57 protein-coding genes, 1 tRNA gene and 1 pseudogene (1 of these 59 cut by a window edge) are annotated in these 54,850 nt (G+C 64.7%); 27 read left to right on the forward strand and 32 right to left on the reverse strand.

Annotated elements, in window-relative coordinates; genetic code table 11:
* Both EAO80_RS20960 and EAO80_RS01120 read left to right on the forward strand, forming a co-directional pair.
* Positions 1-149 (forward strand): annotated as a pseudogene (locus EAO80_RS20960) (V-type ATP synthase subunit D); the annotation flags it as partial.
* A gap of 39 nt (positions 150-188) precedes the next feature.
* A complete protein-coding gene (locus tag EAO80_RS01120; RefSeq protein WP_122088107.1) occupies positions 189-584 on the forward strand; it encodes a DUF6276 family protein in 396 nt (131 codons plus the stop codon).
* Between the two features lie 12 nt (positions 585-596).
* Here the strand turns inward: EAO80_RS01120 and prf1 are convergent, their stop codons facing one another.
* The 3 genes from prf1 to EAO80_RS01135 form a co-directional block, all read right to left on the reverse strand.
* Positions 597-1,838, reverse strand: coding sequence for a peptide chain release factor aRF-1 (gene prf1 / locus EAO80_RS01125; protein WP_122088108.1), 1,242 nt, complete (start codon positions 1,836-1,838; stop codon positions 597-599).
* A gap of 82 nt (positions 1,839-1,920) precedes the next feature.
* Positions 1,921-3,660: an arginine--tRNA ligase gene (gene argS / locus EAO80_RS01130; protein WP_122088109.1), complete on the reverse strand. Its 1,740-nt coding sequence runs from the start codon at positions 3,658-3,660 to the stop codon at positions 1,921-1,923.
* A gap of 183 nt (positions 3,661-3,843) precedes the next feature.
* The gene (locus EAO80_RS01135) at positions 3,844-4,467 is read right to left on the reverse strand and encodes a MaoC family dehydratase (protein ID WP_122088110.1); all 624 of its coding nucleotides are present in this window, start codon (positions 4,465-4,467) and stop codon (positions 3,844-3,846) included.
* Between the two features lie 145 nt (positions 4,468-4,612).
* Between EAO80_RS01135 and twy1 the strand changes: the two genes are divergently transcribed.
* The 4 genes from twy1 (at position 4,613) to EAO80_RS01155 (ending at position 7,993) form a co-directional block, all read left to right on the forward strand.
* Complete coding sequence (gene twy1 / locus EAO80_RS01140; protein WP_122088111.1) at positions 4,613-5,581, forward strand: 4-demethylwyosine synthase TYW1; 969 nt, start codon at positions 4,613-4,615, stop codon at positions 5,579-5,581.
* Between the two features lie 66 nt (positions 5,582-5,647).
* Positions 5,648-6,352 (forward strand): DUF120 domain-containing protein, encoded by a 705-nt coding sequence (locus tag EAO80_RS01145; RefSeq protein WP_122088112.1) that lies wholly within the window; start codon positions 5,648-5,650, stop codon positions 6,350-6,352.
* The gene (gene ribB / locus EAO80_RS01150) at positions 6,349-7,008 is read left to right on the forward strand and encodes a 3,4-dihydroxy-2-butanone-4-phosphate synthase (RefSeq protein WP_122088113.1); all 660 of its coding nucleotides are present in this window, start codon (positions 6,349-6,351) and stop codon (positions 7,006-7,008) included. The genes EAO80_RS01145 and ribB overlap by 4 nt, the downstream gene beginning before the upstream one ends.
* 61 nt (positions 7,009-7,069) lie before the next feature.
* On the forward strand, positions 7,070-7,993 hold the full coding sequence (locus EAO80_RS01155; protein ID WP_122088114.1) for a branched-chain amino acid transaminase: 924 nt from the start codon (positions 7,070-7,072) through the stop codon (positions 7,991-7,993).
* Positions 7,994-8,017: 24 nt separating this feature from the next.
* On the opposite strand, the gene tatC is transcribed toward EAO80_RS01155, so the two are convergent.
* Positions 8,018-8,830: a twin-arginine translocase subunit TatC gene (tatC, locus tag EAO80_RS01160; protein ID WP_122088115.1), complete on the reverse strand. Its 813-nt coding sequence runs from the start codon at positions 8,828-8,830 to the stop codon at positions 8,018-8,020.
* 105 nt (positions 8,831-8,935) lie between these two features.
* On the opposite strand from tatC, the gene EAO80_RS01165 reads away from it, so the two are divergent.
* Entirely contained in the window at positions 8,936-11,599 is a 2,664-nt protein-coding gene (locus EAO80_RS01165; RefSeq protein WP_122088116.1) for a twin-arginine translocase subunit TatC, read from the forward strand.
* Between the two features lie 14 nt (positions 11,600-11,613).
* Here EAO80_RS01165 and EAO80_RS01170 read toward each other — a convergent pair whose 3' ends face one another.
* Complete coding sequence (locus EAO80_RS01170; protein ID WP_122088117.1) at positions 11,614-12,345, reverse strand: DUF4397 domain-containing protein; 732 nt, start codon at positions 12,343-12,345, stop codon at positions 11,614-11,616.
* Positions 12,346-12,426: 81 nt separating this feature from the next.
* Between EAO80_RS01170 and EAO80_RS01175 the strand changes: the two genes are divergently transcribed.
* Complete coding sequence (locus EAO80_RS01175; RefSeq protein WP_122088118.1) at positions 12,427-12,603, forward strand: ribbon-helix-helix domain-containing protein; 177 nt, start codon at positions 12,427-12,429, stop codon at positions 12,601-12,603.
* Positions 12,590-13,297 carry a queuosine precursor transporter gene (locus tag EAO80_RS01180; RefSeq protein WP_122088119.1) on the forward strand — a complete coding sequence of 236 codons (708 nt, stop codon included), beginning with the start codon at positions 12,590-12,592 and terminating at the stop codon, positions 13,295-13,297. Before EAO80_RS01175 ends, EAO80_RS01180 begins: the two co-directional genes overlap by 14 nt.
* Here EAO80_RS01180 and EAO80_RS01185 read toward each other — a convergent pair.
* Together EAO80_RS01185 and EAO80_RS19345 are read right to left on the reverse strand one after the other, a co-directional pair.
* The gene (locus EAO80_RS01185) at positions 13,294-14,049 is read right to left on the reverse strand and encodes a 23S rRNA (uridine(2552)-2'-O)-methyltransferase (RefSeq protein ID WP_122088120.1); all 756 of its coding nucleotides are present in this window, start codon (positions 14,047-14,049) and stop codon (positions 13,294-13,296) included. The two genes, EAO80_RS01180 and EAO80_RS01185, sit on opposite strands and share 4 nt — an antisense overlap.
* Before the next feature lie 83 nt (positions 14,050-14,132).
* A complete protein-coding gene (locus EAO80_RS19345; protein WP_162993824.1) occupies positions 14,133-14,306 on the reverse strand; it encodes a hypothetical protein in 174 nt (57 codons plus the stop codon).
* Between the two features lie 311 nt (positions 14,307-14,617).
* Here EAO80_RS19345 and EAO80_RS01190 point away from each other — a divergent pair, with 311 nt between their 5' ends.
* The 3 genes from EAO80_RS01190 (at position 14,618) to EAO80_RS01200 (ending at position 19,506) form a co-directional block, all read left to right on the forward strand.
* Positions 14,618-16,252, forward strand: coding sequence for a COG1361 S-layer family protein (locus EAO80_RS01190; RefSeq protein WP_122088121.1), 1,635 nt, complete (start codon positions 14,618-14,620; stop codon positions 16,250-16,252).
* Positions 16,252-18,699 carry an efflux RND transporter permease subunit gene (locus EAO80_RS01195; protein ID WP_122088122.1) on the forward strand — a complete coding sequence of 816 codons (2,448 nt, stop codon included), beginning with the start codon at positions 16,252-16,254 and terminating at the stop codon, positions 18,697-18,699. Before EAO80_RS01190 ends, EAO80_RS01195 begins: the two co-directional genes overlap by 1 nt.
* Positions 18,700-18,762: 63 nt before the next feature.
* Positions 18,763-19,506, forward strand: coding sequence for a DNA polymerase sliding clamp (locus EAO80_RS01200; RefSeq protein ID WP_122088123.1), 744 nt, complete (start codon positions 18,763-18,765; stop codon positions 19,504-19,506).
* Between the two features lie 5 nt (positions 19,507-19,511).
* Here the strand turns inward: EAO80_RS01200 and EAO80_RS01205 are convergent, their stop codons facing one another.
* On the reverse strand, positions 19,512-19,997 hold the full coding sequence (locus EAO80_RS01205; protein WP_122088124.1) for a GNAT family N-acetyltransferase: 486 nt from the start codon (positions 19,995-19,997) through the stop codon (positions 19,512-19,514).
* Between the two features lie 79 nt (positions 19,998-20,076).
* Here EAO80_RS01205 and priL point away from each other — a divergent pair, with 79 nt between their 5' ends.
* Positions 20,077-21,159: a DNA primase regulatory subunit PriL gene (priL, locus tag EAO80_RS01210; RefSeq protein WP_122088125.1), complete on the forward strand. Its 1,083-nt coding sequence runs from the start codon at positions 20,077-20,079 to the stop codon at positions 21,157-21,159.
* Here priL and EAO80_RS01215 read toward each other — a convergent pair.
* On the reverse strand, positions 21,146-21,358 hold the full coding sequence (locus EAO80_RS01215) for a DUF7472 family protein (RefSeq protein ID WP_122088126.1): 213 nt from the start codon (positions 21,356-21,358) through the stop codon (positions 21,146-21,148). The two genes, priL and EAO80_RS01215, sit on opposite strands and share 14 nt — an antisense overlap.
* A gap of 141 nt (positions 21,359-21,499) precedes the next feature.
* Here EAO80_RS01215 and EAO80_RS01220 point away from each other — a divergent pair, with 141 nt between their 5' ends.
* On the forward strand, positions 21,500-22,135 hold the full coding sequence (locus EAO80_RS01220) for an SWIM zinc finger family protein (protein ID WP_122088127.1): 636 nt from the start codon (positions 21,500-21,502) through the stop codon (positions 22,133-22,135).
* Here the strand turns inward: EAO80_RS01220 and hjc are convergent.
* From hjc to EAO80_RS01245, 5 genes are all read right to left on the reverse strand, one after another.
* Positions 22,132-22,611, reverse strand: coding sequence for a Holliday junction resolvase Hjc (gene hjc, locus EAO80_RS01225; protein ID WP_122088128.1), 480 nt, complete (start codon positions 22,609-22,611; stop codon positions 22,132-22,134). The two genes, EAO80_RS01220 and hjc, sit on opposite strands and share 4 nt — an antisense overlap.
* A gap of 46 nt (positions 22,612-22,657) precedes the next feature.
* The gene (locus tag EAO80_RS01230; RefSeq protein WP_122088129.1) at positions 22,658-25,174 is read right to left on the reverse strand and encodes a glycoside hydrolase family 3 N-terminal domain-containing protein; all 2,517 of its coding nucleotides are present in this window, start codon (positions 25,172-25,174) and stop codon (positions 22,658-22,660) included.
* A gap of 245 nt (positions 25,175-25,419) precedes the next feature.
* On the reverse strand, positions 25,420-26,208 hold the full coding sequence (locus tag EAO80_RS01235; protein WP_122088130.1) for a formate/nitrite transporter family protein: 789 nt from the start codon (positions 26,206-26,208) through the stop codon (positions 25,420-25,422).
* Between the two features lie 66 nt (positions 26,209-26,274).
* Entirely contained in the window at positions 26,275-27,561 is a 1,287-nt protein-coding gene (locus EAO80_RS01240) for an adenosylhomocysteinase (RefSeq protein WP_122088131.1), read from the reverse strand.
* A gap of 31 nt (positions 27,562-27,592) precedes the next feature.
* A complete protein-coding gene (locus EAO80_RS01245; RefSeq protein ID WP_245998381.1) occupies positions 27,593-28,030 on the reverse strand; it encodes a DUF6653 family protein in 438 nt (145 codons plus the stop codon).
* Between the two features lie 79 nt (positions 28,031-28,109).
* On the opposite strand from EAO80_RS01245, the gene EAO80_RS19350 reads away from it, so the two are divergent.
* Positions 28,110-28,265 (forward strand): hypothetical protein, encoded by a 156-nt coding sequence (locus tag EAO80_RS19350; protein WP_162993825.1) that lies wholly within the window; start codon positions 28,110-28,112, stop codon positions 28,263-28,265.
* Here EAO80_RS19350 and EAO80_RS01250 read toward each other — a convergent pair.
* Together EAO80_RS01250 and EAO80_RS01255 are read right to left on the reverse strand one after the other, a co-directional pair.
* Positions 28,262-29,548 (reverse strand): amidohydrolase, encoded by a 1,287-nt coding sequence (locus EAO80_RS01250; protein WP_122088133.1) that lies wholly within the window; start codon positions 29,546-29,548, stop codon positions 28,262-28,264. The two genes, EAO80_RS19350 and EAO80_RS01250, sit on opposite strands and share 4 nt — an antisense overlap.
* 54 nt (positions 29,549-29,602) lie before the next feature.
* On the reverse strand, positions 29,603-30,514 hold the full coding sequence (locus EAO80_RS01255; protein ID WP_122088134.1) for a 2-dehydropantoate 2-reductase: 912 nt from the start codon (positions 30,512-30,514) through the stop codon (positions 29,603-29,605).
* A 106-nt stretch (positions 30,515-30,620) separates the two neighbouring features.
* On the opposite strand from EAO80_RS01255, the gene hisG reads away from it, so the two are divergent.
* Positions 30,621-31,469, forward strand: a complete 849-nt coding sequence (gene hisG, locus EAO80_RS01260) for an ATP phosphoribosyltransferase (RefSeq protein WP_122088135.1) — start codon at positions 30,621-30,623, stop codon at positions 31,467-31,469.
* 1 nt (position 31,470) lies between these two features.
* Here the strand turns inward: hisG and EAO80_RS01265 are convergent, their stop codons facing one another.
* The 3 genes from EAO80_RS01265 to EAO80_RS01275 are packed head-to-tail and all read right to left on the reverse strand — an operon-like array spanning position 31,471 to position 33,329.
* A complete protein-coding gene (locus EAO80_RS01265) occupies positions 31,471-32,424 on the reverse strand; it encodes a CPBP family intramembrane glutamic endopeptidase (protein ID WP_122088136.1) in 954 nt (317 codons plus the stop codon).
* On the reverse strand, positions 32,421-32,768 hold the full coding sequence (locus tag EAO80_RS01270; RefSeq protein WP_122088137.1) for a DUF7473 family protein: 348 nt from the start codon (positions 32,766-32,768) through the stop codon (positions 32,421-32,423). Before EAO80_RS01270 ends, EAO80_RS01265 begins: the two co-directional genes overlap by 4 nt.
* A gap of 3 nt (positions 32,769-32,771) precedes the next feature.
* Positions 32,772-33,329: a TATA-box-binding protein gene (locus EAO80_RS01275; RefSeq protein WP_122088138.1), complete on the reverse strand. Its 558-nt coding sequence runs from the start codon at positions 33,327-33,329 to the stop codon at positions 32,772-32,774.
* A 96-nt stretch (positions 33,330-33,425) separates the two neighbouring features.
* Between EAO80_RS01275 and EAO80_RS01280 the strand changes: the two genes are divergently transcribed.
* Positions 33,426-34,442: a methyltransferase domain-containing protein gene (locus tag EAO80_RS01280; RefSeq protein WP_122088139.1), complete on the forward strand. Its 1,017-nt coding sequence runs from the start codon at positions 33,426-33,428 to the stop codon at positions 34,440-34,442.
* On the opposite strand, the gene EAO80_RS01285 is transcribed toward EAO80_RS01280, so the two are convergent.
* The 7 genes from EAO80_RS01285 to EAO80_RS01315 form a co-directional block, all read right to left on the reverse strand.
* The gene (locus EAO80_RS01285; RefSeq protein ID WP_122088140.1) at positions 34,439-34,876 is read right to left on the reverse strand and encodes an acyl-CoA thioesterase; all 438 of its coding nucleotides are present in this window, start codon (positions 34,874-34,876) and stop codon (positions 34,439-34,441) included. The two genes, EAO80_RS01280 and EAO80_RS01285, sit on opposite strands and share 4 nt — an antisense overlap.
* Before the next feature lie 39 nt (positions 34,877-34,915).
* A complete protein-coding gene (locus EAO80_RS01290) occupies positions 34,916-36,286 on the reverse strand; it encodes a TIGR00366 family protein (RefSeq protein ID WP_122088227.1) in 1,371 nt (456 codons plus the stop codon).
* Positions 36,287-36,296: 10 nt separating this feature from the next.
* Positions 36,297-37,712 (reverse strand): short-chain fatty acid transporter, encoded by a 1,416-nt coding sequence (locus tag EAO80_RS01295; protein WP_122088141.1) that lies wholly within the window; start codon positions 37,710-37,712, stop codon positions 36,297-36,299.
* Positions 37,713-37,856: 144 nt separating this feature from the next.
* The gene (locus tag EAO80_RS01300; protein ID WP_122088142.1) at positions 37,857-38,873 is read right to left on the reverse strand and encodes an AAA family ATPase; all 1,017 of its coding nucleotides are present in this window, start codon (positions 38,871-38,873) and stop codon (positions 37,857-37,859) included.
* A gap of 76 nt (positions 38,874-38,949) precedes the next feature.
* Entirely contained in the window at positions 38,950-39,132 is a 183-nt protein-coding gene (locus EAO80_RS01305; protein WP_122088143.1) for a DUF7576 family protein, read from the reverse strand.
* Positions 39,133-39,154: 22 nt separating this feature from the next.
* Positions 39,155-39,958: a TrmB family transcriptional regulator gene (locus EAO80_RS01310; RefSeq protein ID WP_122088144.1), complete on the reverse strand. Its 804-nt coding sequence runs from the start codon at positions 39,956-39,958 to the stop codon at positions 39,155-39,157.
* Positions 39,959-40,007: 49 nt separating this feature from the next.
* Positions 40,008-41,606 (reverse strand): DUF255 domain-containing protein, encoded by a 1,599-nt coding sequence (locus EAO80_RS01315; RefSeq protein WP_122088145.1) that lies wholly within the window; start codon positions 41,604-41,606, stop codon positions 40,008-40,010.
* A 92-nt stretch (positions 41,607-41,698) separates the two neighbouring features.
* Between EAO80_RS01315 and EAO80_RS01320 the strand changes: the two genes are divergently transcribed.
* The 3 genes from EAO80_RS01320 (at position 41,699) to EAO80_RS01330 (ending at position 42,615) form a co-directional block, all read left to right on the forward strand.
* On the forward strand, positions 41,699-41,953 hold the full coding sequence (locus tag EAO80_RS01320) for a hypothetical protein (RefSeq protein ID WP_245998383.1): 255 nt from the start codon (positions 41,699-41,701) through the stop codon (positions 41,951-41,953).
* Between the two features lie 51 nt (positions 41,954-42,004).
* Positions 42,005-42,493 carry an FxsA family protein gene (locus tag EAO80_RS01325; protein ID WP_122088147.1) on the forward strand — a complete coding sequence of 163 codons (489 nt, stop codon included), beginning with the start codon at positions 42,005-42,007 and terminating at the stop codon, positions 42,491-42,493.
* Between the two features lie 48 nt (positions 42,494-42,541).
* Positions 42,542-42,615 (forward strand) — tRNA-Ile (locus EAO80_RS01330).
* Positions 42,616-42,824: 209 nt separating this feature from the next.
* Here the strand turns inward: EAO80_RS01330 and EAO80_RS01335 are convergent.
* Together EAO80_RS01335 and EAO80_RS01340 are read right to left on the reverse strand one after the other, a co-directional pair.
* On the reverse strand, positions 42,825-43,469 hold the full coding sequence (locus EAO80_RS01335; protein ID WP_122088148.1) for a pyroglutamyl-peptidase I family protein: 645 nt from the start codon (positions 43,467-43,469) through the stop codon (positions 42,825-42,827).
* A gap of 38 nt (positions 43,470-43,507) precedes the next feature.
* Positions 43,508-43,711, reverse strand: coding sequence for a DUF1328 family protein (locus EAO80_RS01340; protein WP_211330606.1), 204 nt, complete (start codon positions 43,709-43,711; stop codon positions 43,508-43,510).
* A 95-nt stretch (positions 43,712-43,806) separates the two neighbouring features.
* Between EAO80_RS01340 and EAO80_RS01345 the strand changes: the two genes are divergently transcribed.
* The 3 genes from EAO80_RS01345 (at position 43,807) to EAO80_RS01355 (ending at position 45,532) form a co-directional block, all read left to right on the forward strand.
* Complete coding sequence (locus tag EAO80_RS01345; protein ID WP_122088150.1) at positions 43,807-44,574, forward strand: creatininase family protein; 768 nt, start codon at positions 43,807-43,809, stop codon at positions 44,572-44,574.
* Positions 44,575-44,632: 58 nt separating this feature from the next.
* Complete coding sequence (locus tag EAO80_RS01350) at positions 44,633-44,845, forward strand: hypothetical protein (protein ID WP_122088151.1); 213 nt, start codon at positions 44,633-44,635, stop codon at positions 44,843-44,845.
* Between the two features lie 63 nt (positions 44,846-44,908).
* Positions 44,909-45,532 (forward strand): class I SAM-dependent methyltransferase, encoded by a 624-nt coding sequence (locus tag EAO80_RS01355; RefSeq protein WP_122088152.1) that lies wholly within the window; start codon positions 44,909-44,911, stop codon positions 45,530-45,532.
* A gap of 236 nt (positions 45,533-45,768) precedes the next feature.
* On the opposite strand, the gene EAO80_RS01365 is transcribed toward EAO80_RS01355, so the two are convergent.
* Both EAO80_RS01365 and EAO80_RS01370 read right to left on the reverse strand, forming a co-directional pair.
* Entirely contained in the window at positions 45,769-47,229 is a 1,461-nt protein-coding gene (locus tag EAO80_RS01365) for an O-antigen ligase family protein (protein ID WP_245998384.1), read from the reverse strand.
* Positions 47,230-47,308: 79 nt separating this feature from the next.
* On the reverse strand, positions 47,309-47,818 hold the full coding sequence (locus tag EAO80_RS01370; RefSeq protein WP_122088153.1) for an OsmC family protein: 510 nt from the start codon (positions 47,816-47,818) through the stop codon (positions 47,309-47,311).
* Between the two features lie 103 nt (positions 47,819-47,921).
* Between EAO80_RS01370 and EAO80_RS01375 the strand changes: the two genes are divergently transcribed.
* The 3 genes from EAO80_RS01375 to EAO80_RS01385 all read left to right on the forward strand — a co-directional run bounded on the left by EAO80_RS01375 (position 47,922) and on the right by EAO80_RS01385 (position 53,064).
* The gene (locus EAO80_RS01375; RefSeq protein ID WP_122088154.1) at positions 47,922-49,193 is read left to right on the forward strand and encodes an MFS transporter; all 1,272 of its coding nucleotides are present in this window, start codon (positions 47,922-47,924) and stop codon (positions 49,191-49,193) included.
* 213 nt (positions 49,194-49,406) lie between these two features.
* Positions 49,407-50,870, forward strand: a complete 1,464-nt coding sequence (locus EAO80_RS01380) for a hypothetical protein (RefSeq protein ID WP_122088155.1) — start codon at positions 49,407-49,409, stop codon at positions 50,868-50,870.
* Positions 50,871-50,937: 67 nt separating this feature from the next.
* On the forward strand, positions 50,938-53,064 hold the full coding sequence (locus EAO80_RS01385) for an acetate--CoA ligase family protein (RefSeq protein ID WP_122088156.1): 2,127 nt from the start codon (positions 50,938-50,940) through the stop codon (positions 53,062-53,064).
* Here the strand turns inward: EAO80_RS01385 and EAO80_RS01390 are convergent.
* Positions 53,061-54,050 (reverse strand): LLM class flavin-dependent oxidoreductase, encoded by a 990-nt coding sequence (locus EAO80_RS01390; RefSeq protein ID WP_122088157.1) that lies wholly within the window; start codon positions 54,048-54,050, stop codon positions 53,061-53,063. The genes EAO80_RS01385 and EAO80_RS01390 overlap by 4 nt on opposite strands.
* A gap of 106 nt (positions 54,051-54,156) precedes the next feature.
* Here EAO80_RS01390 and EAO80_RS01395 point away from each other — a divergent pair, with 106 nt between their 5' ends.
* Positions 54,157-54,654, forward strand: a complete 498-nt coding sequence (locus EAO80_RS01395) for a redoxin domain-containing protein (RefSeq protein ID WP_122088158.1) — start codon at positions 54,157-54,159, stop codon at positions 54,652-54,654.
* A 21-nt stretch (positions 54,655-54,675) separates the two neighbouring features.
* Here EAO80_RS01395 and pdhA read toward each other — a convergent pair whose 3' ends face one another.
* Positions 54,676-54,850 carry the 3' portion of a pyruvate dehydrogenase (acetyl-transferring) E1 component subunit alpha gene (pdhA, locus tag EAO80_RS01400; RefSeq protein WP_122088159.1) on the reverse strand. 938 nt of this gene lie beyond the right edge of the window, so the window shows 175 of its 1,113 coding nt (coding positions 939-1,113); the start codon falls outside the window, past its right edge; it ends in the stop codon at positions 54,676-54,678.

A 54,850-nucleotide genomic window follows, 5' to 3' on the forward strand; every position in this document is an offset into this window, starting at 1 on the left:
ACCAGGAGTACATCGAGCAGAAACTCGAGGAGCAGGAACGCGAAGAGATCTTCCGCATGAAGAAGATCAAGGACAAGAAGGAAGAAGAGGAGAAGGAAGCCGAGGAATCGGACGTGACCGAGGGCGAGCCGATCCCCGCGGACGACTGATCACTTACCCGCTTTCATCCCACTTCCCCTCTCGATTTCATGGACTGTGCTACCTGCGGCGGCGAGACGCTGCTCGTTTCCGCATCCGATCTCGGTGCGTATCTACCGGACGAGCCAGAAACCGTCGCCGTCTGTCGAACGTGTCTCACAGTCGCGCCCGCCGAGACCGACGCGACCGACGACCCCTCGGACGTTACAGCGCTCTCGACCGGGCTGCCCGACGATCCGGACACCGCGCTGGCGCTCGCGCTGTTGGTGACGCTCTGTGAGTCGCTCGCGTTGTATCGCTCGGAGATCGAGGATCTCGTCGAGCGCATCGAGCTCGCTGGCGTCGACCCGCTGTCGGCGCTCGACCACCTGCAGAACGATCCCACCGTCGATCTCGCACTCGACGTCGAGCGCCGGCGACACCAGCTCGTACAGCTGCTTCGGTAGCTTTCGGCGCGTTTAGACGCCGGTCTCGTAGCGGAGGATGCCTGCGATCCCGCCGAAGGCGTCGTAGAGCTGTTCGCCCTTTTCGAAGTCAGTCGAGATGAACTTCGTCTCGGTGCCGCGCTGTTCGGCGATCGCGATCAGGTGTTCGATGACGTCCTCGCGTTCCGTGACCTCGGCCTCGGAGCCGTCTTCACACTCGTGCTCGGGGGTCGAGTGACGCTGGTCGACGACCTCGTACTCCTCCTGTGCTCCACAGTCGTACGTGACGACGTCCTTGCGGAGGTCCTCGCTGATCAACAGGCGGTCGACCGACCCCATCACGAGGTTCCTGCGGGTGGGCTCGAAGCCGTAGGTCGCGAGCCCGCCATCGTGGAGCTGTTTGAAGAACTCCTCCATCTGGTTCTTGTCCTTCATCACCTCGGCGTCCGCGAGCGCGTCCTGGGCGGCGTCGACTAGGTCGTAGAGGCCGGACTCGTCGGTGTAGGAGACGTCGAATTTCCCGAGGACCTGATCCTGAAGCTCGTGGTGGAGGTAATCGCCGTCGAGGAACTCGTCTTTCGTGGGCGAGGGACCGCCGACAAGCACGCCCTCGAGGTCGTGGCGCTCGGGGACGAACAGGTCGTTTGCCATCCCTGCGACCTCCTGGTAGAAGTTGTCGATCGCCTCCAGGCGCAGGCGAGCGAACCGTTGGGCGGACTGGCCACCCTTTCGTTGCTTGCCCGGCACCAGCGAGGAGGCGGACTTGACGGGTTCGACGCGTTTACCCCGGAGCCAGCCGACGTTGGCCTCGCGCCTGTCGAGGACGACCAGGCCGTACAGCCCCTGGTCGGCGAGCATGTGCTCTAAGGGGTCGGTCAGGAAGTCGGAATCGCAGTGATATCGGAACGACTCGACGGGCTGGGGCGGGCTCTCTAACACTCGGGTGATCATCTCGGTCTGGCCGCCGCCCGAATCGACCGCACCGGAAAACAGCACCATGCCGTTCTCCGGCGGATAGGTATCGTAGTACTTCAGCCGGTCCTTGATGCTCGTCAGGGCGTCCTGGACGTTCGTCCGGGTCTGTTTGGACTTGATGTTCGAGGCCTCGGAGTGTTCCTGGGTGATGTGGGCGGCCACGTCGGAGACCTGTCTGTCGTCGGGGACGTAGATCGTCACCAGCTGGGTGCCCGACCCCTCGAAGTCGTTCAGCTCCTCGATCACCCGCCTGAACTCGTATTTCTTCCTATCGGACTCCTCCGTGTCCTGACCACTCATTACTGTATATAGCCCGTCCAGCCGGTAAGTACCCTTTGACCGGGCGTGTTGTCCCCTTCGGCGGGGGCATCGACCGGCCGTCTCACATCGACTCGGGCGCTTCGACCCCGAGAACCGAGAGGGCGTTTGCGATGGTGTGGCGCGACGCCGCCACGAGTGCGAGGCGTGCCTCGGTGAGCGCCTCGTCCTCGGAGAGCACCTGACACTCCCGGTAGAAGGCGTTGAACGTTTCGGCGAACTCGCGGGTGTAGGTTGCGACCTGATGGGGCTGGCGGTCCTCCGCTGCGGATTCGATCACGGCCGGGAACCGTGCGATCACCTCGATCAGGTCCCGTTCTTCGGGGCTGTCGAGCAACGCGGGATCGACCGTACCGGGTTCGCCGTCCGCCTCACCGAGGATCCCACAGGTCCGGGCGTGGACGTACTGGACGTAGGGGGCCGACTGGGCCTCGAAGTTCAGCGCGCGATCCCACTCGAAGGTGATCGCCTTCGAGGGCTGTTTCGAGACGATGTCGTAGCGAACCGCACCGATCCCGACCTGCCGGGCGATGCGCTCGATGTCGTCCTCGGTGAGGTCGTCGTCGCGGATCCGGTCGTCGAGCCGGGTTTCGACCTCCTCGCGCGCACGGGAAACCGCCTCGTCGAGCAGGTCGTCGAGGTCGACACCCGTGCCCGCGCGGGTGCTCATCTTGCCCTCCGGGAGGTTGACGTAGGAGTAAAACATCGAATCCAACCGGTCGGTGTCGTTGCCGAGCAGATCGAGCGCGGCGGCCAGTTGCTGTGCTTGCAGCTTGTGGTCCTCGCCCAACACGGTCACCGCGTGGTCGTACTCGTCGAACTTCCACTCGTGGTGGGCCAGATCGCGGGTCGTATAGAGCGAGGTACCGTCCGAGCGCAGGAAGACGAGGTTCTTCTCGAAGTCGGGCAAGTCGAGCTGCCAAGCGTCCTCCTCGTAGACCGCCTCGTCGAGGGCCTTGAGCCGGGTAACGAGGTCCTCGACGCTCCCATCGCGGATGAAACGTGTCTCCTTGACGAACTCGTCGAACTCGGCGGGCAGTCGCGAGAGGGACTCGCGCATCCCGCCCAGTACCGTGTCGACGACGTGTTCGACCCGCTCGTAGGTCGCCTCGTCGCCCTCCTCAAGCCCCTGCATGATCGACTGGATCTCGGCTTCGGCGGCCTCGACCTCCTCCTCGGGGGCCTCCTCCAACACTCGATTCCCCTTGCGGTAGTACCGAACCAGGTCGTAGTCGGCCTTTTCGCGGTCGGGTTCCGGGAGGTCGCCCTCCTCGAACGTCTCGTAGGCCCAGGTGAAAACGGCCATCTGGCGGCCCGCATCGTTGACGTAGTAGTGGCGCTCGACGTCGTTGCCCGCGAAATCCAGCAGCCGGGCGATCGAATCCCCGATGATCGGGTTGCGCGCCCGGCCGACGTGGACCGGTCCGGTGGGGTTCGCACTGGTATGCTCGACGACCACCTCCTTCCCGGTTGGTTCGAGCCGGCCGTAGCTCCCTTCGCGGGCGGTTTCGAGGGTTTCCCCGTAGTAGGCGTCGCTCGCGTGGAAGTTGACGTATGGCCCCTGTGTCTCGACGCCCGCGAGGTACTCATAGCCCTCGACGCCGATCGCTTCGGCGAGTTCTCCGGCGACCTCTGGGGGGGCCTTTCCGGCTTCGCCGGCGAGTCGGAAGGCGACGCTCGATGCGAGGATCGCCTCGACGTCTTCGGGCGGTTCTTCGAGCCCGAGATCACCGGTCGGCAGCGAGAGCGCCGTGAGCGCCTCCGTGAGCGCTTCGGCGGCCTCCTCACGGAACGAAAGGAACATACTCGCCGTTCAGGAGCGTCGAATAAAGCCGTTTTCAATCGGCGAGACCGGCGAGTTCGCCGGCGGGTTCGAGCGCGATCAGAGGGTCTCGGACGCTGGAGACCTCGACTGCGTCCATACGGTACGTACGTGGTGGCTGCCGCCCGGAGTTCCGGTTCCGGTTCCGGTTACAAAGCGGCGGGACTAGTAGGGCATCTCGTCGATGAGCACGACCGCCTCGCCGTCGATCAGCGTCGCGCCGTCGGCGGTCGTGACGTTCGCGGCCAGCCGGTACTTGTCCTCACCGAGGTCCTCGACGATCTCGCAGCGCGCGGTCAGAACGGAGCCGATCTGCGCCGGTCCCTTGAACTCCATGCTCTCCGAGAGGTAGATCGTCAACCCCGGCAGGCGCGCGAGGGCGGCGCTGATCAGTCCGGCGACCAGCGTCCCGTGGACGATTCGCCCGCCGAAACGCGACTTCTCGGCGAAGCGCTGGTCGAGATGCAGGCGGTTGGTGTCGCCGCTTGCCTGTGCGAAGGCGTGGACGTCCCTGTCGGTCAGGGGTTTCGTGAACTCGACGTACTCGCCGACGGCGAGGTCCTCCCTGGTGTCGACAGAGCGCTCCATCGACCAGTCGGTAGAACCGTACGTCAGCGAAGTGATCGGGGCGGGATCCTGTTCAGCTTCGGCGGGCGAAGAGAGACCCATCCCCGCGAGGATCGCTCGATTGGCCTCGACGTAGCTGTTGACGACGTGTTTCGAGGCGTCCGACCACGAATCGACGAACTCACCCATCGGCGTCTCCTCGCCGCTTTCGCTCTCGCTCATCGGTTCCCTCCTCTGAGAACGGAGGGTTGTGGACGACACGTGGACCGAACAGTGTGTGCCATATATACCCATGGTGGCAGGATCACCTTAAGTACATTGAACCTAAACGGGGCGCTTTTCAGGGCGCCCCACCAACGGAGTTCCCATGAGCGGCCCGAAGCAGGTGTCCTCTCCGGACTACCACAGCGAGAACCACACCGCCGCCCAGACCTGCGGGTGGACTGCCAACGCCTTGCGGGGCGAGGGAAAGTGCTACAAATACGCCTTCTATGGTATCGAATCCCATCGCTGCATCCAGATGACGCCCGTCGTCAAGTGCAACGAGCGGTGTGTCTTCTGCTGGCGCGATCACCAGGGTCACGCCTACGAACTCGGCGACGTCGAGTGGGACGATCCCGAGGCCGTCGTCGACGCGAGCATCCGGCTCCAGAAGAAACTGCTCTCGGGCTTCGGCGGCAACGACGAGGTCCCACGGGAGGTCTTCGAGGAGTCGATGGAGCCACGGCACGTCGCCATCTCGCTCGACGGTGAACCCACGCTCTATCCGTATCTGCCGGAACTCATCGACGCCTTCAGTGATCGAGGAATCACCACGTTCCTCGTCTCCAACGGGACCGACCCCGAGATGCTCGCGCGCTGTGATCCCACCCAACTCTACGTCAGTGTCGATGCCGCCGAGCGCGCCACGTTCGACCGGGTCGTGCGGTCGGTCGAGGACGACGCCTGGGAGCGGTTGATCGACACGATGGACGTCCTCGCCGGGAAAGACGACACCCGGACTGTCCTCCGAACGACGCTCGTCGGCGGCGAGAACATGCATGACCCCGACTGGTACGCCGCCTTTTATGACAGAGCCGACCCCGACTTCGTCGAACTCAAAGCCTACATGCACGTTGGCCATTCACAGGGCCGACTCGACCGTTCTGCGATGCCGGACCACGAGGACGTGGTTGCGTTCGCCGAGGACGTTCGGGAGTACATGCCCGACCACGAGTACCTCAACGACGTGCCGGTCTCGCGGGTCGCGCTGCTCTCGAAGACCGAGGAGACGTGGGTGCCGAAGTTGAAGAAAGGAAGCGAGTTCTGGGAGGACGACCCGCTCGCGGCCGACTAGCATCTCATTTCCGGTACGCATCCCAAACACGATACGCTTATACCGAACGTTCCCGAAGCCCGAGGTATGTCCCAAACCGCGGTACGGGGAATCGAGTCCGACGAACTCCTCGCCCTCCGGCAGTTGGGGTTGGACGGCGCGCTCTCGGGGGAGGCGAAGATCTCGTGTTCGGCACTCGCCGACAGGTTAGAGACGTCGAGTCAGACCGCTTCTAGGCGATTACAGGCGCTCGAAGCCGCCGATCTGATCGACCGGGAAACGATCACGGACGGCCAGTGGATCGCAATCACCGAGGCCGGCGAGCGTGCGCTCCGTGCGGAGTACGACGCCTACCGGCGCCTCTTCGAGGGACGGTCGAGCGTCGCCCTCGAGGGGCGCGTTACGGGCGGGATGGGTGAAGGGAAACACTACATCTCGCTTCCGGGCTACATGGCGCAGTTCGGCGATCGACTGGGCTACGAGCCGTTCCCGGGCACTCTGAACGTCGACCTCGACGAGGAGAGCCTCCGGCGACGCGGTGCGATGGAGGCGTTCGAGCCGATCCACATCGACGGTTGGGAGGACGAGGACCGAACCTACGGGCCCTGTGTCTGTTATCCGGCGACCGTCGTCTCCGATTCGGAGACCGAATACGACGGGGCCCACGTAATCGCCCCTGAGCGCACCCATCACGACGAGGACCAACTCGAACTGATCGCGCCGGTGAAACTCCGCGATGAACTCGGACTCGCCGACGGGGATCGCGTCACCGTCCGGGTGGAAGAGAAATGACTCAACGACAGACGAACTCGGCGAAACGGGCCGTCGAGGCGTTTCGCGCCGGCTCGCCCGTGTTGATCCACGACGCCGCAGAGCGCGAGGGCGAGACCGACCTGATCTACCCCGCAGGCGCGGTCAATCCCGCGGACGTCGCGCGGATGCGAAACGACGCCGGCGGGCTGGTCTGTGTCGCACTCTCCTCGAGCGTGGCCGATACCCTCGACCTCCCGTTCGTTCAGGACGTACTCGACCACCCGACTGCGAACGACCACGATCTGGCCTACGACGACCGTTCGTCGTTCTCGCTCACCGTCAACCACCGCGACACCCGGACGGGGATCACCGACGCCGACCGCGCGCTGACGATCACGGCGCTTGCAGAGGCCGCAAGCGACCCCGATCCCGACGGGTTCGCGGAGACGTTTCGCGCACCGGGTCACGTCCACCTGCTGCGAGCCGCCGAGGGATTGCTCAACGATCGCGAGGGCCACACCGAGTTCGGCGTCGCGCTCGCAGAGGCTGCGGACCTGCCGCCCGCGGTCGTCGTCTGCGAGATGCTTGATGACCATACGGGCGAAGCGCTCTCGCCCGCTGACGCGCGGGCGTACGCCGAGCGCCACGACCTCCCCTACCTCGAGGGGCGGGACCTGCTCGGAACGCTCCGCTGACCCGTTCCATCGACCGTGAGGAAACCGCACACTCATTACGGCGGGGTTCGACCGGTCGGATATGGGATTCGACGAGATGGACGTCGATACGATCTGGATGGACGGCGAGTTCGTCGACTGGGACGACGCCCAGATCCACGTCCTGAGCCACGGACTCCACTACGGTACCGGCGTCTTCGAGGGGATCCGTTGTTACGACACCGAGGAGGGCCCGGCGATCTTCCGCTGGGACGAACACGCGAAACGACTCTACGACTCGGGCCAGCCCTACGGACTCGAGATCGACCACGAGCCCGAGGAACTCGAGGAGGCGACCAAGGAACTCATTCGCCGCCAGGAACTCGAATCGTGTTACATCCGTCCGATCGCTTTTTATGGGTACGACAGTCTGGGCGTGGGCCCGGGGGATTGTCCCACCCGGATCGCGATCGCGGCGTGGCCGTGGGGGGCGTATCTCGGCGAGGAGGCCATCGAGGAAGGCGTCGAGGTGAAAGTCTCCTCGTGGCGCAAACACGCCTCGAGTCAGATCCCCACCAACGCCAAGACCACCGGGCTGTACGTCAACAGCATGCTCGCGGGCGAGGAAGCCCGCCGTGAGGGCTACGTCGAGGCGCTCGTCTTGAACAAGGAGGGTAACGTCGCGGAAGGTCCCGGCGAGAACCTCTTTCTGGTCCGCGACGGCGAACTCTACACGCCCGGGCTTTCGGAGAGCATCCTCGACGGCATCACCCGAAACAGCGTCATCGAAATCGCCCGCGATCTGGGGTATACCGTCCACGACGAGGTGACGATCAGCCGTGGTGAGCTTCACACCGCCGACGAACTGTTCTTTACGGGCACCGCCGCGGAGGTCACGCCGATCAAGCAGGTCGACAACGTCACGGTCGGTGAACGTGGGCCCGTCACCGAGGAGATCCAGTCGCGATTCTTCGACGTCGTCGAGCGCCGGACCGACGACTACGACGACTGGTTCAGCTACGTCTGAAACGCCGCTCTAGCTGCTGTCATTTCAGCGACCGACCCACTTGAGTACCAGCAGGGTTCCCTCGAAGAGGGTGACCATCGTCAGCGCGATGATGATGGGTGCCATGCCGGTCGGATCAGGACTGGAGACGAACGCCAGCCCCAGAAACGCCCCCCAGAAGTACAGGCGCTTGTCGGTGAGCCACTGTCTGGTGGTGATTCCCATCATGATCGCGAGCATGATGATCAGCGGGATCTGGAAAACGATGGCGAGATAGGCGATCAGGATCAACATCAGCCCGAAGGTATCGCCCAGCCCGAACGCGATCTCCCCGGCGTCTTGCGAGTAGGTGAGGAAGTAGGTGAAGACGGCGGGCAGGACCACGAAGTACGCGAAGAGCACGCCGACGACCGCGAGCACGAGGCTCGTCGGGACGGCCGCGAGGTAGTACTTGCGCTCGTTTTTATAGAGGCCGGGGCGCATGAACCGGTAGGTCTGATAGACCATCACCGGCAGCGCGATGATCAGTCCCCCTAGACTGGCGACCTTGATCCGCGCGAGGACGAACTCGAGGGGACCGTAGACGCGAGGCTGGGCGACGTTGCCCTCCGGCAGCACGGAGTACCACAGAAAGGTGATGAGCTCGTCGGCGAGCGGGAAGACGACGATGCTGACCGAGCCGGCGACGACGATGACGATCGCCAGCCGTTTTATCATCTCCTCGATGTGATCGGCGAGCGGCATCTCCTGGTCCTCGCTGGGCGCGGAGATGCCCCCGACGTCACCCTCGTCGCCCGTGGCGGCGGCTGTCGAGGTTCCGCCGTCAGCGACGAGATCGTCGGCACGCTGCTCGCCCATTCACCGGGAATACGTGTCCCCTCGGTTATAGGCTTTCTTTCTCGGACCTATCGGCGGACATCGAGAGAACAAGATTGATAACTATCTGTCGGCTATCGTCGGTGAATGTCGAGTTCGATCGTCGACGAGGACACCGCCCGGAGTCTCGACAGCGGGCGACAGACGATCGGCGCGGTACTGTCGACGATCCAGACCCATCTCCAGAAGGTCTTCATCATCTTCGTCGTCGGTTTCCTGGGCACCTTCTACGCACTGCGGGCCGTCGTCTGGGACTGGCTGCGTGCGGTCACCGAATCGGAGATGCCCGCTCAGGTCGCCGCACAACACGAGATCATCGTCACGACGCCCTTCGAGGTAATTCTGCTACAGGCGAAGATCGGGATCGTCGCGGGGATTATCATCGCCATCCCGCCCCTGTTGTACCTCTCCCGGCACGAACTCAGAGCCCGCGGCTACTGGCCCCAGACCCCGATCGCGCGCTGGAAGCTCGTCGGTATCGTGCTCATGTCTATCTCGCTGTTCGCCGCCGGCGTCGCCTATGCCTACGGTCTCTTTTTCCCGCTCATTCTCGGCTTCCTCGCGGAGTTCTCCTACAACGTCGGGATCGATCCGACCTGGTCGATCGTCATGTGGACGGAGCTTCTCGTTTTGTTGACGATCTCCTTCGGGCTCGCCGCCCAGTTGCCGCTCGCGATGACCTCGCTCGCCTACGCCGAGATCGTCCCCTACGAGACCTTCCGGGACAAGTGGAAACACGCGATCGTCGGGATCTTCGTCTTCGGCGCGATGTTCTCGCCGCCGGATCCGATCTCCCAGATCATGTGGGCGCTGCCGTTGATCGTGCTGTATGCCTTCAGTCTCGGAATGACGCGCTTCATCGTCACGCTCAAACGCGGCGGACGGGCGAACGTCGGGCGGACGGTCAAACGGAACGTCGGCACGCTGTTCGGCATCCCGCTGTTGCTCGCGACGGGGCTGTACGCCGCGCTCGTCTCCGGGCTCCTCACGTACACCACCCAACGGTTCCTCCTGCCGCGCGACATCGTCCTGCCCGAGGCACGCTGGCTCCAGGAGCTGCTCGGTGTCCCCCAGCAGGTCGCGCTCGCGGTCGGGGCCGCGGCGATCCTGTTCGTTTTCGTCTTCCTGCTCGTCGGCTTCTACCTGCTCGTGAGCTCCGTCGAGGAGGCACCTGCGGGTTCGACCGGCCGGATGGGCGATCCCGGTGCGATCGACCTCTCGACGCTCGATGCGACCGGCATCGAGGCGGCACCCGCGGCGGCCTTCGAGGAACTCACCGAAAAGGAGGCCCTCGCGCTCGCCCGCGACGCGATGGAGGCGGACAACCCCGAGAAGGCCCAGGCGATCCTCGACCGGTTCGACGCGGTTCACGGGACCGACGACAGCGAAGGAACGACGGCCGAGGCCGTCGGCGATACCGAGGGCGAGGCGGCGAATGCGGACACTGACGCTACCGATGACGATGAGGACGAGGACGTCGGCGGAGTCCTGACGGGGACGGCCTCCGGGATGTTCGCGGCGTTCTCCGACGAGAAGGACGAGGACGACATCGGCGGCTACATCTACGACGTCAAGTATATCGCCGACAGCCTCCGTTCGCGGCTGCTGTGGATCTTCGCGGTCTTCGGGCTCGCCCTCATCGGCGTGTTCACCTTCTTCTACATGGGCGGGGTCCGCATCATCACCCAGGACTTCGTCTCGCGGATGCCACGGGCGGTCGTCAGCATCGACGACATCCGTATCATCGACCTCCACCCCGTCGAAACGCTGATCTTCATCATCAAGGTGAGTACGCTCGCGGGCGCGCTCGCCGTCCTCCCGATGGTGATCTACTACGCTTGGCCGGCGATGAAAGAGCGCGGTCTGACGACGGGCCAGCGCTCGGTCGTCTACGAGTGGACCATCACCATCGCGCTCGCGCTCGGGATCGGAACCTTCCTCGGCTACTACTACATCGCCCCCGGCCTGATCGGCTTTCTCGTCTACGACGCGGTCCAGGGTGGAATGCTCATCTCCTATCGGATCAGCAAGTTCTCGTGGCTGATCATCTACACCACCGTCGGCGTCGGTCTGCTCGCCTGTGTCCCGCTCACGATGTGGATGCTCTTTCGGGGGAAAGTCGCCTCGTACGGCGCGATGCGAAACCGTTGGCGAGAGGTGACGATCGCCGTCTTCGCGGTCGCCGGACTGGTCACGCCCGTCAGCGTGCTGACGATGTTCATCGTCGCGATACCGACCATGCTGGCTTACGGACTCGGCCTCGGAGGACTCTGGGCCATCACCCTCGGCGGGCGGCGCGACTTCGGCGAGGAAGTCGTCGAAACCGACGGCGGGAACGCCCGGTGGCTCGCGCTCATCGTCGCCGCGCTCGTGCTGGTCGGCGGGGCGGTCGCGATGACCGGCGGGATCGGAGCGCTCGTCTCGGAGGACGGTCGGATCGCCGGGATGCTCAACGACACCAACGAAGGGGAAATCGACGAGAACGCCTCGGCCGACCCGGCCGACCGACCGGATACGAACGGCACAAACGATAATAACGCGTCCGGCGACGCCAACGACACTCCGCCCGAGGACAACGATTCGGCTGTCGACGAGGACGGGAGCACGAACGACACGACCGATACCGGCGGGAACGATACGGAAACGAACGACGCGGCCGAGGAAAACTCGACACCGACTGAGAACGAGTCCAGCGACGAGGAGGATGACGACGGAGCGGGAATCGACCTTCGCGAGCCGCTCGACGGTTGACGGGTACGGCTTTTTTATTGCTCGCCGGGCGCGGCGTCCTCCGCGATCGCCAGCGAGAAGGGGATATCCGGCGCCGCTTCGGGTGCGTTCTCCGGTTCGAGGTATCCAACGCCGAACCCACTGTAAACGCTGCCTGCCTCGGGTTCGATCCGGAAGCGTGCGAGGGGGTCGTCGTCGCCCACCTCGTGGATGCCGACGATGGTCTCGCCGGCCGGGATCTCCGTGTAGTCCCCTTCGCCGAACTCCAGCCCTTCGATGGCGCGCTCGCCCTCGATCGAGACGTCGACCGCCGGGGCGTCCGGCGAGGCGTGGATCGCCCGGATTCGGGCGTTGCCCGCCCCGGTCGGACTGTTGTCGTCCTCGAACTGGCGGATCTGTAGGGATCGACCGCTCGTCGAACACACCTCGCCGAGCGCCGCGAGGGTGTACTCGCCCGATTCGAGGTGCACGTCGGTTTCGAGGACCGCCTCCTCGAGGTCGCCGCCGGTGGGCACGAACGAGACGGTGTACTCGCCCGGCTCGTAGGAGAGATAGTCACTCTGGGTCGCGAACGGCTCGACGCCCTCGTAGGCGACCTCGTCGTCGATGTAGACGTCGACCGCCGGGGCGTCCGGCGAGAGGTGGACGACACGTGCGCCCTCGTCGGCCTCGTACTCGTCCTGTGCGCCAGCGACGCCGGCCCCCGCACTCATCGTCAGCCCGGCCCCCACTGCCCCCAGCACTGCTCTGCGCGTGTACTCTACCATTTCAGTTCCTGACTCGATACGCACCCTCATAAAACATAGCGGAACGAAGGACGTATTTCGGACCGGGAATATTCCTCCGATATGCCCAAGATAAGCGTCGAAGTGCCCCACGAGCTTCTCGCGGATCTCGACGACCACGTCGGCACCGAGGGGAAGTTCGTCAACCGTAGCGAGGCGATTCGCGCCTCCGTCAGGAAGACGCTCGATAGCCTCGACGAGATCGACGCGCGCCACGGACGGCTCGATGACGCGGAGTGAGCACTCCTCCCGACTGGCCCTCGCGGCGCTGTTCGTGACCGCGTTGGTTACCGCCCAGTTGCTCGCGGTGAAGATCCTCGCGTTGCCGCTTCCGACCGACCTGCCGGTCGTCGGCGGCGAGATAATCGTTCCCGCGGGGGTGCTCGCCTACGCGCTCACGTTCGTCGCGACCGACTGCTACGCCGAGCTCTACGGCAAGCGCCCGGCACAGTTGCTGGTCAACGTCGGCTTCGCCATGATCTTCGTCATGCTCGGACTGCTGTGGCTCGCGATCCTCGCGCCCGGCTCGCCCGCCGGCGTCGACCCTGACCTGTTCGCGCAGGTGCTCGCTCCGAGTACGAACGTCGTGCTCGGCGGGCTGCTCGCCTACCTCGTCAGCCAGAACTGGGACGTCGCCGTCTTCCATCGCATCCGCGAGCGGACGGGTGAGAAGCTACTCTGGGTGCGAAACATCGGCTCGACGGTGAGCAGTCAGGCACTCGACACCGTCGTCTTCGTCGTCGTGGCGTTCTCGATCGCACCTGCCGTTGTGGGGTTCGGTACGGCGCTTCCGGCGGGCGAACTCGTGGCGTTGATCGTCGGGCAGTACCTACTCAAACTGCTGATCGCGCTCGTGGATACGCCCGTGGTGTACGCGGTCGTCGGGTTGGTTCGCTCCAGCGAGGCCGGTGTGCGGACGACGCCAGCCGACTAATCGACCCGCGAAGCGAACGCGAAGTTCGGTTTCACGTCCTCGATCTCGATCTCGACGTGATCGCCGACGCTTGCCCCCGAGACGAAGACGGTGAAACCGTCGACCTTGGCGATCCCGTCGCCCTCGCTGCCTTCGTCTTCGATCTCGACGGTCCGGACCTCTCCCTCCTCGACCGGCGCGGTCAGGAACCCCTTGGCGATGAGGTAGATCTCCGAGGACTCCTTGCGCGAGGCCTTCGGGGAGGTCGTACGGACGTACTCGAATTCGGCTTCCATATCGGTTCTGAGCGCGTCGACGTCCCTCCCCTCGAAGACCTTCACGACGAAGTCCCCGCCCGGGGTCAGCAACTCACAAGCGGTGTCGAACGCCTGTCGGGCGAGGTGGACCGAGCGAGCCTGATCCAGCGAGTACTCGCCGGACATGTTCGGGGCCATGTCCGAGAGGACCGCGTCGGCCTCACCGATCCGCTCGGTGATCTCCTTCCTCGTGTCCTCGTCGGTCATGTCGCCCTTGATCGTCTCGACGCCCTCTAACGAGCTGATCCGCTGGAGGTCGACGCCGATCACTTTCCCCGTACCGACGCGCTCTTTTGCGATCTGAAGCCAACCGCCGGGTGCGGCACCTAGGTCGACGACGCGGTCCCCGTGGGAGAGGACGTTCTCCATCTCGTCGAGCTGCTCGAGCTTGTACGCCGAACGTGAGCGATACCCCTGCTGTTTCGCCTTGTTGTAGTACTCGTCCTTTCCGGACATTCGATTATCGGTGCATAGGGTGCCGAGCGGCTTAGGGTTTCGCTGTTCGACTCACGACAAAAAACACGCACGACGCGGGTCGTCTACCCTGTGATCGAGATATCGATCTCGAAGAGTCTGGCGATCAGTTCGAGCAGCGGACCGAGGCTCTCGACCTGCAGAACGAGTTCGGGCTGGGCGGCCGCGGATCCGGCCATCGCCACCAGCATCCCCGCCGAGAGCGTAAGCATCAGAACGGCTGTCAGTGTCTTCCTCATCGTGATCAAGCTGTTGTTATTGACGGAACAACTTAAACGCTCGTAGATCTCTTATTCGTTATGTGACCGCGCCAGTAACGATTCCCTTTCAATGATGGATTCGATATCCGTGTTCTATCTCGATCGTTCGTATGGAACTATCGTTGATCGGGAAAACTGCACTTTGGGACGCGATACGGGCCATTTTCGTCCTGACCGGGAAAGGGAAGATTGATGTGAGTTTGTTTCAACTTTCACGTATGGAAAGACGGGGAGTTGTACTTGGGATACTTATCCTTTTTATGATAATTTCTGGAACGGCGTACGCACAGGTGGAGGGAAGTCCGGAATTCGAGGCATACACGCCTGACAACACGGTTGAGCCCGGCGAGGACACCTCCATCGCCGTGACGCTCGAAAACCAAGGATCGATCGATACGGACGGTGAGGACGCAGAAGAGCAGGCGGTCACCGAAGCCCGCGACGTGACCGCCGAACTCGGGACCGGCGACGCGCCGATCTCGGTTTCGACCGCCGAGACGCGCGTCGGGACGGTGCCACAGGGCCTGACTACGACCGAGAGTTTCGGCATCACGGTCGACGGTGACGCCACACCGGGTACCTACGAGGTGCCAGTCGAGTTGACCTACACCTACACGCCCGAAGTCGACGGTGACGACGAGGCCGACGAAATAACGACCACCGAGACGGTCACGACCGAAATCGTCGTCGAGGAGTCCTCGCAGTTCGCTATTGAGGGTGCAACCTCGGACGTGAACGTCGGCAGCAGCACCGAGTCGCAGATCGACATCACGAACACCGGGCCTGAGGACGCAAGCGAGGCCGTCGTCACGCTGGAGGCACCCGACACCGGTCTCGACATCACCTCACAGAGCACGGACATCTACATCGGTGACTGGGCGGCCGGCGAGACCGAGGCGATCGACTTCGTGGCCGAACTCGACGAGGACGCGCTCCCACAGGACTACACCATCTACGCGACCGTGGAGTACCTAGACGAGAACGGCAACGAGCAGACCTCCCGGCAGCTCAGAACGGGAATCCCGACGAGCGAAGGGCAGGAATTCTCCGTCGACGGTGTCGACAGCGAGCTCTGGGTCGGCGAGGACGGCCAGATGACCGGCGAGATCACGAACGACGGACCGAACACCGCTGAGAACGTCGTCGTGACGCTCGGCGATGGCGGCGGCGGTGGCGACGGCCAGCTCGGTGGCATCCTCAGTGGCATCGGGGGCGGCGATTCCTCCGTCGGACTCAGCGAGAACATCAACCCGAGGGAGACACAGTACACCGTCGGCACACTCGAATCGGGCGAGAGCGCCTCCTTCGAGTTCCCGCTTGCGGTGAGCAGCGAGGCCGAAGCCGGCACGCAGACCGTCCAGTTGAACACCCGCTATCGGAACCCCGGTGGTGACGTTCAGACCGCCGACCCGATCGATGCGACCATCGATGTTGAGGGTGAACGCGAGATCTTCGCGCTCGAGGCCGGCACCTCGGCCGACGGAAACGAAACGCTCGGCAACGCTACGTTCGATCCCGGAACGACCGACACCCTCGAGATCCGGGTGACCAACGACTACGACCAGACGCTCACGAACGTCCGCGCCCAGACGTTTGTCGACGACCCGCTCGCGATCGCCGACGGTGAAGCGTTCGTCCCCGAGATCGAACCCGGCGAGACGGAGGTGCTACGGTTCGACCTCGAGGTAACCGACGGAGCCGATCCTCAGACGTACCCCGTCGAGATGGACTTCCAGTACGACGACGAGGAGAACTCCGGCCAGCTCTCGAGCACGTATCGAGTCCCCGTGACGGTGAACGAGCCCGCTGACGACGGCCTGCCGTGGCTGCTCGTCGTCGTCGGGTTGGTGGTCGTTCTGCTCGCGCTGGCGTGGTGGTTCCGCGACGACGCCCGCGAGTGGTACAACTCCTTCGACGAGCCATAATGTCGCGGTTCGACCTCGAGGAGGCAATCGACCGGGCGAACTACTGGATCACCGAGCGCTCGGGCGTCGTCATCGCGCTGTTCTTGGTGGTGACGCTGATGTTCTCCGGCGGGCTCGGCAACATCGAACTCGACGAGGGAACACAAGGGTTCGCGGAGGACGTCCCGGCACAAGACGCCCTCGACGACGTCAACCAGCAGTTCGAACCCCCATTCCAGGACGACCAACCCTCGACTCAACTGATCCAGCGGGGCGATAACGTCCTCACGAAAGCGGAGCTGGTGCGGATGTTGACCCTGCAACAGCGCCTCGAGGAGGACCCGGAGATCCGGGTCGAATCGACGACGAGTTTCGCCCAGACCGTCGCGCTCACCCTCGATCCGACCGCCGAGACGACCGCCCAGCAGATCGACGCCGTCGAGGGCGCGACCCGCGGCGAGGTCCGCGAGGCCGTCCGGTCGGTCACGGACGAGGGGGCGGTGGCCGAGGAGCTGTTGAGCGACGATTTCAACCCGGAGAACCCCTCGGCGTCGGCGACGATCGCGACCGTTTCTCACACAGAGCGGGCGGATCCGGCCGGTAATCAGGAGCGGATCGACGCCATTGTCGACTCGGTCGGTGGGGACGTCGTCGTTTTCGGTCAGAGTGTCATCCAAAACGAGTTCGAGGCCGTGATCGGCGACTCGCTGGCGCTCGTGATTCCCGTCGTGGTCGTGTTGATCCTCGGCTTCCTGATCTTCTCCTTTCGGGACCCGTTTGACCTGCTGTTAGGGCTGGTTGCCCTCGCAATGACGATCATCTGGACGTTCGGCTTCACGGGGCTCGCAGGCATCCCCTTCTCGGAGATGCTCATCGCGGTCCCACCGCTGTTGCTGGCGATCGGGGTCGACTTCGGGATCCACGCGATCAACCGGTATCGCGAGGAGCGCACCGACGACCGTGACCCCGGCGAGGCGATGGCGATCGCGACCCACCAGCTTCTGGTCGCCTTCTTCATCGTCGCCGGAACGACTGTGATCGGGTTCGGTGCGAACCTCATCAGCGACCTGGGACCTATTCGAGAGTTCGGGCTCGTCGCGAGCGTCGGCGTGCTGTTTGCCTTTCTGATCTTCGGCGTGTTCATGCCCGCCGCGAAGGTCGCGATGGATCGCGCCCGCGAGAACCGCCCGATCCCCGAATTCGGCACGTCGCCGCTCGGCTCGGAGGGGTCGCTTCTCGGGCGGATCCTCCCGCTGGGGGCCGTCGTCGGCCGCAAGGCCCCGATCGCGATTCTGGTGGTGGCGCTCTTAGTGAGCGTCGGCGGTGGCCTCTCGGCGACGACGGTCGATACGACCTTCGATAACGAGGACTTCCTACCCGCCGACGACCAGCCGGTGTACTTCGAGTACCTCCCCGAGGGGATCCAACCGCAAGAGTACACCATCTCCGGGACGCTCAACTACCTCCAGAACAACTTCGCGAGCGGCAACGACGACCAGGTGACGGTCTACGTCGAGGGGCCCTTGCGCCAGGACTACGCCCTCGAATCGATCCATCGCGCGAACCAGGACCCGCCGCCGTCGTTCGTGACCGAGGAGGGCGCGGCCCAGCCCCAGAGCATCATCTCCGTCATCGAAACCCGGGCCGAGAACGACCCTGAATTCGCCGCGCTCGTCGAGCGAAACGACCTGAACGACAACGGCGTCCCCGACCGGAACCTCGGGGCGATCTACGACGCGTTGCTCGCCTCCGAGTCGGGCGATCAGGCCCGCCAGTATCTCACCGAGGACCAGCACAGTACCCGATTGGTCTACTCGGTCGAGGCCGGCACCTCTGGCGGCGAGGTCACCGAGGACACCAACGAACTGGTCGACGACTACCGCTTGGAGGGAACCGCGACCGGACAGACGGTCGTGTTCCAGGAGGTCTCGACGCTCATCCTCCAGTCGGCCATCGAGTCGCTAGTCCTCGCGCTGGTGTTCACCGGGGTGTTCCTGCTGGCCATCTACTACTCGCTCGAACGACGGATCGCCCTCGGGATCGCGAACCTCGTCCCGATCGTCGTCAGCGTCGCCGTCCTCGCGGGCTCGATGCCGATCCTCGGGATCCCCTTCAACGTCCTGACGGGGACGATCCTGCCGATCTCGATCGGCGTCGGGGTCGCCTACTCGGTCCACATCACCCACCGCTTTATCGACGAGTACAACGCCACCGCCGACGCCTACGAGTCGCTGCTGATCACGCTTCGGGGAACCGGCGGCGCGCTCACCGCGAGCATGCTGACCACCCTCGGTGGGGCCGGATCGCTCGTGCTCGCGATCACGCCGCTACTCGGGCAGTTCGGTCTGCTGATGTCGATCAGCGTGCTTTACTCGTACGTACTCTCGATCGTGATCCTGCCGCCGACGCTGCTCGTCTGGGCGCGCTATTTCGGCGATGACCGCGAGTCACCCGCTCGAATCCGGTGACGCGCGCACGCGCGCGAGCAGAAAGCTGCCTTTTTACGTGGGGGTTCCGTAGCCCGAGCCAAGATGTTCAATGCGATCGTGAGTGCCGACACCCTCGGAACGGCGCTCGATTCGGTGAGCGCGCTGGTCGAGGAGTGTACGATTCACTTAAATGAGGACGGGCTGGCGATCCGGGCTGTCGACCCCGCGAACGTCGGTATGGTCGATCTTTCCCTCGATAAGAGTGCTTTCGAATCCTACGAGGCCGATGGCGGGAAGATCGGCGTCAACCTCTCTCGTCTGCTGGACACCATCGGAATGGCCGATTCGGGCCAGTTAGTCCACCTCGAACTCGACGAGGAAACGCGCAAACTCCACATCCAACTCGACGGATTGGAGTACACCCTCGCGCTGATCGATCCCGATTCGATCCGTCAGGAGCCCGATATCCCGGATCTCGATCTCCCGGCAACGATCGTCGTCGAGGGCCGGGACATCAACCGTGCGGTGAAGGCCGCCGACATGGTGAGCGACCACATCGCGCTGGGTGTCGACGAGGCGGACTCGGTCTTTTACATCGAGGCCGAGGGCGACACCGACAACGTCGATCTACGCCTTGACGAGGCCGATCTGATCGATCTCACGCCGGGCCCTGCCCACTCACTCTTTAGCCTCGACTATCTCAAGGACATGGACAAGGCCATCCCGAAAGACGGCGAGGTCACCATCGAACTCGGCGAGGAGTTCCCCGTCAAACTCCACTTCGAGATCGCGGAGGGCGAAGGACAGGTCACCTACATGCTCGCGCCGCGCATCCAGAGCGACTGATCGGATTATAGCGATCTCTCGTAGCGGTACTCTCGATACGTCTCGTCTCCCAACTCCACTATCTGTTCACCGACCCGCTCGAATCCCCGCTTTTCGTAGAACCCGATTCCGACCTCGTTTCCGGCGAGCACAGACAGCGCGAGTCGGTCGAAGCCTTCGAGCCCCGTTCCGGCCGCGACGAGTAACCGACCGCCGATCCCCTCGCCCCACCGCTCGGGTCGGACGTAGATCCTGAAGAGTTCGGCGACGCGCCCGTTTTCGGGGTTTGGACCGAGATGGGCGAACCCGACCACGTCGTTTCCAGAGACGCGAACGACGTGATCCGAGTGACCCATCACATCACGTAGTCCGGTGGGGTCGTACCACTCATCGACAGTCGACGCTACTACCTCTTCGCCGAGTAGGTCGTCGTAGGCAGCGTGCCAGCTGGCACGGGCCGTGTCCCGAATCGCCTCGGCGTCCGACGGATCGGCGGGCCGGATCTCGACCATACCGTTCGATCCCGGCGGTCGTATATAACTACGGGCGTTCACACAGACTTATTCACCCGGCGGCCATAGCCGTGCGCGGATGAAGGCGCTTCACGCTCGCTACCCGTTTCTCGCCGCCTCCCGAGGGGCGGTCGAGGAGGCTGACGTCGATCTCGTCGGGCTGGTCCACGAGGACGGACCCGTCGTCGAGCGGGCCGTCGAGCGGGTGACGGGTGCGCTCCGCAACGGCTCTATCGGCGATGCCCACCCCAGAACGCGGGTCGAATTGCTCTCGTATCCCGTCGCGCGCGTGCTCGTCTCGCTGGTTGACGAGCGGATCTGTACGCGGAAGTACGCCCACGCGGAAGCGACCCGTGCGATCTCGCTGTTCAGCGCCGCCCGAAACGACACGACCGAACTCGCGAGCGCCCGAACCGAGCGACTCTCGCTTTCGGATCTCCTCACCGAGTTCGATCTGATGGCGGCGATCCGCGAGGACGAGGAAGGGTATCGCGTCGCCGTCGGGACCTACCTCCAGCTCGTCTCTGATCTCTGGGGCGACGAGTGGCGGCTGGTCAACCGAACGCTCGCAGACGGCGACGTGGTTATCGCGAGCGAGGAGCTCTACAGCCTGCTCGAGGAGGCGATCAGCCAGCGGGTTTCGGATGGGTTGCCCCTCGCGGTCCCTGAGGAGATCGCCGCCCCCCTTGAAGACCGGGTCGAGACGGTTCGTGAGGTGCTCGCCGACCTGGATCTCACCCGCGAGATCGACACCGTTGTCCCCGAGCGGTTCCCGCCGTGCATGCAGGCGCTGCTCGACTCGATCCAGAAGGGCGAACACCTGGGTCATCACTCCCGCTTTGCGATCACCGCGTTTCTCGCGAGCATCGGGATGGACACCGACGAGATCATCGACCTCTACATGGTCAATTCGAGTTTCGGCGAGGAGATGACGCGGTACCAGACCGATCACATCCGCGGGGAGACGAGCCCGACGGAGTACTCCCCCCCGAGCTGTGCGACCATGCAGTCCTATGGCGATTGTGTGAACAAAGACGAGATCTGCGAGGACGAGATCAACGAGTCCCACCCGCTGAACTACTACGAGTTCCAGCTAGAGCAGGCCGACGAGGACGAACTGGTCGACGTTCGGGAGGACGAAGAGGCGGCTACTCCTGATTGAGGTAGTACGCGAGGCCGATCCCGACGGCGGACATGAGGATGATGAACGCGGTGATCGCGCCGACGAAGACCACCCCGCCGTCGGCCGAGAGGCCGCCCTGGTTGTACGTAGTGCCGATCCCGATCAGCACCGCGACGAACAGCCCCACCGCGCCCACGGAGACGACGATTTCGGCGATCGTCCCCCTGTCTACGTCCATAGCGTGGCGTTTCCGTCCCCGAACTAAAAGCACTTCGAAGCGATTTGGTCACTCCCATTTCGTGTGGAAGACTTACGTTCTTCGGGCTCCTACTGGTATTCGTAGCGATTCGGGAGTTCCACCGGAACTCCCGGTGATTCCATGACGCAAGCCAGAAACACACCAGCGTCACTGCCGTCCAGTGAACTCGACCTCGACCAGCGCTCGATCCGCGCGCGAACCGATCCCATGACCGTCGAAGCGCTCGGCGATTCGCTCTACGAGGTCGACACCGACCACGATACGAGCTACCTCGTCGATCTGCACGATCGGCGCTGTAGCTGTCCCGATCACGCCTTTCGGGGTGTGCGCTGTAAACACCTCCGACGGGTCGCCATCGAGATCACCGAGGGGCGGACGCCGCCACCGGGTCAGCTCGCCGTCGACTGTGCCGCCTGTGAGGAGGAGCTGTTCGTTCCCGAGGCGAGTGCCGACCGCCCGCAGTACTGTGTGGCCCACCGCCTCGAACCGGGTGCGTTCGTTCGCGACAGGGAAACGGGCGACCGGCTGCTCGTCGTGAGCGTCTCGAATCGACGGGCCGATAGGACGAATGTGGGACAATCGGCCTACAGCGTCGCGACCTACCCGAACAACCGCTCGTACGACCCTGCCGATCGGGTCGTCGGTGCGGTCTACTCACAGTCGGTCTCGATGACCGACTCGGGGCCCGATCCCGATTCGCTTCGAGTGTACACGTTCCCGCGTTCGCGCCTCGAACGCGTTTCGCGGAGCGACTAGTCGAACATTCCGGCGGCCTCTTCGGCCGACAGCGTTCCCTGTTCGACCGCGGTTAGGACTCGCTCGACGTCCGCATCGCTCCCGTCGGTCTCGGCGAGCTCGGCAAGGGTCTCGCCCGTCTCGAGTGCGGTCTCCTTTTTCACTCTGTAGTTACCGCCGTCGGTCCGGTAGACATCGCCGGGATGGAAGAAGTACCAGTCCTCACGATCGAAGCGCACCCCGATCTTCGGGCGGGCACCGAAGTTCCGCGAGAAATACACCAGCGCTTCGACCTCCTCACCGGTGAGATAGATCGGCTTTCCCGAACTCGATTTGGCCTCGATGGCGTAGAAGGCCTCGCCGTTGCCCGCGAGGACGTCGGGTAGCTCGCGCTGGGTCGCCCCGCCGCTGGCGGGTGCGCGCATCACTGCGAAGCCGGCCTCGTCGAGCCGGTTGACCAGCTCGCGTTCCCGACGGTTCCCTTTCCGGTTTGCCATCTCCGTCCGTCGGTTTCGGCCGCTCGCATATAAGGAGTCCCGTTGGCTACCGTCCGAGTCGTTGGAGCACCCCCATGATACCCTCGTAGACGTCCTCATCGAGGTCCGCGTCGTAGCCGATCGCGGGTCGGTCGTCGGTGATACTTCCGGCGTTCTCGACGGTCAGCGTGGTCGTTTCCTCGCCGACCGAGAGCTCGTACTCGCCCGCCTCGACGACCTTCGGCAGGATCCCCGGTACGTCGCCGGGGACGACCTCCACCGCCGAGAGGTCGAGGTCGACCTCGACGGTGCTCGACTCGCCCGCGGCGAGCGACACCCGCTCGTAACCCAGCAGCCGGCGGTCGGGCTGAAGCACCGATCCATAGGATTGGGTGTTGTAGACCTCGACGATATGCTCGCCGGCCTCATCGCCCGTGTTCTCGACGCCGACGCTGGCCGTCACCGTTGGCGTGCTCGCGGGGTCTGAGACCGATCCCGGCGAGACAGAGAGGCCCGAGTACTCGAAGTCGGTATAGGAGAGCCCATGGCCGAAGGCGTACAGCGGCTCGTGCGGTTCCGCGAGGGCGCTGTCGCCGAGCGGCGGGTAGGCGTCGTAGTTGTTGGGCACCTTCCCGACGTTCTCGGGCCAGTTGAACGCCAGCTTGCCCGAGGGGTTGTTCTCGCCGAGTAGCGTCTCCGCGACCGCATGGCCACCGTCGCTGCCGGGCTGGCCGGCGAAGACGACGGCATCGAGCGAGTCGAACGTCTCCGTACCTCCGCGTGGACTGCCCGCGAGGATCAGGCCGATCACGGGCGTGTCGGGTGCCTCCTCCTCGATGGCCGCCACGAGTTCGCGCTGTGCGGGGTCGAGTTCGAGTTTGTCGCGGTCGCCGAAGTCCTCGTTGTGAGGTCCCTCGCCGAGAACGACGACGACGGCGTCCGCGGAGCCGGCGGCTTCCCGAACGTCGCTCTCCTGCTCGTCGGTGAGGTCGAAATCGCCGTTCGGGTCTGACGTATCGGGGCTGTAGGGCTGGGCCCGGAAGTCCGTCGGGACGTGAGTGAGCTCTCCGTTGAACGCGTCGTCCATCGCCTCGGTGATCGTCTCGCCGCGCGGTCGGGGCCCGCCCTCGCTCGGGGCACCCTCCTGGATACCTTGCCAGCCGAGCGTCCAGGCGCCGTATCGCATCAGGAACCGGTTTTCGAGGTCGAGATCCGGATCGTAGCCCGGACCGGTCAGAAGGACGTCCTCGCTCCCCGAAAGCGGGAGTGCGTCGTCGTTCTTCAACAGCACCAGCGACTCGCGTGCGAGCTGCTCGGATTCTTCCTGGCCGCCGCCGAGTACCGAGTCGATCTCCGATTCGTCGACGGTCGGCTCCTCGAACAGGCCCAGATCCGCCTTGAGTTCGAGGATCCGTCGGACCGACTCGTCGATACACTCCATCGAGACCTCGCCGTCCTCGACGAGGCTCACGGTCGTCTCGATGAACGCGGCCGGACCGGGCGCCTCGCCACCGTTGCCGATCATGTACATGTCGACGCCAGCGTTGAGCCCCTCTTTGACTGCGCGTCGGAAGCTGTCGGTGTAGTCGTGGTTGACGAGCATCCGGTAGAAGTCGTCGTAATCGGAGATCACGACGCCCTCGAAGTCGTAGCGCTCCCGGAGCATCTGGGTCAGCAGCCACTCGGAGGCGTGGGCGGGCTTGCCGTTGAGCGCCCCGCTGTTGACCATCACGGTGGCAGGTTCGGCCTCCAGTGCCCGCCGGTAGGGCGGGAGAACGTTCGTCCGCAGATCACGCATCGAGGTCCGGGCGTGGGCCCGGTCGTTGCCGTTCTCGGGGATCGAGTACGCCCCGAAGTGCTTGACCGTCGAACAGAGCCGGTCGTTGCTCTCCAAGCCCCGTACCCGGGCCTTCGAGACCTCGCCCAGGTAGGTGGCATCCTCGCTGATCCCCTCGTAGAACCGTCCCCACCGCGGGTCACGCTGGAGGTCGGTCGTCGGTGCGAACGTCCAGTGGGCGCCCATCGCCGCGGTCGCGTCCGAGGTGTGGCGCTCGGCGGCCTCGATCAGATCGATGTTCCGGGTCGAGCCCATGTTGATGCGCTGGGGAAATGCGGTCGAGCCCGCGAGCAGTGTATTGCCGTGAAGCGCGTCGACGCCCCAGAGGAACGGAATACCGTGCTCCGAGTGTTCGAGGTTGTACTCCTGGAGCGCGTTGATTCCCTCGACGGTCTCTTGGGCGTCGAACGTCGGCGGCGACGCCCCACCCGAGAGGACCGACCCGAGTTCGAGTTCGGAGAAGTACTCCCCGAGCGTCTCGACCCCGAAGCTATCGGGGATCTCCGTGGACTCGGGATCGAACGTCCCGAGGTCGACCTGCGTCATCTGGCCGACCTTTTGTTCGAGCGTGAGATCCTCGAGAAACGCGTCGACGTCGGTTTCTTCCTCTCGGTCCTTCGAGGTGGCACTTACCGCTCCCGTCCCGACCCCTGCACTCGCCGTCGCCGCACCCGTCGCCTTCAGAAAAGTTCGCCGAGAAGTGTTCGCTTTTCGCTTCATACCGTCATCCGTGGAGCCGTCTACCATTGCGTGATACACCACGGATATAGATTATAATAGTTTTTCTATATTTGAGTTATTCTTTACTAACGGACCACTAATTCGAGACTGGTTCGGAACCCATCGAAGCCAGCGAAGCCGAATAGGTATGGAAGAGGCAGTATGCGTCGGAACGGGCCCACGTCAATCTCCTCGCCTGTTCACGTCGTTCCCCTCCCCTCTCTTCCATTCGGGTGGGGCCGAAAAAGGTAGATACGACGGGTCGTGCAGTGTTACTCGGTCGATTTCTCCGCTCCCTTCGCCTGTGCGAGGTGCGTGAGCGTGCCGATCCCGAGTCCGCCGACGACGTTCCCGGCCGTGACGATGCTCGTCGTGACGAGGAACGCGCCGATGCCGATCTCGGCTCCGAACAGGAGTCCCAAGAGGACGTGCAGCATCGTCACGATGACGTGATCGAACGGCCCCAGCGCTAACAGGAATCCGACGACGTACGCTATACTGGCTCGCGTCCCGACGCTGTCGGCGGCCGCGAGCAGAAACGACAGCAGCGTCACCAAAACGCCGCCCGCGACGGAGTCCGCGAACTCCGCCATCGGTCTCCGGGCAACGATCTCGGTGGCCGTCGTGCGCAACGCATGGCCGGTTCCCGGGGGTAACGCGCCGTCGACCGAGAACACGAGTGCCATCAATGCGCCGCCGACGAGGTTGAGGACGAACGTGACGCCCCACAAACGGGCGAGCGACGGCACCATCCACGTGTCTGACCGGTCGAACGCGGCGGCGAGCGGGTCGAAGAAGTTCTCCGTGAACAGCTCCGCGCGGCCGACGATGAGGAACACGATGGCTGGGCCGAACGCGAGCGCACCCGCGATCTTGGAGAGTTCGCCGAACTGAGGTTCGACGACCGCGTGGACGATACCTAGCGCGACGGTTCCGAAGACCACAGTGAAGCCGGCGATGAAGCTCGTGGCGACCAGTTCGAGCATCGACTGATCAAGGCGCCGTTCACCCTCTTCCACCGCTCGCTGGAAGATCTCGCTCGGGCTAGGAGCAACTGCCATCGAGAGCGATACACAATGTGGCCGGAAGAACTCGTGGCCTGCTTATGCGTGGCAGGTCGTGCCGGGTTATGTCCCGTGTTCCCAGCTACCCATGTACTCGCGCTGTTCGTCGGTCAGCGAGTCGAACTTGACGCCTTTCGCGGCGAGTTTGATCTCCGCGATCTCCTCGTCGAGCTCGTCGGGCACGTCGTGGACGCCCGCCGAATACCCCCCACTCTCGACGAGTTCGCGCACGCAGGCCGCCTGCACGCCGAAGGACTGGTCCATCACTTCGACGGGGTGACCCAGCGCGATCGGCGCGGCGAGGTTCACCAAGCGACCTTCGGCGATCACGTTCAACCGTCGGCCGTCGGCCATCTCGTAGGCCTCGACGCCGTCGCGGGCCTCGTAGTGATCTGTGGCGAGCTCTGCGAGCGCTTCGAGGTCGATCTCGATGTCGAAGTGGCCCGCGTTCGCGAGCAGGACGCCGTCCTGCATGGCCTCGAAATGCTCGCGAACGATGACGTCGCGGTTGCCCGTCGTGGTGAGGAAGACGTCGCCGACCTCCGCCGCTTCCGACATGGGCATCACGTCGTAGCCCTCCATGTGGGCTTCGAGCGCGCGGCGGGGTTCGACCTCGGTGACGATGACGTTCGCGTTCTGGCCCGACGCCTTCTTCGCGACGCCCTTCCCGCAGTAGCCGTAGCCCGCAACGACGACGTTCTTGCCGGCCCACGAGAGGTTCGTCGTCATGGCGATGCTCGCGAGCGAGCTTTCGCCCGTCCCGTGGACGTTGTCGAACAGCCGTTTCATCGGCGTGTCGTTGACCGCGAAGACGGGGTAGTTCAGCGCACCGTCTTCGTCCATCGCGCGCAATCGGTGGACTCCAGTAGTAGTTTCCTCACAGCCCCCGATGATCGAGTCGATCAGCTCGGGGTAGTCGTCGTGGATCGCCGCGACCATGTCCATACCGTCATCCACGGTGATTGTGGGTTCGTGGGCGATCACCGACTCGATGGCGGCGTAGTACTCCTCGTCGTCGACGCCCCGTACGGCATACGAGGTGATGTTCTCGTGGGCATCGAGCGCCGCGCTGACGTCGTCGTGTGTCGAGAGCGGGTTACAGCCGGTGATGGCGACCTCGGCACCGCCGTCGGCCAGTACTTCGACGAGATTAGCCGTCTTGGCCTCGACGTGCATCGCCATTCCGATGCGCTCGCCCTCGAGGGGCTTCTCGCTCTCGAACTCCTCGCGGAGGTGCGTGAGGATCGGCATGTGCTGGAACGCCCAGTCCATCTTCCGTCGGCCCTCCTCACGAGCGCTCTCGGGATCATTGAGGTGCTCGCTGATCGGGGGGTACGCCGTCTGACTCATGGTTCGAGGTGGGCGGGGCGCACCCAAAACCCTACCGAAGGTCGCGCCGGACACGGTAGTACCGGCCCATCGCGTCGACGAACGCGATCTTGAGGACGAACGTGACGACGAACCCGACGAACGTTCGAACCGGGTACTGGCGGTAGGCCGCATAGAGAGTGTACAGGTACAGCGGGACGTTCAGTACGTTGAGGAGTTCGGGGTAGCCGGTCCCGAACATCGAGTTGTCATCGGCGATCCACGCCTCCTCGCCGAGAACACCCTCGCTCAGCCAGTTGTCGGTGTCCTCGGGTTCGGAGAACAGGATCGGGTTGAGGATGAGGAAGGCGACCGTCGCCCCGAGGGCCTTCCACGAATGGCGATACAGCGCGAACAGCAACGCCGCGCCTCCGAGCATGCGGGTCGCACCGCTCCACGGGTTCGTATGCCGGCTCCAAGCGCCCTTGGACATCGGATTTCGGATAGCCATGCCCCCAATACGTTTGCCGCAGATAAAACCGTTCAGCACCAAGCCGTAGACCTTTGTGTCGTGCGGTCGACCAGTTTGTATGAGCTACAACGATTCGGGCTACCGGACTACGATCGGCTGGTCGTTACTCTCGTCGGGTATCGTCACGTTGATCTTGAAGGTCATGCCCCTCGACTCGCTGTGGTGGGGGCTGCTGTTGATCGCCGTCGGCATCGCCGTGATGGTCTACCGTTAGGCGCGCCCGACCAGCTCCGTCGCGCGTCGCTCAGCGGTCTCACGCACTTCCGTCTCGTCGAGCGTCAGCACCTCCCGGTCGCGCATGAGCGCCTCCCCGTCACAGACCGTATGGCGCACGTCCGAGCCGCGAACCGCGTACGCGAGGTGGCTCACCGGATCGTGGGCGGGCGTGAGATGGGGCTTCCCGAAGTCCACGACGGCGAGGTCGGCGTTCGCGCCTGCCTCGATCCGTCCCGAACCGATCCCGATAGCCCCGGCGCTCCCTTTCGTGGCCATCTCGACGACCTGCTCGGCAGGGACGGCGGCCGCCGAATCGGCCGCGAGCTTGCCGATCATGGCCGCGTCGCGCATCTCGTCGAAGAGGTCGAGATCGTTGTTCGAGGCCGCGCCGTCGGTGCCGATTCCTACAGAGATGCCCGCTTCAAGCATCTCCTGAACGGGCGCCATCCCGCTTGCGAGCTTCATGTTCGAGGCCGGACAGTGGACGACGCCCGTTCCGGTCTCCGCGAGCAGTTCGATCTCGTGGTCGTTGAGGTGGACGCCGTGAGCGAGGAAGTTCTCCTCCTCCAGCAACCCGAGTTCGTCGGCGTATTCGAGGGGGCGCATTCCGCGTTCCTCGACGATCGGCTCGACCTCGTCGCGGGTCTCGTTAGCGTGGATGTGGATCGGCACGCCGACCTCGCGAGCGCCCTCGACCGCGTGGACGAGCGATTCCTCCGAGACGGTCGTGAGGCTGTGGGGCATTACCGCCGTCGAGATCCGTCCCTCCTCCGTGCCGTCGAACTCTCGGGCGACTTCGATGCTCTCCTCGATGTCCGCGCGTGCGGCCTCCTCGTCTTTCCCTACCGTGACGATCCCGTGGCCGATACGGGCGCGCACGCCCGCCTCCCGGACGGCGGCGGCGACTTCGTCGACCTCGAAGTACATGTCGGCGAAGGCGGTGGTGCCGGATTTGATCATTTCGACGATTCCGAGCTCCGTGCCCGCGCGCACGTCCTCGGAGGTGAGTTCGGCCTCCGCGGGCCAGATGTCCTCCTGGAGCCAGCTATCGAGAGGTTTGTCGTCGGCGTACCCCCTGAGAAGCGACATTGCGGCGTGGCCGTGGGCGTTGACGAGGCCGGGGATCACCAGCGAGCCGTCGGCGTCCAACTGCTTGTCGCCGCGGTCGGTCTCGCCCACTGCGAGGATCTCACCCGCATCTTGATCGACCAGCACGTCCGCGCGCTCGACGGTCATGTCGGGCAGGAGGACCCGCCCGTCCGCGATCCGTAGTATCGTCATGTCTCCTGTTTCCCGTCGCGGTCGCCTCAATCTGCCGGTCCCTCCCCACGGGCGTCACTCGGCCCAGGGGCGTAGAATCGCCTCGACGGCCTCGTTCATCGGGACCTCGACGTCAGTCGACTCGGCGTGGCGGACGACCGCTCCGTTGAGGGCGTCGAGTTCTAGGCGCTTCTCGTGGACGAGGTCGTAGTGCAACGAGGAGTACATCTCCGGGTCGAGATCCCGGGCGAACTCGACCCACTCCTCGACCGTGTCCGCGGGAACGTCCACGCCTGAGGCCCGCGCGACGGCGACGACCTCCTCGACGACCCGACGGTACATCCGCCAGGACGTCTCCGTCTCCCGAATCCGGCCGATGGGTTTGCGGGTCGCGGCCGTCATGCCCGACTGGGCGCAGATGAACGCGAACTTCCGCCAGAGCTCCACGCGGACGTCGTCGGCCAGCACGGCCTCGACGCCGGCACACTCCGAGAGGGCGTCGTCGAGCGTCTCGATGCGGTCCGTCCGCGATCCGTCGAGTTCGCCGTAGACGAAGCGGGCCGGACCGCCCGTGTGCGCGACCACGCCCGGCGACTCGATCGTCGAGAAGACGTACGCGACGCCGCCGACGACGTGGGACTCGCCGACCGCCTCGGCGATCCACCGTTCGTTGTCGACGCCGTTCTGGAACGAGACCACGGCCGTCTCCGGGCCGAGGAGCGGGTCGAGGTCGGTCGTGGCCTCACGGGTATCGTAGGCCTTCACCGTGAACAACACGTAATCGACCGTGCCGATCTCGCCGGGGTCATCGGTTGCGGGGAGGTCGACGGCGGTGTCCCCGGCGACGCTCTCGACGCGAAGCCCCTCCGATCGGAGGGCCGCGAGGTGCTCGCCGCGGGCGATGAGTGAGACGTCGTGGCCGGCATCCGCGAGCCTCGCCCCGAGATATGCGCCGATACCGCCGGCACCGAAGATTGCGAACTCCATCTCGTCGTGGTTCGCATGCCGAGCCCAAGAAGGTCACCCCGACGCCGAGTAGTCCTGATTCCCTCGGATCGCAAGGCAGTTGCCGACTCCACGCGAGAGAAAGGGTATGAAGATCGCCGTTCCGAACAAGGGCCGACTCCACGAGCCGACGATCGAACTGCTCGAACGTGCCGGGCTCCACATCGAAAACGGCGCGAACCGCAAGCTCTACGCCGACACCGTCGATCCCGAGGTGTCGATCCTGTATGCGCGTGCCGCCGACATTCCTGAATACGTGTCGGATGGCGCGGCTGACCTCGGGATCACCGGGTTGGATCAGGCAAAGGAGGCCGACGCAACGACCCTCGTCGATCTGCTCGATCTGGAGTTCGGAAGCTGTCGGCTCGTACTCGCGGCACCCGAGGACGGAGAGATCCGTGAAACGACGGATCTCGACGGAAAGACCGTCGCCACCGAGTTCCCGAACGTCACCTACGAGCACTTCGCACAGCGGGGACTCGATCCCGAGATCGTCGAAGTCACCGGCGCGACCGAACTCACCCCGCACGTCGACATGGCCGACGCGATCGTCGACATCACCTCGACGGGGACGACCCTGCGGATGAACCGACTGGAGATCATCGACGAGGTCCTCCAGAGTTCGGTCCGGCTGTTCGCCCGTGAGGACGTCGTCGACGAGCCGAAGGTCGAACAGATCCGAACGGCCCTCCAGTCGGTGCTTTCCGCGGACGGCAAGCGCTATCTCATGCTCAACGCGCCCGAGGACCGGGTCGAGGAAATCCGTGAGGCGCTGCCCGGACTGGGCGGGCCGACGGTGATGGACATCGCTGGGGAAGGAATGGTCGCGATCCACGTCGTCGTCGACGAACGCGACGTCTTCGAGACGATCACGGAGATCAAGAATCTGGGTGCGAGCGGCATCCTTGTCACCGAGATCGAGCGGCTGGTCGAGTGAGCTATCGAAGGTCGGGGATCGCGACGTCCTCGTCGATTCCGACCGTCCCGTAGCGCCAGCGCACCCACGCAACCGTCAGCAGACAGCCGGCGACCATCGCCCCGAACCCGAGCAGCCCGGCCTCCGGCCCGAACGAACCGCCGGTCGCCACCGCGGGACCGCCCTGTTCGATATCGACGACGCTCGCGCCGAAGTCCATGCCGCTGACCGGAAATCCATACACGGTTCCCTGAAAGAGGTTCCAGGTGATGTGCAGGCCGATCGGGATCGCAAGCTCGCCGGTGAGCAGGTAGCCAAGCGCCAACATCACGCCCGCAAACGAGATCGCGAGTGCGCTCACGAGGGTGGCGTTCGGGTTGCTCGCGTGCAGCGCGCCGAAGACCACCGAGGAAACGACCGTTGCGAGGGCGATCGCGCCAGCGACCCCGAGGGATCCCCGCGAACCTTCGGCGAGGTTCGTCAACAGGTAGCCCCGCAGGAGCAGTTCCTCGTAGACCCCCACGATCAGAAAGAGGACGACGCTCCCCACGACCACCCACAGCAACGCCTCGCCCGCGAACAGTGCTCGGACTTCGATCCAGCCCGCCCCGAGTTCGAGGAGGAATATCCCGCTCATCAGTAGCGCGCCCAGCGCCAACCCGAACCCGCAGTCGATCCACCACTCGCGGTCGAGCCCCAGTCCGAAGTCGGCGAAGCGTCGCCGATCGACGTACCGGCCGGCGAGCCAGACGCCGACGACGGTCCCGATCCCGCTGAGGCCGGTCGAGACCAAGGCGGATCCGACGCCGACACCGGCGCCCGCGAGCAGGGCGACATCGAGTATCGAGAGAACGATCAGCGGCGGGATCGTCAGTACCGCCGTCACGATCACGAGGACGACGACGCCGGCGACGATTCTGAGTGGTGTTCTCGCACGTCCCTCTTCGGCGTTCCAGACGAGTGATTGTAAGCTCATGTCGGTGCGGTTCCGAGCAGCGCGAGGAGGTTCTGCAGGGCGAATCCGAGCAGGAAGCTCACCGTGAAGTGAACTAGAGTGATGAATCCCGAGCGGGGGTACGAAACGTCGTAGACCGACTTGACCACGATCACCTCGGCGATGATCGCGATCGCCGCCGCTGGAAGCGGCCGGCCGGCAAGCGTCAGCGAGAACACGACCACTGCGGGAACCAACCCCGCGAGCGCGTTTCTCACCGGTACGTCACCCAGCGCGTACCGGGCGGCGATGTGAAGCGTCAGGCAGAACCCGAGCCCGATCACCAGAAAGGTCGTCGCGAGGGTGAAGAGGGCGCCGAGGACCATTCGCTACTCGAGCAGGCCGAGTTCCTCGAGCCGGGAGACGATCTTGTCGACGGCGTGTTCGGCGTCGACGGGCTGTTTCCCGCCCGTAATCACGAGTTTGCCGGAGCCAAAGAGCAGCGCGACGACCTTCGGCTCGTCGAGTCGGTAGACCAGCCCGGGGAACTGCTCGGGCTCGTACTCGATGTTTTCGAGGCCCAGTCCGATCGCGATCGCGTTCAGGTTGAGGTTGACGCCCAGATCCGCCGAGGTGACGATGTTCTGGACGACGATCTCGGGGTCGTCCTGGACTTGGATCTCGAGGTCGCGAAGCTTATCGAAGACTATCTGGAGGCTCTCGTGGACGTCGTCGGTCGACTTCGCGCCCGTACAGACGATCTTGCCCGACCGGAAGATGAGCGCGGCCGATTTGGGGTTCTGCGTGCGGTAGACCAGCCCGGGGAACTGCTCGGGGTCGTAATCCGCACCTTCGAGGTCCATCGCGACGCTTTGGAGATCGAGCTCCTGCCCGATGCCCGTCGATGCGACCACGTTCTCGATGTTGATGGTCTCCTTCGGGTCCATGTCTGTTTATAAAACGTATTTAACCTTTATAAAGGTGGTGGGGTAGCTCGGTCGGTGGATCGGCAGGCTCTTTCCGACGAGCGCCGACCGGTCGGTGTGTACCTGCTGGAGCTGGCCGGCGAGGGCGACGCCTTCGCACGTTGTGAAGCCCGTAGTGCCGCAACCGGCGTCGCGCGGCTCGCCCCCGGGCTGGCCAGCGCCCGCGGGATCGATCCCCGTCGCATCCGAACGCTCGCGTACACCCACCGGGCGAGCGAGCTGATCGGGACCTGTGAATGCGAAGTCGACGCGGCGCGACTCCTGCTCGAACTCGCGGGGATCGAGCGCGAAGGGTCGGTTCGCGTGCGCGCCCGCCGGGTGCGCGGGGCCGACGTCGACACCCAGCGGGTCGAGCGCGAACTCGGATCGGTCCTCGTCGAGCGAGGCTTTTCAGTGGATCTCGAGGACCCGGATCACGAGCTTCGAGCCGTCTTCTCCGATAGTACGGAACAGGGCTCCGCGGAGCGTTCGAGCGGTACCCAGTCCGGGACACCGAGAGACGGGATCTGCACGCTGGGCTGGCTTGCGGCCGCGAGCCGGCGGGATTTCGCCGCGCGCGCGCCCACCGAGAAACCGTTCTTCCAGCCCGGCAGCATGGACCCCCTTCTCGCACGAGCGATCGCGAACGTCGCGGGTGCCGCTCAGGGGAAAACGATCCTCGATCCCATGTGCGGGACGGGGGGCGTGCTCGTCGAGGCGGGACTGGCCGGCGCGCAGGTCATCGGGGCGGACACCCAATGGAAGATGACCCGCGGTGCACGCGAGAACCTCGCACACTACGGCATCACGTTCAACCTGTTTCGCGGCGATGCCACCCGGATCCCGCTTCGCGAGGGGAGCGTCGATGGCATCGTCTTCGATGCGCCCTACGGCCGCCAGTCGAAGATCGAGGGCGAACTGAAACCGCTCGTCGAAGGGGCGCTCGCCGAAGCCCACCGGATCGCCCCCCGTGCCGTCGTCGTCGCCGACCGTCCCTGGAGCGACGCCGTCGAGGCGGCCGGCTGGACGGTCGAAGACCGTTTCGAGCGCCGGGTCCACGGGTCGCTGACGCGCTATATCTCCGTGCTCGGTTAGCGCTCGGCGTCGCGTGCGGCCGTCCGTCGCTCCCGCTCCTCGTCGGTCTCGACCGTCAGGTCGGGCACCTCGACGGGGGACCCCTCAGCGTCGATCGCGACGAACGTAAAGGAGGCCTCCGTCGTCAGGGACGCCTCGCCGGTTCGGGGATCCTCGACCCACGCGCGGATCCGCACTCGAACGCTCGTCCGTCCGGTGTCGTAGGCGTAAGCCTCGATCCGTGCGATCTCGCCGATCGGGACGGGCTGTTGGAAATCGAGTTCGGTTACGCCGGCGGTGACGCAGGACTCGCCGGCTAAACGCATCGCCGCCATCGCGCCGACCTCGTCCATCCACTTCATCAGCATTCCGCCGTGGAGCGACTCGTAGTTGTTCGCGTGGTTGGGCTGCACGCGATACCTGTTCTCGATCAGTGTCTCCGAAAGGGACGTCATGACCCTCCTTCACCATCGATGGTAATGAAAGCGGCCGGCTCAGAGGACGAGCAGCGCCGCACTCACGACGGCAAGAACGTAGCCCGAGAGCACGGCCGCGTATTTGGCGAACAGCCGCCAGTCGAATCCGCGAATCGAGAGGATCCCGCAGAAGAGGAAGCCGAGCCAGAGGTTCGACAGCCCCGCACCGTACATCACGGCCACCAGCGAGTTGAGGAGGTCGGCCCCACCGCCGACCAGCCCGGGACCGATGATCACCCAGACGGCGGCGGGGTCGGGGATCGCGAGCCCCAACCCGAAGGAGGCAACCAGCGGGGCGAGTTCGGTTGTTCCGAGCGCAGCGCCGATCGGCTCGTAGAGTTCCGCCCCCGAGAGCAGCGCGAAGACGACCGCATAGAGCATAAAGGGAATCGCGACGTGGTTGGCCCACCGGGTCGCGTGGGTGGTCTTCGAGCGGAACGCCATCGGGCGCGTGTGAACGAGCAGCCCGAGGATCATCAGACAGAACAGCAACCACAGGAGTGTCAGCGCCCCGCCGGTCGCGAAGTGGATCCCCGCCGAGCCGATCCCGATGACCACTGCGACCCCGGAGATGAGCCGGGACTGTTCGAGTCGGTCGGCCGCCGTGTACTCGGAACGTGTCGGTAGCGTGTAGTGATCGAGCGTTGAGCGGATCGATCCCTCTAGAAGCGAACCACTGGCCAGTTCTCGGCGGTCCGCCTCGTCGTCTGGCGCGAGACCGACCAGCACCAGCGGCAAGGTCACGATCAGCAGCAGGCTCGGGACGAGGTTCGCCGGCGCGAGGACGAACCCGGTCATTCCTATCGCTCCCGTCGAGTCGGCGAAGACGCCGGTCATCTCGGCCAGCGCCGTATCGGCCATCAGCAACGCTCCCGGGCTGGTAAGCCCCTGATTGGCGAGGACAAGCGAGAGCAAGCCGGCCGTCAGCACCGCGGGGTAGTGGACCGCGACGCCCTCCTCGCGTGCGCGTCGGCAGAGTCGCCGGCCGATCAGCACACCGCCGACGAGCCCGAGCGCCCAGTTGATCCAGCCGAACGCGAGCGCGATAGCGCCCGTGGCGTAGACGATCGCGGGCTGGCTCGTCGGAACGAGCGCGGCGAGGTGATCGAACAGCGCGCCGACCGGTGGGGACTCGACGACGGTCGCCGAGAGCACCCAAAAGAGGATCAGCGCCATCTGCAGGGCAAATAAGTCATAAAACCCCGTCGTGAACAGTTCGAGCTGGTCGAGCGGGGCGAAATACGGGATCGTGACGACGAGCGCGATCAGCGCGAGTACCACCGAGAGCGCGAGCGATTCGGGGAAGAAGCGTCCGAAGAACGGCACGAACTCTTCCGTTTCGTCGGACGCGCCGGCGTCAGCGTCGGCGTCTGTATGTCGTGTTGCCATTTCGATCACCTCAGAGGACTCCGAATCCCATCAGCAGCGTTCCGATCCCGAAGACGATTCCACTGAAGACGAACAGCACGGCCACGTACCCCATCATGTCCCTGATCGAGAGGCCGGCGATCCCAAGGACCGGTATCGCCCAGAACGGCTGGATCATGTTGGTCCACTGATCGCCCATCGCGAACGCGATCATCATCGTCTCGACGTCGGTTCCGGGGATGTTCTGGGTCGCGTTCACCAGCAGTTCGCCGGTGACGGTCCACTGTCCGCCTCCGGAGGGGACGAAGAAGTTGACGGTGCCCGCCGAGAGAAAGACGAGCAGATACCACGTCGTCTCGGTGGCGTAGTTGGCAGCGGTCGAGGCGATCAGCTCGGCCAGCCCCGACGCGGCCATGATCCCCATGATTCCGCCGTAGAACTGGAACTGAATGATCACCTGGCTGGCCCCCTCGATGGCCTCGCGCAGGACCTCGTAGTAGCTCCGAAAGGACATGTGAAAGACGAACCCGAGCGCGAGCATCGCGGAGATGAAGAGATTGATGTTGATGACCTCGGTAAACGGCGAGGTCGCAAACAGGTAGCCGAGATACACCCACATCAACAGCCCGGTCCCCACACAGAGGAGCTTGCTGTCGACGAGCGCGTCCTTGAGTGCCGACGTCCCCTCCCGGTGTGGATCGACCGCTTGTCCACCGTCGGTCGCGATGTCGGCGTCGGCAGAGCGTAGCTTCTCCGCCGGAATGGTCATCAGATCCTTGTCGGGCGCCATCAGTGGCATGAGCACGAGCGTCACCAGGACGATCGCGCCGATGACCACGAGGTTCGCGGTCGTGAACATGGTCGCTGAGACCGGGATCACCCCGATCGAGTCCTCAAGGAAGTGCCCCGGTGTCGCACTCAACAGATACGAGGCCCCCGAAAGCCCCTGATGCCACGGCAGTAGGCCGGCGTAGGCGGTCGCCACCAGCAGGGGGTAGTGGATCTCGACGCTCTTGCGGTCCATCGCGATCCCCACCTCGCGGGCGAAGATCCCACCCACGACCAGGACCATCCCCCAGTGGAACAGCCCGACCAGCTGGCCGACGACCGCCGTCACCAGAATCGCCTGGCGTTGCGAGCTCGGGATCGTCGCGAGTCGACCCAATACCCGCTTGACCGGCGGCGAGTCGGCAAGCGCCCAGCCGGTCAGCAGCGCGAGCGAGGCCTGCATCGAGAACGTGATGACGTACCAGAACCCCTCGCCCCATTGGGCCGTGACCTCGGCGGGGCCGCTTGGCGTCAGCCAGACGGCCAGCCCCATCGTCACGAACGTCAGAAGCACCGCGAAAATGAACGCGTCGGGCAGGTATCGCTGGACCACCCGGCTGGCACCGGCACCCAACGCGGTAAAGGAGTTACTTATCGAGTTACGGATACGTCCACTCATCTGATCCCATTCCGACTTCGTAGTACGCCTCGAGCACGCTCACCGTCGTTTCTCGGACAGTGTGCCTCAGTAACACTCATACTCGGAAATACGTCTCGACTACCGACAATTAAAGACCATGCTTGCGCCATGACGGTCAGCTGATCAAACGGTCGAGCGCTCGGCGCCAAGCTCCGCGAGTAACTGTCCGAGCTGGATCCGGTCGCTGGTGCCCTCGGTCAGGTCCATGTCGATCTCGCCCGCGCGTCGGTGGATGTCGACGAGCTCGTCCCCGCCGTACCGGGAGCGCGAGACGCTCAGGACGTCCGCCAGGACCTCGCCACCGTCGTAACCCTCGTCGATCAGGAGTTCGTCGAGGAGTTTTCGGGCATCGATGAACTCGCCCTTTTCGGCGTTGACGAGCATGTCCTCGACCCGGTCGTCGATTCCGACCTCGCCGAGCGCCTCGTAGGCCGCCTCCATCGTGATCTCCTCGTCGGCCTCCGCGACGGTCTGGGCGCCCAACACGGCTTTCCGGAGGTCACCATCGGCGTAGCTCGCGACGTACTCGATGCCCTCGGCGTCGTACTCGATACCCTCTCGCTCGGCGATCCGTTCGAGTATTCCGACGGTTTCGTCGGTCGTCGGCGCGCGTACGGGGACGGGGAAACACCGCGAGACGATGGGCGCGATCAGCGCCGAGGGCTGGCGAGTCGTGATGACGAACTGGGCGGCCTCGTGGTGCTGTTCCATCACCCTCCTCAGTGCCTGCTGGAAATCCTCGCGGATCGCTTCTGCGTTGTCGAGCAGGATCGTCTTGTAATCGCCCGAGACGGGCGGGTAGCTCGCCGACTCCTTCAGGACGTGGTTGATCAGGCCGGCCTTCGAGGTCCCGCGGCGGCGTTTGGGCGTGATAAACGGGGAAAATCGGGGATCCTCGGAGAGTTCCTTTTTCGTCATCGAGAAGAAGTCGGCGACGTTGATCTCGACCAGATCGTTCTCCGAGTCGTGGGCTTCACGCGCGAGCGCCCGGACGGCGGCGGTCTTGCCGGCACCCTTTGGGCCGTAGAGCGCGAGGTTGATGGGCTCCTCGCTCGCCCGCGTGAGGTACTCCCTGATTCCCTCTTGTGGAAGCTCCGCGAGCGTCGGGGCGTTCGTTTCGGTCCACAGCGGCGCGTCCATTACCGACCCTTCTCGTGGCGCGGATACAAAGGCGTCGCTCCGCGGTCGGCCGTCGCCGCAGCGTCGTACGTCGAACCTACGTCTCCGTGCGCCACGCTTCGAGACACTCCTCGTCACAGAAATGCAGTGCCGACTCGTAGCCCGGTTCGTCGTCTATTGTTACCCACTCCATCGGGTCGAGGGGTTCACCGCAGTGCTCGCAGAACTCCCGCGTGGTCTCGTTGCTCGGGTTCGGCGTCGTATCGCTCGGCTCCTCCATACACTCGATTGGTGCGTGCCCCTCAAAACGACAGGGGATCGGCGGCCTCCCAGCGCGGGGCGAATTCCTCGTGGATCTCGGCGGCGAAGGCGGGGTCCTTCAGGTCGATAACCGAGAACACCTCGCCCGGTCGAAGGGGGTTCGATACCTGTAGAACCACTTCGACGCCGTCGACGAGGTTGAACGTCCCGTCGAGCCCCTCGGTCGTGCGCACCGAGAACGAGGGGTACTCCGAGAGTCGAGCCCGGTAGCGCTCGCCGACGCTTTCGGGAAGCGTCTCGACGACGTCCGGCGTCATCAGCACCGAGACGTCGACGCCCCGGTCGACGGCGGCTTCGAGGCGCTCGGTCACTACGTCACCTATCTCGTCGAAATCAAACTGCGGCGAGCGGTTCGCGACCACCATGACGATGCTCTCGTCGGCGGCCGAAAGCCGTTCGAGCAGGAGTTCGAGGGTCTCCGTGTCGCCGACGGCCGCGGTCCAGAACTGCTCCTCGATGGGCTCTGCGGTTTCCAGTTCCTCGCTCAGCGTTTCGACGATCTCTTCGTAGCGCCCGAGGGTCTCACGGGCCTCGCGGCGCTTGTCCTCCAGCAAGCGTTCGAGGGCGGTATCGGGCTCGACCGCCACGTACTTCTTGGGTCGGCTCGCCGTCTGGCTCCGGATCAGGTTGTGGCCCTCGATGCTGTTCAGCACGTCGTAGATCCTCCCCATGGGGACGTCGCTGGCACGCGACAACTCTTTTGCCGTTGTCGATCCCATATGTAACAGCGACCGGTAGACACGCGCCTCGTACTCCGAGAGACCGAGGTCCCTGAGACTAGCCATACACTATACTACGGTTCACTATTTATAAACAAACCGGCCGTTGTTATTGCTACTCGGCCGCGAAGAGCTCCGATACCGCGCGTTCGAGTTCGGCGGGACTGCTCGCCGGCTCCGCTTGTCTCCCGTTGACGCTCGCGAGGGCCCCCTTGTGGTCGACGTCGGGGACGATCACGGCCTCGTGGTCGGCGATCCGCAGGGCAGCCCGATGAAGGTCCGAACCGGCCGGTTCACCCACCCGAATCACGAGCGGGCCGTCGACCAGTCGCGAGACGGCCGTCCCATAGGCGGCGAGTTCCGGGCCCAATCGATCGCTCGCACCCGCGTACGCCGCGAGCGCCTCGCGGGCGACCGTACGATATCGGTCTTCCCCCGTGAGGATCGCGAGATCGAGCAGGCCGTCGGCGAGTTCGGCGGTGGCGTCGAGCGGGTAGAGCGGATGGGAGAGCAGTCCAGCCCCCTCGCTTTGTCCGTCCTGGAACCGGCCGTCTTCGACTTGGAGTTCCCCGATCGTGTGGTCGGCGACCGCCCGGGCCCTTGCCAATGCATTCTCGTCGCCCAGTACTTCCCGGGCCGTCGTCAGCGCCTGGAGGACACGAGCCTGATCGCTCAGGACGGTGTGATCGCCGTCGGCACAGTGGGCGACGCAGCCCCCGTCGATCAGTTCGTCGAGAGTCGAGAGAACTCGCTCCGAGAACCGTTTCGCCTCCGCGTCATCGGTGTACGCGTAGTACGTCAACAGCGCGTCGACTGCGAGCGCGTTCGGGCCGGCGTACACGGTCGTATCGACCGGGGGATCGGTCCGGTCTTCGGGCGCGCCGTACGAATCATCGGGACCCGGTGCCTGGCTCGCGGCGACGGCTTCGCCGGTCCAGAGCGTCGTTGTCAGGTATTCGACAGTGCGGCCGGCGGTCTCCCTGTACTCTTCCTCGCCGGTCGCGAGATAGGCGTTCGCGAAGGCCCTGCACAGCGCCGCGTTCTCGTCGGCGAGCTTCTCGTGGGCGATGTCGCTCCAGTCGCGGTTCGCGGCGTACCTGAAAAAGCCCCCCTCGTAATCGTCGTAGAGATGGGTCCGGATCGCGTCGAGGCTCCGGCGCGCGGACTGGCGGTCGCGTTTCAGCGCGAACTCGATCGTTCGGGGCAGGGGGAACTTGGGAGCCTCCCCCCAGCCGCCGTACTGCTCGTCGAAACTCGCTTCGAGTTGCCCGGCGAACTGGCCCTCGATCCCCGTATCGAGAGCTCCCGTCGGCGGGTCGGTCTCGCGGAGCGAGCGCGGAATCCGGCCCGGATCCTCCCGGTCCGTCCAGACCTCCCGAACGCGTTCGAGGACGCTCCGGAGTCCCTCGACGCCGAGCGCGGTCGCACCGGTGAGGATCTTCCCGTCGGGGGTACAGAAGACAATCGAGGGGAACCCGCCCATGTTGTACCGGTCACGAACGCGCGGTCTGCGGTCGACGTCGACCTTGATCGGGACGAACTCCGCGAGGTTGGCCCGGATCTGGGGGTTCTCGAAGGTCGTCTCCTCCATCTCGGTACACTCCACACACCACGTCGCCGAGAGGAAGAGTAGGGCCGGTACGTCCCGCTCGCGGGCGCTCGCGAGCCCCTCTTCCCACGAAAACCAGTCGATCGAACCGGCCGAATCGTTCATACGCTCCGGTAGCGGCGGCACGCGTTAAGGCCCTCCGATCACCGGTCCGGTGGGGTAAACATCGTTTTCAATCGACAAATCGATATATTGATGTGCGTACGCGCGCAGGCTCTTGCAAGGGATATATGCATATCTACAGCGTCACTCGACGGGACGGAACGCTCTCGTCGATCACCGTCGCGGACCCCGACGGTCGAACCGCTTCTTTCGCCGTTGAGAACGGCAAAAGCGGGCGGACGCTGGCACACACCCCGAAAATTTCGGACGCGTGGTGCCGCGAAGCGTGGGCGTTCGCGAACGTCATGATCGCGACGGAACTGGAGACGGCCTGCTCGGCGAGCGCCTGAGTGCTCAGAACAATGTAAAGCGTTTTGGGCGCGCGCCCGGTAGAGGGACGTATGTGGAAGCGCCTGCTGGCGGTGTTGCTGATCGTCCCCCTCGTCGACGCGATCTTCCTGATCGTGGTCGCCGATTGGCTCTCGTGGCCAGTGACGGTGCTGCTCGTCGTGCTGACGGCGCTGTTGGGAACGCTGTTCGTCCGCGCGGAGGGCCGACACACCGTCCGGCGCTTCCAGCGGGCACTCTCCGAGGGCCGGGCGCCGACCGACGAGTTGCTCGACGGCGGCTTTCTGATCGCGGCGGGCGCACTGTTGCTCACGCCCGGACTCGTCACGGACGCCATCGGTTTCCTGTTCGTGCTGCCGCCGAGCCGCTACGCCCTGCGGGGGCTCGTAAAGCGATACGTGGTCCGCCCCTATCTCGAGAAAAAAACGGGCGGGTTCGTCAGCGGGGCCGTCTACACGAACGGTTTTCCCGACGCCGAGGACGACGACACCGTCGACATCGGCTCGGACAGTTACGACGTCCACGAGGGCGAGGGATCGTAGGAAAGAGAAACCCTTAAACAGCACACCGGAATACGTACAGGTGCGTTCGGGCCGATAGCTCAGTCAGGTTGAGCGCTCGGCTGATAACCGGGAGGTCCGCGGTTCAAATCCGTGTCGGCCCACTGTCTCTGTCACTCGACAGGGCGGTTACGCCGCACGGATTTGAATCAGGGAGCAGTTCGTCTGCGACCGTGGTTCAAATCCGTGTCGGCCCATCCCGATCCCACCGGCCGACGGCCGAGGGGAAATCCGGGATCATGCCTCCCCAGCCACCCAATCTTTCGTGGTTTCGTTCACCAACAGCGTCCGACTTCGCGTCTAGTAGTTGTGTTCATTCCGAGCGAGCAGGTGCACCGTCTCGACAGCACGGGATAAGCGACTCCATCGCCCGTCTCTGATCGTCAAACGACATACTTGCCGGTACCGACCCGCCGCTCGTGGCGGAACCAGTCGTCCCGTTCCTCGCCGCCTCCGCGGGTGTGTATGGAAGGTGGACGAACCCCGCCGGGAGGTTGGTGTGGTGGCGGACGGTGTAGAGCGCGCGATTACAACAGTGCGTTCCGGCGGTGTTCGATACCCGGGCGGGGATCCCCGCTTCGAGGAGGGTCTCGACACAGTCGACGACCGGGACGTTCGCGAAGTACGCGTCGGGTCCCTCGGGGACGATCCGCTCGTCGTGTGGCGTCGATCCTGCGTTGTCGGAGGTCGCGCCGGCGTCGGCGACGTTGATCGCGACGCGTTCGACACTGATCGCGCTCCGACCGGCGGCGAGCCCCGCCGAAAGCACTCTATCGGGACGCACCTCGTCGATCGCATCGAGGAGTTCGTTCTCGACACGCGCGAACTCGACGGGCAGGACGCGTCCGACCACGTCTTCTCCGTCGACCGTCTCCCCGTTGAAGTGGGTTGCGAGGCGCTCGCTAGGGTTGGTTTCGTGCTCGGCGAAGGGTTCGTAACCGGTCAGAAGCACCGTCATGCTCCCCGGGACGGATCAGGGGGTGATGGTGCTTGCGATCAGAGCAACAACGAGACAATCGCGAGGATGATGAAGATGATGATGAAGATACGCGCGATCTCCATCGAGATCCCCGCGACGCCGCGTGCGCCAACGGCGGCAGCGATGATCGCGAGGACGAAGAAAACGATCGCGTACTGGAGGAACTCGCCCGAGAACTGCATCGGCGCGAGGACGTCCATCATAGTACTGAGTTGAACCATGTCCGTCTTTCTCCGCCCGCATTCATATAGGTGGTGCCCGCTTCGACGGTGGCCCGGAGCACGCAGTTCAAGACCCTCTCGCCGAAAGGCTTCGTATGGAACTCGCCGCCCAGACGTGGCCCGACCTCGGGAGCTACTTCGAGACGGAATCGCTCGCACTCGTCCCTCTCGGCTCGACCGAACAGCACGGCCCGCATCTCCCCGAAGGAACCGACCACATTATCGCCGAGTCGCTCGCCCGGACCGCAGCCACCCGATCGGGCTTTCTCTGTACGCCGACGATCAACATCGGCGTGAGCCCGCATCACCGCCAGTTCCACGGGACGATGTGGGTCGATGCGCCCGTCTTTCGCGATTACGTGGAAAACCTCGTTTCGAACCTCACTTATCACGGGATCGACCGGGTCGTCTTCGTCAACGCCCACGGCGGTAACGTCGCCCACCTTCGGGAGGTCGGACGGCGGCTTCACGACCGCGAGGAAGCCTATGCGATCGAGTGGATGTGGGACGAGAGCATTCCGACCCTCGTCTCCGACCTCTTCGAACAGAACGGCCCCCACGGCGGTCCCAAGGAGACGGCGATGATTCAGCACCTCGCCGGCGAGCTGGTCCGTGAGGACCGTCTGGAGGAGGCCTACGAGGGCGGAGCCCGGTTCCCGACCGATGGCTCCCATCAGAACGGCGCACGGGTCTTCTACGACTGCATCGATAACTCCGAGAACGGGGTGTTTGGCGACCAGCGCGACGCGACCGCCGAGAAGGGCCAACGCCTGTTCGAGGCCGCCACCGAACAGCTCGTAGAGCTCTGTCAGTGGCTCAACGAGCAGCCCTTCGAGGATCTCGTCGAAAAACCGCACGTCTGAGCCGTTCATTATAATAGTAACAAAACTTATATATTGATAAACTGTATTCTAATTTGATATGAATGTGGGAGAGAACACGTCGACCGGCTACACTCACTCGCGGGAGTTCTCCCACCGGGGGTACGACTTTCGGGTACGGATCAACGATGACCTGATGTCGTACACCGCTACCGCTTCATGCGACGGTGACGTCGTCGTCACCGTTCTGGATCTGGGAGCCGAGGCAGCCCGGTGGTCTCATGCCACCGTCGCCGAGACGGTTCTCGACTGACGTGCGTCACGCCGATAGCGGTGCAGTCGCCGCGGCTTTACGTGGCTGCCCCCTACGGGCGGTGTGAACACGAACGAGGTCCACCGCCAATGGGCGGAGCGATCGGGGGAGTACTCCCCGGACTACTACGCCTACTACGGCCCCGACGGGACGAGCGACCGCATCCGACGGGCGCTCGATTCGCTTTCGGATCCGGAGCCGTCGGTGCTTGAACTGGGCTGTAGTTCTGGTCGTCATCTCGCCCACCTCTATGAGCACGGCTACCGGGACCTCTCGGGGATCGAGATCAACGACGAGGCTCTCGACGTGATGGCCGAGAACTACCCCGATCTGGCCGCCGAGGGCACCTTCCATGTCGACGCGATCGAGTCGGTTCTTCCAGAGTTTGAGGACGGCAGCTTCGACGTCGTCTTCTCGGTCGAGACGCTCCAGCATATCCACACCGACAACGAGTGGGTCTTCGCCGACATCGCAAGAGTCGCGGACGACCTCCTCGTGACGGTCGAAAACGAGGGCAACGACGAGGAGTCGGTCAACTACGTCAAAGACGAGTTCCCGCTGTACTACCGCGACTGGCGGGCTGTTTTCGGCGCTCTAGGGTTCGATCACGTCGATTCCGAATCGCTCGATCGGGACACGTTCCGCACGTTCCGCCCGGCGGACGCCTCGTCCGAGCCGTCGATCTGAGGTCAATCTTTACATATCAAATTTATGTTTATATATCAATATATAAAAGATATAAATATATCGGGAACTATTGATACGACTGATAGCCATGACCACACACCCCGAAGGCCATTGTCGCACCTGTGGCGAGCCGCTCCTGTTCCGTCCGTGTCTTAACTGCCGGCGTTCGGGACGACCGCCGCTTTCCACATTCGATCCAATCGGGAACGGATCTGTGTCGACCGGTCGACGGTAACTCAGGGCCGGTCGTTGCGGTGTTCGGTTCCGTACCGCGCTTCGGTCCCGTACTCGAACCCCAGAGAGGAGAGTCCCTCACTCCGGCCGACCGCGCTGTCGGCGTCACTCGGGGTCGATCGGATCTCGCCTGCGAGGCTCGTGATCACGTAGCCGACGGCGAGCGCGGCGAGGATCGAGCCGTGCCCGAGCTGAAAGAGGGTGTAGCCCTCGAAGAACTGATGGATCGCAAACCCCGTCGCGAGCGCGAACATCCCGGCGTCCACACGCCGGTAATCGAGCGTGCCGTGGACGAGCGGCCCGAGAACGAGCAGACAGTACGCCAGCCCGCCGATCAGTCCGGTACGGATGAAAATCGAGAGATAGGAGTTGTGGACGCTGCCCCCGACGTCGGTGTACGGCTCGATCGCGGTCCCCGTGCCGATGATCCCCTGGCCGAACAGCCCCGAGTCGTACCGGGTCGCCTCGATTCCAGCTTGCCAGAGCGTAAATCGGTTCGCGGGGTCGATCGGGAGGACGGAGTGGTAGATCAACACGAGAAAGACGGGGACACTGACGGCGATCCCGACGACCGCGATCGGCAGAAGCCGCCTGTCTGTCGCGACGAGAGCGTAGACCACGACCGCGACGGCGGCCGCGAGCATGCTCGCGCGGCTGTTCGAGAGGTAGAGACCCGCCGCGGTGATCGCCAGCCATCCGAGTGGAGCGGCGGCGAGCAGCGGATAGTCCGAGCGGCTGATCGTCCGGTGGAACGCGACGGCGCTCGCGAAGACACCGGCGAAGGCGAGCAGCCCGAACGTGTTCGGGTTCGCGAACACCGAGCGAAGCACCGGGACCTCGCCGAACCCGCCGAACGAAACGGTGGCGCTCCAGGTTCGAATCTCGAAGATCCAGAGGCTGAAATCGCCGTAGACGATCGCCGGGAGCGCAAGCAGCGTCGCGCCGGCCGCGACGCCCGCGACCGTCCAGTAGACCGCGTCGGCCGAGACGTACCGCGGGAGAACGAAGCAGTTGAACGCGAGGAGGATACCGGCGAAGACCGGAAAGAGACCGAGCCCGGTGGCCGAACCGAACTCCTGGGCGTGAGAGAAGAAGATCCCGGTCACGACAACGGCGACCCCGAGATACGGGGCGGCAACGGGGAGAAACCGTCCGAGATCGTCCCGGACGAGGGTAAACACGAACAGGAGAAACAGGACGGCCAGAAGCTCGATCCGACGGAACCCGAGGCCGCCGACGACCAGCACGAGCAGGACGGTTCCGAGTGCGAACGTGAGTGCGACCTGCAGGGAAAACAGCGGCGAGATCCCTCCGTGTCGTCGCGCGTCGTACTGGTTGAACGCGATCGCCACGAGGAAGAGATACATGAGAACGAGATGGACCGACCGGAACTGCTCGGTCGTGCTCGCGAGTACCGCGAGGAGGAACGTTGCCGCAAACAGGAGGTCTGTGAGGCGATCCATGGGACGATGTCGGGATAGGAGTTGGTAGGTGTTGGTTGTGGAGGATCAAATAGGTAATCACCGACACGGGTCGCCGACCTTACCCGTCGAACGTCCAGTTCGTCTCCAGGTTTGGCGTGTTCGCGAGGGTCTGGTACACCACGCAGTACTTCTCGGTGGACCGCTGGAGCGCCGCTGCGGTGTCGGCCTCGACGTCGCCGTCGACGACGATATCGAGGCGGATCTCCTCGAAGCCGACCGGGACGTCCTCGTCGATTCCCATGGTCCCGCGCAGGTCGAGATCTCCGCTCACCTCGGTCCCGATCGCCGCGTCGAGCCCGAACGCGTCGGCGACCGCCTGGGCGGTGAGCTGGGCACACGCCGCGAGCGCCCCCAGCAACAGGTCGCCCGAACACGCGCCGGTTCCCGGCCCTGCCGCCCCTTCGTGGAGTTCGGCCTCGTAGACGGCCCGTCCGATATCGACGTCACACGACCGGACGTCCGACTGCTCCTCGCCACTGGCCGACAGCGTGATTCGCGCCGCATCGGGATCCTTCTCGTACTGCTCTTTCAGCGGTGCCTGCTCCTCTTGCAAGGTATTCTCTCCCATATACTTCGATATATCCCGGTGCTACTTACGTCTAGTCGTCGCGGAACCGGCGGCCGTCACCTCCTTGCGAACGTTTAGGGTCCGACTCGTTGATCGACCGGTCGTGAACGCGCTTTCCTACCCCACGAAGCGGCGATGGCTCGCGTGGGGAGCGCTGGCGACCGTCTTCCTGCTGGTCAACGTTCACCGGCTCTCGACGGCGGTCCTTTCCGAGCGGCTGACGACTGATTTCGCCGTCTCGGCCGCCCGGTTGGGGACGCTTCACGCCTCGTTTTTCCTCGTGTACGCCGTCGTCCAGATTCCGACGGGCGTGCTCGCCGACCGGGTCGGGCCTCGCCACGTCGGCTCGGGCGGGGCCGTTCTCCTGAGTCTCGGCGCGATCGGGTTCGCGCTCGCCGGGAGCTACCCTGTCGCGCTCCTCGCCCGAGCATTGATCGGGCTCGGGGGCGGCGTCATCTTCGTCTCGACCCTCCGGTTCTGTGCGAACTGGTTCCGCCGTGAGGAGTTCGGAACGATGACGGGCCTGACCGCAGGTGTCGCCGGCCTCGGGGCGATCCTCGCGACGACGCCGCTCGCGGTCGCCGCCGAGCGCTTGGGCTGGCGGAGGACGTTCCTCGGGCTTGCGGCCGTCGGCTTTCTCGCCGCGGTCGCGGTGTATGCTCTCGCGCGGAGCTCGCCCGGCGCCGCCGGGCTCGAACCGATCGAGGACGTCCCCGAACAGCCCGTGGTCTCGCTTTCGCGGACGAAATCTCACTTGTGGACGCTCGCAGGCGACCTCGACCAGTGGCTGCTCTCGACCGTCTTCTTCGCGGGTATGGGGACGATCCTGACGCTGATCGGGCTATGGGGTGTGCCGTATCTCGTGGTCGTCTACGGCCTCGACGTGACGACCGCATCGTACTACACCCTGCTCGGATCCGTCGGGATGCTGATCGGCCCACCTGCAATCGGCTGGATTTCGGACAGGATCGAACGGCGACTCCCACCCATGTGTGTCGGTCTCGCGCTATTCGCGCTCGCCCTCGGGATCGTGCCCGTCACGGGCAGGCCTCCGCTTCCGGTCGTCGCCGGGATCTACTTCTGCTGTGGCTTTCTGGTCGGGTCCGCAGTGCTCGCTCTGTCGGCCGTCAAGGAGCGCTACCCGCCCGAGGCCAGCGGCGTGGCCACCGCGACGGTCAACACCGCCGGGTTCGTCGGCGCGACGGTCTTTCCGACGGCGATGGGGGTCGCCCTTGATGCTTACCGCACCGGCGACGCCGTCGGTGGGACGGTCGTCTACACCGAGTTCGGCTACCGGGTCGCCTTCGCCATCATCGCCGGGGCGGTCGCGATCGCCTTTTGCTGCTCGCTGTGGCTGTTCGTCCGCGAGCGATAGCGCTTGCGAGGCCGTGGACTGAGAACCGCAAAGTGACGCGATGCTCGCAGGCGAACGCGCGGACGCCCTATTATCTTCGCTCTGCCCTCGTCGCAGTGAAGGTCGTTCGTGCGGCTCCGAAACCGCTGTCGGTACCTTTCCATGTCGGACCACGACGATTTCAAACGCCATTCGCTACTAAAGGTCATAGTCGTGCGCATCGAAAGGGACTGTATGGAGTCGACGGAGTTCGTCCGTCGAACGGGGGAGGGGGCGACCCGCACTGAGTTCGATCGACGAGTCGAACGACAGGCCGAGGCGCTTCGGGCCGCGTTCGCTGACGACGAGTTCGACCCGGGGTACGCCGTCGGACTCGAACTCGAAGGCTACGCCGTCGACGGTCGGGGCCGCCTCGCTTCCATGCCCGAACCGGTGTTCGGATCGATCTGCGAGCGGGAACTCGGTCGCCATAATGCGGAGCTGAACACCCCGCCGACCTCGTTCGACGCGGCGGGAATCGATGCGCAGGCGAGCATGCTTGAGGAACGGTTGTTCGGTCTCCGACACGCGCTCGCCGAGTTCGACCTCGGGTTCGTCACCGACGGGATGTGGACGATCGGCCCGCCGACGGGTGTCTCCTCGTATTTGGGTGACACTCGAGTCGAAGGGGGAGTCTCTCTGCCGACGCACGTGTCACCGGCCCCGCGCTACTATGCGCTTGATGCCGACATCACCGCTTTCGGACCCGTCTCGCTCTTGGTGCCGGGCTGTCGACGTACCTTTCCGACGATCCTGGTCGAGTCGCTTGCGGCCTCGATGCAGGTCCACCTGCAGGTTCCGACCACACAGTTCGCCCGGTACTACAACGCGGCCCTTCGGACCGCCGGACCGCTAGTGGCGCTGGCGGCGAACTCGCCGTTTCTCCCGCCCGAACTCTACGAGGCTGATCCCGAGACCGTTCTCGAGGGACCGGTCGAACTGCGCGTTCCCGTCTTCGAGTCGATGAACGTCCGCGAACCCGGCAAGGTCCGTTTTCCCCGCGACGTCGAGGGGCCGGGTGACGTCCTCGACAACCTCGTCGCTGATCGCACGTGTGTTCCGTGTCTCAGCGAGTGGTTCGACTCGGGTGAGGGGTTCGGAGCCGACTTCTGGGAGCTGATCCACAAACAGGGCACCTACTGGCGGTGGGTGCGTCCGATCTTCGGTCCCGACGGGCTCCGGATCGAGTACCGGCCGCTGTCGGCCCAGCCGACCGCCGCCGACGTGATCGCGTTTCAGGCGCTCGTGGTCGGACTGCTCCACGGGATCGTTTCGAGTGACCACCCGCTCTCGGAACTGCCGTGGATCGACGCGCGCGAATCGTTCTACGCGGCGGTCGAGGACGGTCTCGACGCCCGATTGGTCTGGATCGCGCGCGACGGCGATCGGACGACCGACCCCGCGACGCTCTACGGCGAACTGTTCGACCTCGCTCGCGCAGGGCTTCGATCCCGTGGGCTCGACGCACAGCGGATCGAGACGCTGCTCGCGCCGGCGGAACGACGCTGGCAGGAACGTACGACCCCGGCGATGTGGAAACGTGAGCGGGTTCGTGCCCACCTCGAAGGAAAGGGGCTCCACAGCGCAATCGAGGCCGCCCAGCGGGAGTACATCCGGCGGGCCGCGACCGGCGAGCCGTTCATCGCGTGGCTGGAGTAACCACCTGGCGCACGACGAGTGCGCGACCGGAGACAGGAGTTATGTGGGCGGGTTCGGACGGTCGAGTATGAACACCGAGCACATGGCAGCGCTGCTCGCACCCGATTCGATCGCGGTCGTCGGCGCGAGCCCCGACTCGTGGTACGCCTCGAACCTGATCGAGAACCTCGACGCGTACGGCTACGACGGCGACACCTACTACGTGAACCCGGGCCGCGACGAGGCGTGGGGTCAGCCGTGTCACGATTCGATCACCGACGTGCCGGCGACGGTCGATCTCGTCGTCGTGAGCGTCCCCCGCGAGTACGTCCTCGGGGTCGTCGAGGACGCCGGCGAGATGGGTGTCCCGAGCGCGCTGGTCATCACCGCGGGGTTCGGCGAGGCCGACGACGAGGGTGCGGCTCTCGAAGGGCGGTTGAGTGATCTGGCCGAGGAGTACGAGATGGCGATCTGCGGGCCCAACACCATCGGGCTGGCGAACACTCACGACGAGACGGTGATCACCTCGACCTGTTCGCGCAAACCCGGCAAAGGCTCGATCGGACTGGTGAGTCAGTCGGGCGCGCTCGCCTTCACCACGTTCTACGAGCGGGCCGCCGACGAGGACATCGACTTCGCCTACGTCGTCGCCACCGGCAACGAAGCCGCCCTCTCGATGGCCGACTACGTCGATTTCCTGGCCGATTCCGAGCGTTGCGAGGCGATCTGTGCGTACATCGAGGGGATCGACGATCCCCGGCGGTTCGTCGACGTCGCGACTGAGGCGGTGCGGGACGGAACCCCGGTCCTCGCGACGAAGGTCGGGCGCTCGGCCGTCGCCGAGCAGGCCTCGCTCTCGCATACGGGCTCGGTGTCGGGCGACGCCGCCGCGTGGGACGCCGCCTTCGAGCGTGCGGGGATCGAGCGCGTCCCCGACATCCCCGACCTGCTCGGCAGATCCCGGGTCCACACCGCCTTCGACGCCCCGGAGAGCGAGAACGTCTGTCTCGCCTCGACCAGCGGCGGCCTTGCGAGCCTGCTTGCCGATATGGCCGCCGAACGCGACCTCTCGTTGCCCCCATTGGAGGGCGAAACCGAGCAAGCGCTGTTGGACATGGAGGACCTGCTGACCTTCGGCGAGATGCACAATCCCGCCGACATCAGAGGGTATGGCGCGGACGTTCTTCCCGAGATCGCAGAAGTACTGCTCGCCGACGACGCGTTCGACGCCTACGTGTTCGCGGTCGGACTTCCGGCGGTCGGCGAGCGCGCCGAGGGGATCGCCGACGCGATGCTCGAAGTGCGAGAGATGGCCGACGATCCTGTTCTCTTCCTCTGGACCGGGCGGAAGGAAAGCGATGGAAGCGAGCCGCCGCTGCCCTACGAGCGGGTGCGCCGGGAGACGCCGCTGTACTACGACCCCGGCCGATGTCTCGACGCGCTTTCCTCGCTGGTCCGGTTCGGCGAGCGAACCGACCGGGAACCCACGCGGTCGCTGACCGAGGTCCCAACGATCGAGACGCCGTCGCTTCCGGTCGAGAGCGTCTTGACGTGGGAGGAGGGGGAACGACTGCTGGCGGCAGGAGGCGTCGACCCCGCAGAGACTCGGCTCGCGACGAGCCCCGAACGGGCGACCGAGCACGCGGCGGCGTTGGGCGGGCCGGTCGTCCTGAAGGTCGACTCCCGAGACCTCCCCCACCGCACCGACGCGGGCGCGGTCGCCGTCGGCGTCGATCCCGAGGACGCGGCCGAGCAGTACGAGCGGGTCGTAGAGAACGCCCGGGAGTACCTGCCCGACGCAGCCGACATCGAAGGTGTTCTGGTTCAGGAGCAGACCGACCTCGACTCGTCCACGGAGGTTCTGGTGGGTATCTCGACCGACGAGAGCTTCGGTCCGATTCTCACCATTGCACCGGGCGGCGAACTGGTCGAACTGTTCGGTCCCGACGCGGGCGTGACGCTGCTCCCGCCGGTCGAGCCCGCTGAGGTCCGCCAGGCAATCGCTGATACCCCGCTCGGTGATCTTCTGAGCGGCTATCGCGGCCGCTCGCCGGGCGATATCGACGCGCTCACGGAGCTCGTCGCCCGGGTCGGCGACCTCGCGGTCGGCGCGCGTGAGCCGCGGATCGACGAACTCGACCTGAACCCCGTGCTCGTTCACCCCGAGGAAGCAGGCGTCTCGATCGTCGATATCCTCGCTCGGACCGGACCCTAAACGTTCGGAAGCACCTCCTCTCCCATCAGTTCGAGCGACTCGCAGGCCCGCTCGTACGGGAGGCCGGGCCAGTGTGAGCGCACGACGACATGGCTCGCATCGAGCTCCTCCTCGTAGCGTTCGAGCTCCGCACAGACTTCTGCGGGAGTTCCCAGCACGAACCGGTCCTCGGCGAGCTCCTCGAACGGGCGGTGGAGGTCTTCGGTGTCCTCCATCGCCTCGTCCTGTCCCCACGAGACGTAGCGCTGGTACTTCTCCTCGAGATGCTCGCGGGCGATTTCGACGGCCTCCTCGTGGGTCGGCGCGACGAACGCCTCGCGGATCACCGGTAGCTTCGTGTTCTCCCCGCGATCCTCGCGAATCGGATCGTAACACCGCGCCTTCTGCTCTTTGATCTCCCCGACGGTCGCGTGGGGGTTGACCAGCCACGCGTCCGCGATGCGGGCGGACCGCTCGACGGCCCGATCGGCGTTCGCCGCCAGCCAGACAGGGATGGAATTCTCGGGCTGAATCGGAATCGTGGCCTCGGTGACCGAGTAGAACTCGCCATCGTGGGTGACACGTTCCTCGGTCAGCAGTCGCCGAGTGAGCTGTAGCCCCTCGATTAGGCGGGGAACGCGTTCGGATTTCGCGATCCCGAAGGCCTCGAACTCGGCGTCGCGGTAGCCTGCACCGACGCCGAAGGCCGTCGGACCGTCGTGGAGCGCGTCGATCGTCGCCACCTGCTCTGCGATCTCGACGGGGTGATAGAACGGCAGGAGGACGATCCCGGTTGCGATCTCCATGTCTCCGACTTCGCCGGTGAGCCGACCGAGAAAGGGCAGGAGCTGTAACTGCGTGAAATCCGAGAGGTAGTGCTGGCCCGCCATCACCTGATCGAAACCGGCCTCCTCTGCGGTCCGCGCGATCCGGAGTATTCCCTCCCGAAGCTCCGGACCCGTCTCGTGCTCGGCCGTCTGTGGGTTGACGTACACGCCGAATTTCATGCCACGGGATGTCGCGCCCGTCGCTTAAGCGTTCTGACGGCGGCCGGAACGACGGGATCCCCGCCGTCACCGCCACTCCTAAGAGCCGACTCGCGGATAGACTACCATGATCGAGGAAGGCGAGCCGGCGCCCGATTTCACGGTCCCGATCGCCCGCGGCGAGGCGTACAACGACGTCGGGGAGTTCTCCCTCTCGGAACACGTGGGCGAAGGCCCGGTCGTCCTCGCCTTCTTCCCCGCGGCGTTCACCAGCGGCTGTACCGAGGAGATGTGCACCTTCCGCGATTCGCTGAGCGCCTTCGAGGCGGTGGATGCAAGCGTTTACGGGCTCAGCACCGACCTTCCATTCGCCCAGAACGAATTCATCCGACAGGAGGGACTTACCTTCCCCTTACTGAGCGACTTCGAGCACGAGGCGATCCGCGCGTACGGCGTCGTCCGTGAGGACTTCTACGACGTGCTGTTCGTCGCCGAGCGTTCGGTGTTCGTCCTCGACGAGCGGGGAACGGTCGTCTACCGGTGGGTCGAGTCGGAATCGGATACGGATTTCGAGGCGCTCGTCGGGAAGGTCCGTGAGGTCGCCGAAACGCTTTCCGAGCGATAGCGCGGACTACGACGGGATCGCCTACTCGTCGGCCAGCAACGCCTCGTCGCCGTACTCCTCGCGTAAGTGTTGGAGGTACTCCCGTTGTTCTGCAAGCCGCGGGGTCGGCTCCGCGAACGCGTGTTCGAACATCGACTTCGGATCGGCCTCGTACCCCTCAGCCCGGTCGACGAGCTCCGTAATCGACTCCTCGATC

Source organism: Halalkalicoccus subterraneus, assembly GCF_003697815.1.
Taxonomy (GTDB): Archaea; Halobacteriota; Halobacteria; order Halobacteriales; family Halalkalicoccaceae; genus Halalkalicoccus; species Halalkalicoccus subterraneus.

Coding starts and splice junctions, on each gene's coding strand:
- EAO80_RS01120 (WP_122088107.1), top strand. CDS start 189: ATGGACTGTGCTACCTGCGGCGGCGAGACGCTGCTCGTTTCCGCATCC.
- prf1 (WP_122088108.1), bottom strand. CDS start 1,838: ATGAGTGGTCAGGACACGGAGGAGTCCGATAGGAAGAAATACGAGTTC.
- argS (WP_122088109.1), bottom strand. CDS start 3,660: ATGTTCCTTTCGTTCCGTGAGGAGGCCGCCGAAGCGCTCACGGAGGCG.
- EAO80_RS01135 (WP_122088110.1), bottom strand. CDS start 4,467: ATGAGCGAGAGCGAAAGCGGCGAGGAGACGCCGATGGGTGAGTTCGTC.
- twy1 (WP_122088111.1), top strand. CDS start 4,613: ATGAGCGGCCCGAAGCAGGTGTCCTCTCCGGACTACCACAGCGAGAAC.
- EAO80_RS01145 (WP_122088112.1), top strand. CDS start 5,648: ATGTCCCAAACCGCGGTACGGGGAATCGAGTCCGACGAACTCCTCGCC.
- ribB (WP_122088113.1), top strand. CDS start 6,349: ATGACTCAACGACAGACGAACTCGGCGAAACGGGCCGTCGAGGCGTTT.
- EAO80_RS01155 (WP_122088114.1), top strand. CDS start 7,070: ATGGGATTCGACGAGATGGACGTCGATACGATCTGGATGGACGGCGAG.
- tatC (WP_122088115.1), bottom strand. CDS start 8,830: ATGGGCGAGCAGCGTGCCGACGATCTCGTCGCTGACGGCGGAACCTCG.
- EAO80_RS01165 (WP_122088116.1), top strand. CDS start 8,936: ATGTCGAGTTCGATCGTCGACGAGGACACCGCCCGGAGTCTCGACAGC.
- EAO80_RS01170 (WP_122088117.1), bottom strand. CDS start 12,345: ATGGTAGAGTACACGCGCAGAGCAGTGCTGGGGGCAGTGGGGGCCGGG.
- EAO80_RS01175 (WP_122088118.1), top strand. CDS start 12,427: ATGCCCAAGATAAGCGTCGAAGTGCCCCACGAGCTTCTCGCGGATCTC.
- EAO80_RS01180 (WP_122088119.1), top strand. CDS start 12,590: ATGACGCGGAGTGAGCACTCCTCCCGACTGGCCCTCGCGGCGCTGTTC.
- EAO80_RS01185 (WP_122088120.1), bottom strand. CDS start 14,049: ATGTCCGGAAAGGACGAGTACTACAACAAGGCGAAACAGCAGGGGTAT.
- EAO80_RS19345 (WP_162993824.1), bottom strand. CDS start 14,306: ATGAGGAAGACACTGACAGCCGTTCTGATGCTTACGCTCTCGGCGGGG.
- EAO80_RS01195 (WP_122088122.1), top strand. CDS start 16,252: ATGTCGCGGTTCGACCTCGAGGAGGCAATCGACCGGGCGAACTACTGG.
- EAO80_RS01200 (WP_122088123.1), top strand. CDS start 18,763: ATGTTCAATGCGATCGTGAGTGCCGACACCCTCGGAACGGCGCTCGAT.
- EAO80_RS01205 (WP_122088124.1), bottom strand. CDS start 19,997: ATGGTCGAGATCCGGCCCGCCGATCCGTCGGACGCCGAGGCGATTCGG.
- priL (WP_122088125.1), top strand. CDS start 20,077: ATGAAGGCGCTTCACGCTCGCTACCCGTTTCTCGCCGCCTCCCGAGGG.
- EAO80_RS01215 (WP_122088126.1), bottom strand. CDS start 21,358: ATGGACGTAGACAGGGGGACGATCGCCGAAATCGTCGTCTCCGTGGGC.
- EAO80_RS01220 (WP_122088127.1), top strand. CDS start 21,500: ATGACGCAAGCCAGAAACACACCAGCGTCACTGCCGTCCAGTGAACTC.
- hjc (WP_122088128.1), bottom strand. CDS start 22,611: ATGGCAAACCGGAAAGGGAACCGTCGGGAACGCGAGCTGGTCAACCGG.
- EAO80_RS01230 (WP_122088129.1), bottom strand. CDS start 25,174: ATGGTAGACGGCTCCACGGATGACGGTATGAAGCGAAAAGCGAACACT.
- EAO80_RS01235 (WP_122088130.1), bottom strand. CDS start 26,208: ATGGCAGTTGCTCCTAGCCCGAGCGAGATCTTCCAGCGAGCGGTGGAA.
- EAO80_RS01240 (WP_122088131.1), bottom strand. CDS start 27,561: ATGAGTCAGACGGCGTACCCCCCGATCAGCGAGCACCTCAATGATCCC.
- EAO80_RS01245 (WP_245998381.1), bottom strand. CDS start 28,030: ATGGCTATCCGAAATCCGATGTCCAAGGGCGCTTGGAGCCGGCATACG.
- EAO80_RS19350 (WP_162993825.1), top strand. CDS start 28,110: ATGAGCTACAACGATTCGGGCTACCGGACTACGATCGGCTGGTCGTTA.
- EAO80_RS01250 (WP_122088133.1), bottom strand. CDS start 29,548: ATGACGATACTACGGATCGCGGACGGGCGGGTCCTCCTGCCCGACATG.
- EAO80_RS01255 (WP_122088134.1), bottom strand. CDS start 30,514: ATGGAGTTCGCAATCTTCGGTGCCGGCGGTATCGGCGCATATCTCGGG.
- hisG (WP_122088135.1), top strand. CDS start 30,621: ATGAAGATCGCCGTTCCGAACAAGGGCCGACTCCACGAGCCGACGATC.
- EAO80_RS01265 (WP_122088136.1), bottom strand. CDS start 32,424: ATGAGCTTACAATCACTCGTCTGGAACGCCGAAGAGGGACGTGCGAGA.
- EAO80_RS01270 (WP_122088137.1), bottom strand. CDS start 32,768: ATGGTCCTCGGCGCCCTCTTCACCCTCGCGACGACCTTTCTGGTGATC.
- EAO80_RS01275 (WP_122088138.1), bottom strand. CDS start 33,329: ATGGACCCGAAGGAGACCATCAACATCGAGAACGTGGTCGCATCGACG.
- EAO80_RS01285 (WP_122088140.1), bottom strand. CDS start 34,876: ATGACGTCCCTTTCGGAGACACTGATCGAGAACAGGTATCGCGTGCAG.
- EAO80_RS01290 (WP_122088227.1), bottom strand. CDS start 36,286: ATGGCAACACGACATACAGACGCCGACGCTGACGCCGGCGCGTCCGAC.
- EAO80_RS01295 (WP_122088141.1), bottom strand. CDS start 37,712: ATGAGTGGACGTATCCGTAACTCGATAAGTAACTCCTTTACCGCGTTG.
- EAO80_RS01300 (WP_122088142.1), bottom strand. CDS start 38,873: ATGGACGCGCCGCTGTGGACCGAAACGAACGCCCCGACGCTCGCGGAG.
- EAO80_RS01305 (WP_122088143.1), bottom strand. CDS start 39,132: ATGGAGGAGCCGAGCGATACGACGCCGAACCCGAGCAACGAGACCACG.
- EAO80_RS01310 (WP_122088144.1), bottom strand. CDS start 39,958: ATGGCTAGTCTCAGGGACCTCGGTCTCTCGGAGTACGAGGCGCGTGTC.
- EAO80_RS01315 (WP_122088145.1), bottom strand. CDS start 41,606: ATGAACGATTCGGCCGGTTCGATCGACTGGTTTTCGTGGGAAGAGGGG.
- EAO80_RS01325 (WP_122088147.1), top strand. CDS start 42,005: ATGTGGAAGCGCCTGCTGGCGGTGTTGCTGATCGTCCCCCTCGTCGAC.
- EAO80_RS01335 (WP_122088148.1), bottom strand. CDS start 43,469: ATGACGGTGCTTCTGACCGGTTACGAACCCTTCGCCGAGCACGAAACC.
- EAO80_RS01340 (WP_211330606.1), bottom strand. CDS start 43,711: ATGGTTCAACTCAGTACTATGATGGACGTCCTCGCGCCGATGCAGTTC.
- EAO80_RS01345 (WP_122088150.1), top strand. CDS start 43,807: ATGGAACTCGCCGCCCAGACGTGGCCCGACCTCGGGAGCTACTTCGAG.
- EAO80_RS01350 (WP_122088151.1), top strand. CDS start 44,633: ATGAATGTGGGAGAGAACACGTCGACCGGCTACACTCACTCGCGGGAG.
- EAO80_RS01365 (WP_245998384.1), bottom strand. CDS start 47,229: ATGGATCGCCTCACAGACCTCCTGTTTGCGGCAACGTTCCTCCTCGCG.
- EAO80_RS01370 (WP_122088153.1), bottom strand. CDS start 47,818: ATGGGAGAGAATACCTTGCAAGAGGAGCAGGCACCGCTGAAAGAGCAG.
- EAO80_RS01380 (WP_122088155.1), top strand. CDS start 49,407: ATGGAGTCGACGGAGTTCGTCCGTCGAACGGGGGAGGGGGCGACCCGC.
- EAO80_RS01385 (WP_122088156.1), top strand. CDS start 50,938: ATGAACACCGAGCACATGGCAGCGCTGCTCGCACCCGATTCGATCGCG.
- EAO80_RS01390 (WP_122088157.1), bottom strand. CDS start 54,050: ATGAAATTCGGCGTGTACGTCAACCCACAGACGGCCGAGCACGAGACG.
- EAO80_RS01395 (WP_122088158.1), top strand. CDS start 54,157: ATGATCGAGGAAGGCGAGCCGGCGCCCGATTTCACGGTCCCGATCGCC.